Source organism: Rhodococcus sp. NPDC057135, assembly GCF_042670865.1.
Taxonomy (GTDB): Bacteria; Actinomycetota; Actinomycetes; order Mycobacteriales; family Mycobacteriaceae; genus Rhodococcus_F.
Genome location: NZ_JBHUUU010000004.1, coordinates 282530 through 338301, shown reverse-complemented (window position 1 = coordinate 338301; position 55772 = coordinate 282530). Strand labels below are relative to the sequence as shown.

General features: G+C 62.2%; 57 protein-coding genes (2 of these 57 running past the window's edge). 36 read left to right on the top strand and 21 right to left on the bottom strand.

Annotated features, from left to right (window positions below; translation table 11 throughout):
• The 7 genes from ACFT1A_RS09740 to ACFT1A_RS09710 form a co-directional block, all read left to right on the top strand.
• Positions 1 to 575, top strand: partial view of a glutamine synthetase gene (locus tag ACFT1A_RS09740; protein ID WP_378446801.1) — the 3' end only. The gene continues 718 nt to the left of window position 1, outside the view; the window shows 575 of its 1293 coding nt (coding positions 719-1293); the start codon falls outside the window, past its left edge; its stop codon occupies positions 573 to 575.
• Between the two features lie 65 nt (positions 576 to 640).
• Entirely contained in the window at positions 641 to 1000 is a 360-nt protein-coding gene (locus tag ACFT1A_RS09735; RefSeq protein WP_378446800.1) for an ArsR/SmtB family transcription factor, read from the top strand.
• A complete protein-coding gene (locus ACFT1A_RS09730) occupies positions 993 to 1454 on the top strand; it encodes an SRPBCC domain-containing protein (RefSeq protein WP_378446799.1) in 462 nt (153 codons plus the stop codon). The genes ACFT1A_RS09735 and ACFT1A_RS09730 overlap by 8 nt, the downstream gene beginning before the upstream one ends.
• An 81-nt stretch (positions 1455 to 1535) precedes the next feature.
• On the top strand, positions 1536 to 2417 hold the full coding sequence (locus ACFT1A_RS09725) for an SMP-30/gluconolactonase/LRE family protein (protein ID WP_378446798.1): 882 nt from the start codon (positions 1536 to 1538) through the stop codon (positions 2415 to 2417).
• 1 nt (position 2418) lies between these two features.
• The gene (locus ACFT1A_RS09720) at positions 2419 to 3435 is read left to right on the top strand and encodes a TIGR03617 family F420-dependent LLM class oxidoreductase (protein WP_378446797.1); all 1017 of its coding nucleotides are present in this window, start codon (positions 2419 to 2421) and stop codon (positions 3433 to 3435) included.
• Between the two features lie 30 nt (positions 3436 to 3465).
• Positions 3466 to 4017, top strand: coding sequence for a pyridoxamine 5'-phosphate oxidase family protein (locus ACFT1A_RS09715; RefSeq protein ID WP_378446796.1), 552 nt, complete (start codon positions 3466 to 3468; stop codon positions 4015 to 4017).
• 165 nt (positions 4018 to 4182) lie between these two features.
• Positions 4183 to 6093, top strand: coding sequence for an alkyl/aryl-sulfatase (locus ACFT1A_RS09710; RefSeq protein ID WP_378446795.1), 1911 nt, complete (start codon positions 4183 to 4185; stop codon positions 6091 to 6093).
• A gap of 90 nt (positions 6094 to 6183) precedes the next feature.
• Here the strand turns inward: ACFT1A_RS09710 and ACFT1A_RS09705 are convergent, their stop codons facing one another.
• Positions 6184 to 7716 (bottom strand): FAD-dependent oxidoreductase, encoded by a 1533-nt coding sequence (locus tag ACFT1A_RS09705; RefSeq protein ID WP_378446794.1) that lies wholly within the window; start codon positions 7714 to 7716, stop codon positions 6184 to 6186.
• A gap of 153 nt (positions 7717 to 7869) precedes the next feature.
• Here ACFT1A_RS09705 and ACFT1A_RS09700 point away from each other — a divergent pair, with 153 nt between their 5' ends.
• The 7 genes from ACFT1A_RS09700 to ACFT1A_RS09670 all read left to right on the top strand — a co-directional run bounded on the left by ACFT1A_RS09700 (position 7870) and on the right by ACFT1A_RS09670 (position 15659).
• Positions 7870 to 8496, top strand: coding sequence for a TetR family transcriptional regulator (locus ACFT1A_RS09700; RefSeq protein ID WP_378446793.1), 627 nt, complete (start codon positions 7870 to 7872; stop codon positions 8494 to 8496).
• 243 nt (positions 8497 to 8739) lie between these two features.
• Positions 8740 to 9903 carry a steroid 3-ketoacyl-CoA thiolase gene (locus ACFT1A_RS09695; protein ID WP_378446792.1) on the top strand — a complete coding sequence of 388 codons (1164 nt, stop codon included), beginning with the start codon at positions 8740 to 8742 and terminating at the stop codon, positions 9901 to 9903.
• 34 nt (positions 9904 to 9937) lie between these two features.
• Positions 9938 to 12118 carry an acyl-CoA dehydrogenase gene (locus ACFT1A_RS09690; protein ID WP_378446791.1) on the top strand — a complete coding sequence of 727 codons (2181 nt, stop codon included), beginning with the start codon at positions 9938 to 9940 and terminating at the stop codon, positions 12116 to 12118.
• A gap of 7 nt (positions 12119 to 12125) precedes the next feature.
• Complete coding sequence (locus tag ACFT1A_RS09685) at positions 12126 to 13328, top strand: lipid-transfer protein (protein WP_378446790.1); 1203 nt, start codon at positions 12126 to 12128, stop codon at positions 13326 to 13328.
• Positions 13328 to 14197: a MaoC/PaaZ C-terminal domain-containing protein gene (locus ACFT1A_RS09680; protein ID WP_378446789.1), complete on the top strand. Its 870-nt coding sequence runs from the start codon at positions 13328 to 13330 to the stop codon at positions 14195 to 14197. The genes ACFT1A_RS09685 and ACFT1A_RS09680 overlap by 1 nt, the downstream gene beginning before the upstream one ends.
• Complete coding sequence (locus ACFT1A_RS09675; protein WP_378446788.1) at positions 14197 to 14847, top strand: PaaI family thioesterase; 651 nt, start codon at positions 14197 to 14199, stop codon at positions 14845 to 14847. Before ACFT1A_RS09680 ends, ACFT1A_RS09675 begins: the two co-directional genes overlap by 1 nt.
• A 23-nt stretch (positions 14848 to 14870) precedes the next feature.
• Positions 14871 to 15659 carry an SDR family NAD(P)-dependent oxidoreductase gene (locus tag ACFT1A_RS09670; protein ID WP_378446968.1) on the top strand — a complete coding sequence of 263 codons (789 nt, stop codon included), beginning with the start codon at positions 14871 to 14873 and terminating at the stop codon, positions 15657 to 15659.
• A 102-nt stretch (positions 15660 to 15761) separates the two neighbouring features.
• On the opposite strand, the gene ACFT1A_RS09665 is transcribed toward ACFT1A_RS09670, so the two are convergent.
• Positions 15762 to 16505 (bottom strand): SHOCT domain-containing protein, encoded by a 744-nt coding sequence (locus tag ACFT1A_RS09665; RefSeq protein WP_378446787.1) that lies wholly within the window; start codon positions 16503 to 16505, stop codon positions 15762 to 15764.
• 283 nt (positions 16506 to 16788) lie between these two features.
• Between ACFT1A_RS09665 and ACFT1A_RS09660 the strand changes: the two genes are divergently transcribed.
• Positions 16789 to 16944, top strand: a complete 156-nt coding sequence (locus tag ACFT1A_RS09660) for a hypothetical protein (RefSeq protein ID WP_378446786.1) — start codon at positions 16789 to 16791, stop codon at positions 16942 to 16944.
• Positions 16945 to 16966: 22 nt separating this feature from the next.
• Here ACFT1A_RS09660 and ACFT1A_RS09655 read toward each other — a convergent pair whose 3' ends face one another.
• The 5 genes from ACFT1A_RS09655 to ACFT1A_RS09635 form a co-directional block, all read right to left on the bottom strand.
• Positions 16967 to 18463, bottom strand: a complete 1497-nt coding sequence (locus tag ACFT1A_RS09655; protein WP_378446785.1) for a DUF222 domain-containing protein — start codon at positions 18461 to 18463, stop codon at positions 16967 to 16969.
• Between the two features lie 76 nt (positions 18464 to 18539).
• Positions 18540 to 19055: a nuclear transport factor 2 family protein gene (locus ACFT1A_RS09650; protein ID WP_378446784.1), complete on the bottom strand. Its 516-nt coding sequence runs from the start codon at positions 19053 to 19055 to the stop codon at positions 18540 to 18542.
• Between the two features lies 1 nt (position 19056).
• On the bottom strand, positions 19057 to 19953 hold the full coding sequence (locus ACFT1A_RS09645) for a TIGR03619 family F420-dependent LLM class oxidoreductase (RefSeq protein WP_378446783.1): 897 nt from the start codon (positions 19951 to 19953) through the stop codon (positions 19057 to 19059).
• A gap of 10 nt (positions 19954 to 19963) precedes the next feature.
• Positions 19964 to 20434, bottom strand: coding sequence for a nuclear transport factor 2 family protein (locus ACFT1A_RS09640; RefSeq protein ID WP_378446782.1), 471 nt, complete (start codon positions 20432 to 20434; stop codon positions 19964 to 19966).
• Complete coding sequence (locus ACFT1A_RS09635; protein WP_378446781.1) at positions 20431 to 22092, bottom strand: class I adenylate-forming enzyme family protein; 1662 nt, start codon at positions 22090 to 22092, stop codon at positions 20431 to 20433. The genes ACFT1A_RS09640 and ACFT1A_RS09635 overlap by 4 nt, the downstream gene beginning before the upstream one ends.
• 254 nt (positions 22093 to 22346) lie before the next feature.
• Here ACFT1A_RS09635 and ACFT1A_RS09630 point away from each other — a divergent pair, with 254 nt between their 5' ends.
• From ACFT1A_RS09630 to ACFT1A_RS09620, 3 genes are read left to right on the top strand one after another with little or no spacing between them, the layout of a single operon-like run.
• Positions 22347 to 23978 (top strand): AMP-binding protein, encoded by a 1632-nt coding sequence (locus tag ACFT1A_RS09630; protein ID WP_378446967.1) that lies wholly within the window; start codon positions 22347 to 22349, stop codon positions 23976 to 23978.
• Entirely contained in the window at positions 23975 to 24805 is an 831-nt protein-coding gene (locus ACFT1A_RS09625; protein ID WP_378446780.1) for an SDR family NAD(P)-dependent oxidoreductase, read from the top strand. Before ACFT1A_RS09630 ends, ACFT1A_RS09625 begins: the two co-directional genes overlap by 4 nt.
• Entirely contained in the window at positions 24802 to 25683 is an 882-nt protein-coding gene (locus tag ACFT1A_RS09620; RefSeq protein ID WP_378446779.1) for an LLM class F420-dependent oxidoreductase, read from the top strand. Before ACFT1A_RS09625 ends, ACFT1A_RS09620 begins: the two co-directional genes overlap by 4 nt.
• Before the next feature lie 13 nt (positions 25684 to 25696).
• On the opposite strand, the gene ACFT1A_RS09615 is transcribed toward ACFT1A_RS09620, so the two are convergent.
• On the bottom strand, positions 25697 to 26959 hold the full coding sequence (locus tag ACFT1A_RS09615) for a TetR family transcriptional regulator (RefSeq protein WP_378446778.1): 1263 nt from the start codon (positions 26957 to 26959) through the stop codon (positions 25697 to 25699).
• Positions 26960 to 27169: 210 nt separating this feature from the next.
• Here ACFT1A_RS09615 and ACFT1A_RS09610 point away from each other — a divergent pair, with 210 nt between their 5' ends.
• Positions 27170 to 27409 carry a LuxR C-terminal-related transcriptional regulator gene (locus ACFT1A_RS09610; protein WP_378446777.1) on the top strand — a complete coding sequence of 80 codons (240 nt, stop codon included), beginning with the start codon at positions 27170 to 27172 and terminating at the stop codon, positions 27407 to 27409.
• 36 nt (positions 27410 to 27445) lie between these two features.
• Here ACFT1A_RS09610 and ACFT1A_RS09605 read toward each other — a convergent pair whose 3' ends face one another.
• Positions 27446 to 28009: a GtrA family protein gene (locus ACFT1A_RS09605; protein WP_317825746.1), complete on the bottom strand. Its 564-nt coding sequence runs from the start codon at positions 28007 to 28009 to the stop codon at positions 27446 to 27448.
• A gap of 65 nt (positions 28010 to 28074) precedes the next feature.
• Positions 28075 to 29280: an enhanced intracellular survival protein Eis gene (locus tag ACFT1A_RS09600; protein ID WP_378446776.1), complete on the bottom strand. Its 1206-nt coding sequence runs from the start codon at positions 29278 to 29280 to the stop codon at positions 28075 to 28077.
• A gap of 135 nt (positions 29281 to 29415) precedes the next feature.
• Between ACFT1A_RS09600 and ACFT1A_RS09595 the strand changes: the two genes are divergently transcribed.
• The gene (locus ACFT1A_RS09595; protein WP_317552019.1) at positions 29416 to 30636 is read left to right on the top strand and encodes a fatty acid desaturase; all 1221 of its coding nucleotides are present in this window, start codon (positions 29416 to 29418) and stop codon (positions 30634 to 30636) included.
• A 4-nt stretch (positions 30637 to 30640) separates the two neighbouring features.
• On the opposite strand, the gene ACFT1A_RS09590 is transcribed toward ACFT1A_RS09595, so the two are convergent.
• The 4 genes from ACFT1A_RS09590 to ACFT1A_RS09575 form a co-directional block, all read right to left on the bottom strand.
• Entirely contained in the window at positions 30641 to 31309 is a 669-nt protein-coding gene (locus tag ACFT1A_RS09590; RefSeq protein ID WP_007732650.1) for a methionine ABC transporter permease, read from the bottom strand.
• Complete coding sequence (locus tag ACFT1A_RS09585) at positions 31306 to 32307, bottom strand: methionine ABC transporter ATP-binding protein (protein WP_378446775.1); 1002 nt, start codon at positions 32305 to 32307, stop codon at positions 31306 to 31308. Before ACFT1A_RS09585 ends, ACFT1A_RS09590 begins: the two co-directional genes overlap by 4 nt.
• A gap of 12 nt (positions 32308 to 32319) precedes the next feature.
• Positions 32320 to 33177 carry a MetQ/NlpA family ABC transporter substrate-binding protein gene (locus tag ACFT1A_RS09580; RefSeq protein WP_378446774.1) on the bottom strand — a complete coding sequence of 286 codons (858 nt, stop codon included), beginning with the start codon at positions 33175 to 33177 and terminating at the stop codon, positions 32320 to 32322.
• A gap of 114 nt (positions 33178 to 33291) precedes the next feature.
• The gene (locus tag ACFT1A_RS09575) at positions 33292 to 33750 is read right to left on the bottom strand and encodes a nuclear transport factor 2 family protein (protein WP_378446773.1); all 459 of its coding nucleotides are present in this window, start codon (positions 33748 to 33750) and stop codon (positions 33292 to 33294) included.
• A gap of 130 nt (positions 33751 to 33880) precedes the next feature.
• On the opposite strand from ACFT1A_RS09575, the gene ACFT1A_RS09570 reads away from it, so the two are divergent.
• The 6 genes from ACFT1A_RS09570 to ACFT1A_RS09545 are packed head-to-tail and all read left to right on the top strand — an operon-like array spanning position 33881 to position 39545.
• Positions 33881 to 35047: an acyl-CoA dehydrogenase family protein gene (locus ACFT1A_RS09570; RefSeq protein WP_378446966.1), complete on the top strand. Its 1167-nt coding sequence runs from the start codon at positions 33881 to 33883 to the stop codon at positions 35045 to 35047.
• On the top strand, positions 35044 to 35991 hold the full coding sequence (locus ACFT1A_RS09565; protein ID WP_378446772.1) for a MaoC family dehydratase N-terminal domain-containing protein: 948 nt from the start codon (positions 35044 to 35046) through the stop codon (positions 35989 to 35991). Before ACFT1A_RS09570 ends, ACFT1A_RS09565 begins: the two co-directional genes overlap by 4 nt.
• Complete coding sequence (locus ACFT1A_RS09560; protein WP_378446771.1) at positions 35991 to 37106, top strand: acyl-CoA dehydrogenase family protein; 1116 nt, start codon at positions 35991 to 35993, stop codon at positions 37104 to 37106. The genes ACFT1A_RS09565 and ACFT1A_RS09560 overlap by 1 nt, the downstream gene beginning before the upstream one ends.
• Positions 37103 to 37531, top strand: coding sequence for a MaoC family dehydratase (locus tag ACFT1A_RS09555; RefSeq protein ID WP_378446770.1), 429 nt, complete (start codon positions 37103 to 37105; stop codon positions 37529 to 37531). Before ACFT1A_RS09560 ends, ACFT1A_RS09555 begins: the two co-directional genes overlap by 4 nt.
• Positions 37531 to 38709 carry a lipid-transfer protein gene (locus tag ACFT1A_RS09550; protein ID WP_378446769.1) on the top strand — a complete coding sequence of 393 codons (1179 nt, stop codon included), beginning with the start codon at positions 37531 to 37533 and terminating at the stop codon, positions 38707 to 38709. The genes ACFT1A_RS09555 and ACFT1A_RS09550 overlap by 1 nt, the downstream gene beginning before the upstream one ends.
• 14 nt (positions 38710 to 38723) lie before the next feature.
• Complete coding sequence (locus ACFT1A_RS09545; protein ID WP_378446768.1) at positions 38724 to 39545, top strand: MaoC/PaaZ C-terminal domain-containing protein; 822 nt, start codon at positions 38724 to 38726, stop codon at positions 39543 to 39545.
• 110 nt (positions 39546 to 39655) lie between these two features.
• On the opposite strand, the gene ACFT1A_RS09540 is transcribed toward ACFT1A_RS09545, so the two are convergent.
• Positions 39656 to 40432, bottom strand: a complete 777-nt coding sequence (locus ACFT1A_RS09540) for an SDR family oxidoreductase (RefSeq protein WP_378446767.1) — start codon at positions 40430 to 40432, stop codon at positions 39656 to 39658.
• Positions 40433 to 40632: 200 nt separating this feature from the next.
• On the opposite strand from ACFT1A_RS09540, the gene ACFT1A_RS09535 reads away from it, so the two are divergent.
• A complete protein-coding gene (locus ACFT1A_RS09535) occupies positions 40633 to 41394 on the top strand; it encodes an SDR family NAD(P)-dependent oxidoreductase (RefSeq protein WP_070386387.1) in 762 nt (253 codons plus the stop codon).
• A 15-nt stretch (positions 41395 to 41409) separates the two neighbouring features.
• On the opposite strand, the gene ACFT1A_RS09530 is transcribed toward ACFT1A_RS09535, so the two are convergent.
• Together ACFT1A_RS09530 and ACFT1A_RS09525 are read right to left on the bottom strand one after the other, a co-directional pair.
• Positions 41410 to 42186: an SDR family NAD(P)-dependent oxidoreductase gene (locus ACFT1A_RS09530; protein ID WP_378446766.1), complete on the bottom strand. Its 777-nt coding sequence runs from the start codon at positions 42184 to 42186 to the stop codon at positions 41410 to 41412.
• Positions 42183 to 42827, bottom strand: a complete 645-nt coding sequence (locus ACFT1A_RS09525) for a hypothetical protein (protein ID WP_378446765.1) — start codon at positions 42825 to 42827, stop codon at positions 42183 to 42185. The genes ACFT1A_RS09530 and ACFT1A_RS09525 overlap by 4 nt, the downstream gene beginning before the upstream one ends.
• 188 nt (positions 42828 to 43015) lie before the next feature.
• Between ACFT1A_RS09525 and ACFT1A_RS09520 the strand changes: the two genes are divergently transcribed.
• The 5 genes from ACFT1A_RS09520 (at position 43016) to ACFT1A_RS09500 (ending at position 47974) form a co-directional block, all read left to right on the top strand.
• On the top strand, positions 43016 to 43915 hold the full coding sequence (locus ACFT1A_RS09520) for a LysR family transcriptional regulator (RefSeq protein WP_378446764.1): 900 nt from the start codon (positions 43016 to 43018) through the stop codon (positions 43913 to 43915).
• Positions 43916 to 44006: 91 nt separating this feature from the next.
• Positions 44007 to 45038 (top strand): hypothetical protein, encoded by a 1032-nt coding sequence (locus ACFT1A_RS09515; RefSeq protein WP_378446763.1) that lies wholly within the window; start codon positions 44007 to 44009, stop codon positions 45036 to 45038.
• A gap of 5 nt (positions 45039 to 45043) precedes the next feature.
• On the top strand, positions 45044 to 46030 hold the full coding sequence (locus ACFT1A_RS09510; RefSeq protein WP_378446965.1) for a hypothetical protein: 987 nt from the start codon (positions 45044 to 45046) through the stop codon (positions 46028 to 46030).
• A 13-nt stretch (positions 46031 to 46043) separates the two neighbouring features.
• Complete coding sequence (locus tag ACFT1A_RS09505; RefSeq protein ID WP_378446762.1) at positions 46044 to 47327, top strand: adenylosuccinate synthetase; 1284 nt, start codon at positions 46044 to 46046, stop codon at positions 47325 to 47327.
• Complete coding sequence (locus ACFT1A_RS09500; RefSeq protein ID WP_378446761.1) at positions 47324 to 47974, top strand: NUDIX domain-containing protein; 651 nt, start codon at positions 47324 to 47326, stop codon at positions 47972 to 47974. The genes ACFT1A_RS09505 and ACFT1A_RS09500 overlap by 4 nt, the downstream gene beginning before the upstream one ends.
• Before the next feature lie 6 nt (positions 47975 to 47980).
• Here the strand turns inward: ACFT1A_RS09500 and hppD are convergent, their stop codons facing one another.
• Entirely contained in the window at positions 47981 to 49186 is a 1206-nt protein-coding gene (gene hppD / locus ACFT1A_RS09495; RefSeq protein WP_378446760.1) for a 4-hydroxyphenylpyruvate dioxygenase, read from the bottom strand.
• Between the two features lie 177 nt (positions 49187 to 49363).
• On the opposite strand from hppD, the gene ACFT1A_RS09490 reads away from it, so the two are divergent.
• The gene (locus tag ACFT1A_RS09490; protein WP_378446759.1) at positions 49364 to 49894 is read left to right on the top strand and encodes an Lrp/AsnC family transcriptional regulator; all 531 of its coding nucleotides are present in this window, start codon (positions 49364 to 49366) and stop codon (positions 49892 to 49894) included.
• On the opposite strand, the gene ACFT1A_RS09485 is transcribed toward ACFT1A_RS09490, so the two are convergent.
• Positions 49882 to 51426: an MFS transporter gene (locus tag ACFT1A_RS09485; RefSeq protein WP_378446758.1), complete on the bottom strand. Its 1545-nt coding sequence runs from the start codon at positions 51424 to 51426 to the stop codon at positions 49882 to 49884. The two genes, ACFT1A_RS09490 and ACFT1A_RS09485, sit on opposite strands and share 13 nt — an antisense overlap.
• 56 nt (positions 51427 to 51482) lie before the next feature.
• Here ACFT1A_RS09485 and ACFT1A_RS09480 point away from each other — a divergent pair, with 56 nt between their 5' ends.
• Entirely contained in the window at positions 51483 to 52133 is a 651-nt protein-coding gene (locus ACFT1A_RS09480; protein WP_378446757.1) for a TetR/AcrR family transcriptional regulator, read from the top strand.
• Between the two features lies 1 nt (position 52134).
• On the opposite strand, the gene ACFT1A_RS09475 is transcribed toward ACFT1A_RS09480, so the two are convergent.
• Complete coding sequence (locus tag ACFT1A_RS09475) at positions 52135 to 53220, bottom strand: adenylate/guanylate cyclase domain-containing protein (RefSeq protein ID WP_378446756.1); 1086 nt, start codon at positions 53218 to 53220, stop codon at positions 52135 to 52137.
• A 206-nt stretch (positions 53221 to 53426) separates the two neighbouring features.
• Between ACFT1A_RS09475 and ACFT1A_RS09470 the strand changes: the two genes are divergently transcribed.
• Together ACFT1A_RS09470 and ACFT1A_RS09465 are read left to right on the top strand one after the other, a co-directional pair.
• Positions 53427 to 54146 (top strand): DUF6319 family protein, encoded by a 720-nt coding sequence (locus ACFT1A_RS09470; protein ID WP_378446755.1) that lies wholly within the window; start codon positions 53427 to 53429, stop codon positions 54144 to 54146.
• A gap of 74 nt (positions 54147 to 54220) precedes the next feature.
• Complete coding sequence (locus ACFT1A_RS09465; RefSeq protein ID WP_378446754.1) at positions 54221 to 54877, top strand: S1 family peptidase; 657 nt, start codon at positions 54221 to 54223, stop codon at positions 54875 to 54877.
• Between the two features lie 13 nt (positions 54878 to 54890).
• Here ACFT1A_RS09465 and ilvD read toward each other — a convergent pair whose 3' ends face one another.
• On the bottom strand, positions 54891 to 55772 hold the 3' portion of the coding sequence (ilvD, locus tag ACFT1A_RS09460; protein ID WP_378446753.1) for a dihydroxy-acid dehydratase. Its footprint extends 813 nt past the window's final position; only the last 882 of its 1695 coding nucleotides appear in the window; its start codon lies off the right edge, out of view; the stop codon is at positions 54891 to 54893.

The following is a 55772-nucleotide window of genomic DNA, read 5'->3' as shown; positions in this document are numbered from 1 at the left end:
TCTCCGGCGGCAGTCGGGAGCATGGAATGACTGACGCTGGAGCTTCCGCTTTGGGCGGAATCCTCGCTCATCTGACGGAGTTCACGGCCGTCTTCGCGTCTTCACCGCTCTCCGGCCTCAGGCTGCGCCCGGACAATTGGTCGGGGGCCTACGTCTGTTGGGGGCTCGAGAACCGCGAAGCGGCACTGAGGTTCTGCGCAGAGTCGCCGTCGAATCCGCACGGCGCCAACGCCGAAGTGAAAATCGTCGATCCATCGGCCAACCCGTATCTGGCGACCGCTGCGATACTTGGCCTTTCGCATATCGGTATCGGCAATGCCGCGCCATTGCCGCCGGAAATTGTGGTGAACCCGTCGACTCTCACGGAGGCGGAACGTGATGAGCGCGGGGTGACCCGAGTCCCCACCGATCTGCGCGAGATAGTGCAGAAGTTCAACTCCTCCTCGGTGGCGAAGGAAATCTTCGGGGAGCCGATCATCGAAGCGATGGTGTCCGTGAAGGGAGTTGAGCGGAAGACGTTTTCCCAGATGGACGAGGCGACAACCGTCGAGCGGCTTCGATATACCTGGAGCTGAAAGGGTTGACGCGCAAGATGTCGAGTCCTATGTTTAAGTTATTCCTTAATTAAGGAGTTGCTTACATGGACGAGCGAAGTGTCCGGCTCGATGCAGTGTTCAGTGCACTGGCCGACCCGACGAGGCGTGAAATGCTCTCTCGCCTGACGGATGGTTCGATGACCGTCGGTGAGTTGGCTGAGCCGTTCGAGATGAGTCGACCCGCCATCTCGCAGCATCTGAAGGTGTTGGAGAAGGCCGGTCTCATCGAACGGACCGCCACTGCGCAATGGCGCACCTGCACCCTTCGCGCAGAGGGGCTCGACGACGCCAGTGCCTGGGTCAACGAACATCGGCGGGGTTGGAACGAACGCTTCGATCTCCTCGACGAGCGTCTACGTGAGCTGAAGCAACGTCGACCGAAGAAGGAGAAGGACAATGAGTGATCAGAACGGCGATGCCACCGCAGAATTCACCATCACCCGAATCTTCGACGCACCACGTGAACTCGTGTGGCAAGCGTGGACCGATCCCGACGAGGCAGCCCGCTGGTGGCATCCCGAGGGCGTCAGCAGCCCCCGTGAGCATGTCAGGATCGATCCCAGAGTTGGCGGAACGTACCGCTACCTGATGATCAACGACGAGAACGGAGCCGAGTACCCCACCGGCGGAACCTATCTCGAGGTCGACGAGCCGAAGAGGCTTGTCTTCACCTGGGGAAATCCAGGTGATCCGGTAGGCGCCGCGCCTCGGATAACGGTCACGCTCGCAGAACGGGGTGACAAAACCGAAATGACCTTCCACCTGGTAGGAATTCCGGGATTCAAGGGCGATGGGAATGTGTACGACGGATGGGAATCCGCTTTCGACGTGTTGGAACAAGTTCGAGCCGGCGACTAGTCGGGAATCGGACACCGCGACAGCGGTGCCGGTGATTGAATGAGACTGATACTTCATTCATCACCGACTCAGGAGAGCCTGATGGCACCAGAAGTTGCGGTAGTTCTCGAGGGATACACCTACTTCGAATGCCCGCGCTGGCACGAGAACCGGATCTGGGTGTCGGACTTCTACACCTACCAGGTGATTTCGGCCTGCGAGGACGGGACCGACATACGCGTCGAGGCGGAGGTTCCAGGGCAGCCGTCCGGGCTGGGGTGGCTTCCGGACGGCAGATTGCTCGTCGTCTCCATGCGGGACCAGAAGATTCTGCGGCGAGAATCCGACGGCGAGTTGGTCGTGCACGCAGACTTGTCCGGGTACGTCAGTGCCAACGTCAACGACATGCTGGTCGACGCGCAGGGACGAGCGTACGTGGGCAACTTCGGGTTCGATCTGATGAACCTGGCGCCCGTCGAAACGGCAGATCTACTCCGAGTCGACCCGGACGGGTCGGTCCACGTTGTGGCACGAGATCTCCACTTCCCCAACGGAATGGCTTTGACATCAACCGGAGATCTGCTCGTGGACGAAACCTTGGGGAATCGAATCAGCAGGTTTGCCGTCCAACCGGATGGCTCGCTGGGGGAGCGCCGCGACTGGGCGTCGTTCGGACCGGTGCCTGGTGGCCCCGAGATGGAGACCACGCTTGCACAGATTGTTGTTGCGGCCGATGGTTGTTGCATCGACGGAGACGATTCGATGTGGGTGGCCGATGCCCTCGGAAGTCGAATTCTCCACGTGGACCCGTCTGGCAAGATAATCGATGAAATTGCCTTCGACAGCGGTGTCTTCGCCTGTGGGCTCGGCGGTTCCGACGGTCGTACGCTGTTCGTGTGTGCCGCCCCGGACTTCAACGAACACGCTCGCAAGGTCGCTACCGAAGGAAAGCTGCTGTCGATTCGTCTGGAGCCGTTGGCCTGACATGGAATTGGTGACCTCGCTACCTGCCGACATCCCGCTGCGGCAGGTAGCTCAGCGTGTCAGACGCATCGAGAACCTCGGTTTCGACACGGTACACATCTCCGAGACCATTCGCGATCCGTTTGCGGTGGCGGCACTCGCCGTCGAGCACAGCACCACCCTCACTGTCCGGACGTCGATGGTTGTCGCGTTTGCACGCAGCCCCATGGTGACGGCTTTGGCTGCGTGGGATCTGGCGGACTTCTCGGGTGGACGATTCCAACTGGGGCTCGCGACGCAGGTGCGGGGAAACGTCGTCGGGCGATATTCGATGCCGTGGACGGATCCTGTTGCGCAACTGCGTGATTACGTCAGCGCAGTACGTGAGATCTTCCGAGTGTTCCAGGATGGCGGTGAACTCGACCATGCCGGAACGCACTACACCTTCAACCGGCTGCAACCCTATTTCAACCCGGGGCCGATCGGCGTCCCCGCACCCGAGATATGGACCGGGGGAGTGAACTCCCGCATGTGCTCACTGGCCGGAGCCATCGCCGACGGTTTTGTTGCTCACCCCACCAGCTCCCATCCGAAGGTGCTCGCGGAGAGGATCATTCCAGCTTTGGCGGCAGGAGGAAGGAAACCGAGACTGATTGCCGTTCCGAAGACGATCACCGGCAGAGATCGCGCTGCGATAATTGCGCAGCGAGAAGCGGTGCGCAGTGAGCTTGCCTTTCTCTACTCCACACCGGCATACCGAGTTGCGCTCGAGGTCCTCGGATTGTCCGAGGTCGGGGAGAAGTTGACTGCGATGGCGCGAACGGGCGATTGGGCTCACCTCCCCGCCGTCCTCGCCGACGATGTTCTCGACATCTTGGTCACGCAATGCACATACGCCGAACTCCCCGAAGCGCTGAGTTCGAAGTACTCGGGCCTCTGCGACGGGATTGCACTGGCAGTGCCGACGGATCCCGCCGACGACGGAGATTTCACAGCGATCTGTGAGGAGCTTCGAGCCGCCGCAGCGTCTGCCCCGTGACGTCCAGTCGGCGCGATCTACACTTTCGGCATGGGGCGCGTCTACGAAGGCATCGATGAAAAGCTCACCACGTGGTTGCAGGCTCAACCGCTGTTCGTCGTTGCCACCGCACCGTTGTCTGCTGACGGGTTGATCAATTGCTCACCCAAAGGTGGAGTCGGATCGTTTGTGGTGCTGACATCCACCCGGGTGGCGTACCTCGACCTGACTGGTAGCGGAGTGGAAACTATCGCGCACGTGCGTGAGAACTCGCGAATAACTCTGATGTTCATGGCATTTGGCGGACCGCCGAAGATTGTCCGGCTTCACGGCAATGCGCGCGTTCTACTGGCAGGGTCGGAACCGTTCAACGAGCTGGTCGGTAAGTTCCCCGACCACCCGGGGCTGCGGTCCATCGTCGTGGTTGATCTGACGCGCGTCTCGGATTCGTGCGGATACGCAGTACCGCTGATGGACTACCAATCCGACCGTGACGTGCTCGACCGCGTAGCGGAGAAGAAGGGCCCGGAGCGGCTCATCGCCTATCGCGCCGAGAAGAACGCGAAGAGTGTGGACGGTTTGCCCGGTATCGACCCGGAGTGACGCGCTGGTTCTGTCCTTCGCTCAGTCGCCATCTCACCTGTGACGGGTGATGCGCGAATTCCGCGTGGCCGCCAGATTGGCTGCAGAGGGTTCCGCGTCAGGTCACGGTCCGATGGCATCGCGTGCTTGCGTGGGCGAGAAGACAAGAACCGGAGGAGAGTACTCATGGGTGCTGAGGCCAAGCCTGCAACGCCGTTCACGGTCGAGGTCAACCGCGCGGCAGTCGACGATTATCCGATGTCGGACCGCGAGGATTTCGGCGACGCGGACCGCGGATTCATCGCCGGGTGGGAGAACGATCAGGTCTTCAACGACAACGGTGATCTGATCCACGACGGTCAACCGCTCGAATACATCGCCGATGACAAACAGGCTCCGGAGTCGGTGAACCCGAGCCTGTGGAGGCAGTCGCAGTTGGTGAGGCGCTGTGGGCTCTACAAGGTGGTCGACGGTCTGTACCAGGTCAGATTCGCAGTCAACCTGACCATCGTCGACGCTCCCGACGGACTCGTCATCATCGACACCACCACCAGTGCTGATCTCGCCAAGGCGGGCCTGGAGTTGTTCCGTCGTGAACTGGGCAACAACAAGCCGATCGTCGCGATCATCTACACCCATACGCATTTCGACCATTACGCCGGCGTCAAAGGCCTCGTCGACGAGGCAGACGTAGCTTCGGGCAAGATCCCGATCGTCGCACCCGGAACCATCGAATCGTTCAACAAGTTCGCGATCGGTGAGAACGTCATCACCGGCAATGCGATGTCGCGACGTATGGGTTACACCTTCGGTCTGATTCTGCCGCAATGCGATTGCGGTCTGGTGACAGTCGGCCTGGGTTCGGGTGCCGACAACATGAACATCCACATGACGTACATTCCGCCCACCGACGGCATCACCAAGACCGGCGAGGTGCGTAATCTCGGCGGGTGGGAATTCGAGTTCCTGTATGCCCCGGACACCGAGGCGCCGGAAGAGATGCACATCTGGATCCCCGCCATCAAAGCGCTCACGTGCGCCGAGAACGCCAACCACTCGATGCACAACATCCAGACGATCCGCGGCGCGCGTACCCGAGACGCGCGCAACTTCGCCAGGTACTTGGATGAGACGTTGGTGCGATGGGGCGCTGACGTCGAAGTACACCACGGCCCGCACACGTGGCCGGTGTGGGGGAACGGCACAGTGGTGGAATTCCTTGAATCACAACGGGACATGTACAAGTTCATTCACGATCAGGCTCTTCGATTTGCCAACCAGGGCTACACGCCGCTCGAAGCTGCAGAGGTCGTGCGACTGCCGGAGGCCATCGGCCAGAAGTGGTACAACCGCTACTACCACGGCGGACTGCACCACAACGTGCGCGCAGTGTTCCACAAGGAGCTCGGCTTCTGGGACGGAGACCCTGCGACGATCTTGCCGTTGCTGCCCGAGGATCACGCCAAGCGGCACGTCGACTTGATCGGGCGGGAGAAGATACTTACCGAGGGCCGCAATGCTTTTGATGCAGGCGACTATCGATGGGCGGTGCAGCTTCTCCATCATCTGGTTTTCGCCGATCCTGGCGACGAGGAAGCGAAGAATCTGCAGGCAGACGCCTACGAGCAGCTCGGGTATCAGCAGGAAGTTCCGCAGTATCGGTCGATCTTCCTCGCCACCGCAATGGAACTGAGGAACGGGGTGACCGGTGCCGGCCAGGTCAACACCGACAGCACGGACACGATCTTGTCGATGCCAATCGATCTGCTTTTCGACTATGCGGGCGTGCACCTCGTTGCCGAGAAGGCAGACGACGTCGACATCTCCATCAACTTCAGTTTTGCCGACACCAAACAAGATTGGAACATGTGGGTTCGTCGGGCGGTGCTGAACGCACGCTCCGGACGGGCATCCGACGCGCAACTGACGCTCACGGGTCCGAAGCCGCTACTTGCCGGAATCCTGCTCCAACCGGGCAAGGCGTCCGCCATTCTCGAAAGCGGGAAGGTCACGCACGACGGCGACGTCTCGACTCTGTCGCGCTTCGCCGACATCATGGACGTGTTCGACCCGAATTTCAACATCGCGACGCCGTGAGAAAGAAAGGCCGTGAGAAAGAAAGTGGGGCAGACGATTGCGATATCGGCTGCCCCACGATCTGTTGCCACACAATGTGATTGAACTACGTTACTTCGCCATGTCCTGGGCTGCTCGGTAGGAGAAGACCATCGCCGTCCCCAGTGGAACTCCGGGGCCGGGGTAGAAACGCCCGCTCAACGAAGCGCTCGTGTTGCCGGCGGCGTACAGGCCGTCGATGGCGCTGCCGTCGGCGCGAAGAACGCGACCGTTGACGTCGGTGACCAAACCGCCCTTGGTGCCGAGGTCACTGAGGACGATGCGAGCTGCGTAGAACGGACCGTTCTCGATGGCCGTCAGCGCCGCATTCGCGCCGCCGTTGGGCGGGCAGAAGAATGCGTCGTACGGGTCCTCTCCGCGGTGGAACTCTTCGTCGACACCCAGTTTTGCTGCATCGTTGAACTTTTCGACGGTGCTGCGCAGCGCGTCGGCCGGCAGTCCGGTTTTGGCGGCGAGCTCTTCGAGAGTGTCGGCGCCCACCCAGGTTCCGGCTTCGAGGTGTTTGTCGGGCGCCGTGTTCGGGATGCAGATGGCGGGTAGCCCGCCACCCTCGCGTGAGTCGAAGATCATGAACGACGGCACGGCAGAACCGTTGTCGTCGTGAGCATCCATTGCCCGGCCGAACTGGTCGTACGGGAGCGACTCGTTGAGGTACCGCTCGCCCGCCTTGTCGACGACGAGGCCGCCCCGAACGCCGACCATGAAGGCTGCGCTGCCGTCGGGCTGCTCGACGCCGGGGCAGAACCATGCCTGATCGAGCAATGCGGTTGCGCCACCGACAGCGATACCGGCAGAGATCGCGTCGCCGGTATTGGCGCCGAACGGCCCCATACTCCAGATCGCTTTGCCAGGGGTGCCGGCCTGCTCACGCATCTCGGTGTTGCCTTCGATGCCGCCCGCTGCCATCAGGACACCGCGGTTCGCTTTGATTCGCTGGGTTTCGCCGCCCGATTCGACCTCGGCGCCGACGACTCGTCCGTCTTCGACGATCAGGGACGTGAGAACGGATTCGGTTCGAAGTTCTGCTTTGCCGGTGCTTTGGACTGCGGCCAGCAGACGGCCGATCAGTGCGCGCCCACCGATCATCGGGCCGGGAGCGTGGCCTTGACCGGTGCGGTCCTGGTCCAGTTCCGGACGCACCTTGCCGGCGAGATCACCGATGTCGGCGGGATCGAGATCGAGCGGGTTGATGGAGCGTCCCGTGTCCATCCGGCCCTCGGCCTTGTAGTAGTCGGGAAACGCGCGGAACTCGAATTCGATGTTCGGGTTCTCCTCGAGCAACGCGACCACTGCCGGTGCGGTCTCGACGTAGGCGTCCTGGCGATCGGACTCGGAGTCGCCGAGCAGCGTGCGCAGATAGGTACGTGCGTTCTCCGTCGAGTCAGGCAGTCCCGCGCGTTCCTGTACCTGGGTTCCCGGCAGCCAGATGGATGCGCCCGAGTACGCGGAAGTTCCGCCGAAGCGATCGGTTTTCTCGAGGACGATTGTCGTCAATCCTCGAGCTGCCGCGGTGTATGCGCCGGTCAGCGCGCCGCCGCCGGAGCCGACTACCAACACGTCGCACTCGGTGGTCCAGTCCTGCATCATTGCGTCCTTACTCCAAGAGGGTGGGGTGTCCACGGAATACCGCACGGAGAGAGAAGGCCATGCCAGGTCCCACTGAGCGGGCAATACGCCGACATGGGTGATCGAGGTGAGAGAATTGGCGAGGTCGTTCGCGACTGAGACTCAGAATCGATGATGGGGGCGACGTTGCCGAGAATTGCCGAGGTCAGGGACGCTGCCGAGCCCAGTTCGGACGAGCAGCGGGCGCGTCATGTGCGGATGCTGGAAGCCGCCGCCGAATTGGGGACCGAGAAGGAACTCTCACGGGTTCAGATGCATGAGGTCGCCAAGCGGGCGGGCGTGGCCATCGGCACCCTTTATCGCTACTTCCCCTCGAAGACGCACCTCTTCGTCGCAGTGATGGTCGAGCAGATCGATCAGATCGGCGACAGCTTTGCCAAGCATCAGGTTCAGTCGGACAATCCGCAGGACGCGGTGTACGAGGTGTTGGTACGCGCCACTCGCGGGTTACTGCGTCGGCCGGCTCTCTCGACTGCGATGTTGCAGTCGTCCAGTACCGCCAATGTCGCGACGGTGCCGGACGTGGGCAAGATCGATCGTGGATTCCGGCAGATCGTCCTCGATGCGGCCGGAATCGAGAACCCCACCGAGGAAGACAACACAGGTCTGCGTCTGCTGATGCAGCTGTGGTTCGGGGTTATCCAGTCCTGCCTCAACGGTCGAATCTCCATCCCCGATGCGGAGTACGACATCCGCAAAGGGTGCGACCTGCTTCTGGTGAATCTCTCGCGACACTGACGTGACCACGCTCGAATAAGACACTGACGTGACCACGCTCGAATAGACACTGACGTGACCTCGCCCCTCAGGGGTGGGTTCGCCATGTCTCAAAATTGAAATCAATTCTATTATTGAAGGTGGCATTGTGCCGGAGTTGCCGTTGGCGGGGGCATTGCCCTCCTCTCATTAATAGAATACATTACAAAAAAGTTGACGGTGAGCCAGCTCACCGACCGAAAACTCCACGAAGGAGCGCACATCATGGGTCATGCAGTCATCGTCGAGGCCGCGCGGACACCGATCGGACGTCGTCGCGGCGCCCTGGCGGGACTGCACCCCGCCGAGATTCTGGGAGCAGCGCAGCTCGGGGTCCTCGAGCGGGCAGGCGTCGCACCGGAAGACATCGGACAGATCATCGGCGGCTGTGTCACCCAGGCGGGCGAACAGTCCAACAACGTCACGCGCCAGGCGTGGCTGCACGCCGGCCTGCCGTACAGCACAGCGGCAACCACCATCGACTGCGCCTGTGGATCTGCCCAGCAGGCAGTGCATTTGATTTCCGGACTCATTTCCTCGGGTCAGATCTCGGCCGGTATCGGCTGCGGCGTCGAGGCCATGAGTCGTGTGTTCCTGGGCCAGGCCAATGCGCCCGGAACGGGAAACCCGTACCCGGACGACTGGACCATCGACATGGGTGACCAGTTCACCTCTGCTCAGCGTATTGCCGAGAAGCGTGGCATCACACGCGCGGACGTCGACGCCTTCGGTCTCGAGTCGCAGCGCCGCGCAGCCCAGGCCTGGGCAGAAGGCCGTTTCGACCGCGAGATCGTTCCCGTCAAGGCTCCGGTCGTAGACAAGGAAGGCGTGGCTACCGGCGAGATCGCCACCGTCACTCGCGATGGCGGCCTGCGTGAGACGACGGCCGAAGCGCTCGCCGGACTCAAGCCGGTTATCGAAGGCCACATCCACACCGCCGGCAACTCCTCGCAGATCAGTGACGGCGCCGCTGCGGTGCTGCTGATGAGCGAAGCGCGGGCACATGAGTTGGGATTGAAGCCCCGCGCCCGGATCGTTGCTTCCGGCATGGTCGGATCCGATCCGTTCTACCACCTCGACGGTCCCATCGAGTCCACCCAGATGGTGCTCGACAAGGCCGGAATGACCTTGAACGACATCGATCTCGTCGAAATCAACGAAGCATTTGCCTCCGTCGTGCTCTCCTGGGCGCAGATTCACGGAGCAGACTTGTCCAAGGTCAACGTCAACGGCGGTGCGATCGCCCTCGGACACCCCGTCGGATCGACGGGCGCTCGTCTGATCACCACGGCGCTGCACGAACTCGAGCGCTCGAACAAGTCGACGGCTCTGGTCACGATGTGCGCCGGTGGCGCTCTCTCGACCGCCACCATCATCGAACGCATCTGACCCGTACCCGCACTGTCGAATTGACGAGGTAGACATGACCATTGGATTGAGTGAAGAAGATCGCGACCTCCGCGACTCCGTACGGGGCTGGGCGGCGCGCCACGCAACACCCACCGTCATCCGTGAAGCTGTCGAGGCGAAGGTCGAAACCCGCCCGCAACTCTGGAACGGGCTTGCCGAGCAGGGGCTTCTCGGACTGCACATCGCCGAGGAATTCGGTGGCGCCGGGTACGGACTGGTCGAACTCGCTATCGTCGTCGAGGAGCTGGGACGCTCCATGGTTCCTGGACCGTTTCTGCCGACGGTAGTGCTCAGCGCTGTTCTCAGTGATGCCGGAGTATCGGGCAGGCTGCCGGCGCTCGTGGACGGCAGCACTCTCGGAGCTGTTGCACTGCAGCCGGGTTCGCTGAAGATCGCGCGTGACGGTGACACTGCCACGCTGAGCGGTACGTCCAGTCAGATTCTCGGCGGTCATGTCGGCGACGTCTTCCTGCTCGCGACGGACAGCGGATTCGTGTTGCTCGAACGCGATCGTCTCGAGGTGACAGACCTGGCCAGCTACGACGTTGTACGTCGTAACTCCGAGGTCACCGTCGACGGACTAGTTCTCGCTGATGCGGAAATCCTCACCATCGACACCCAGCGTGTACTCGACATTGCCGCAACGCTGTTCGCGGCCGAGGCATCCGGCTTGGCGGACTGGGCAGTCACGACCTCAGCTGACTACGCGAAGGTGCGTCAGCAGTTCGGTCGTCCGATCGGCCAGTTCCAGGGCGTCAAGCACAAGGCTGCTCGGATGCTCGCTCTTGCCGAGCAAGCACGCGTCTGTGCCTGGGATGCTGCACGTGCCCTGACGCCGGCGAACGGTGTCGGTGCCGAAGAGGCCTCTCTCGCCGCGGCCGTCGCCGGTGCAACTGCTCTGGAGGCCGGCTTCTCCGTCACGCGCGACTGCATCCAGGTGCTCGGCGGTATCGGCTACACCTGGGAGCACGACGCACACCTTTACTTGCGTCGTGCGCAGTCCTTGCGAATTCTGCTGGGTTCCACGGCATCCTGGCGTCGACGCGTTGCCGAGTTGACCATTGCCGGCACCCGGCGCGTGCTCAGCATCGAATTGCCGCCCGAGGCCGAGGCGATCCGCGCCGATGTTCGAGCCGAGCTCGCACCGGCAAAGGGCCTCGAAGGTGCCGCGCAGAAGACGTATCTCGCGGAAAAGGGCTACACCGCACCACACTTCACGGCTCCGTGGGGCAAGTCCGCCGATGCCGTCAGCCAACTGGTCATCGCCGAAGAATTGCGCGCTGCGAAGATCAAGCCGCACGACATGATCATCGGCAACTGGGTCATCCCGACGCTCATCGCGCACGGCAACGAAGAGCAGCTTGCCAAGTTCGTCCCGCCGTCACTGCGCGGCGACATCGTCTGGTGCCAGCTCTTCTCCGAGCCCGGCGCAGGTTCCGACCTCGCGGCTCTGAGCACGAAGGCCACCAAGGTGGACGGTGGCTGGAAGTTGCAGGGCCAGAAGGTATGGACGTCGATGGCACGCGACGCGCACTGGGGAATCTGCCTCGCCCGCACCGACGCCGACGCCCCCAAGCACAAGGGCTTGTCCTACTTTCTCATCGACATCAAGAACAGCGGTCTCGACATTCGCCCGTTGCGCGAGATCACCGGCGAGGCACTCTTCAACGAGGTGTTCTTCGACGACGTCTTCGTTCCGGACGAGTGCCTGGTCGGCGAGCCGGGTGACGGCTGGAAGCTCGCTCGCACCACGCTGGCCAACGAGCGTGTCTCGCTGTCCAACGACTCGTCCCTGGGATCGGGCGGCGAGGCTCTGCTGAGCCTGGTCGACGGGCTGCCCGGTGGTATCGACGACGAGCAGCTGACGGTTCTCGGAAAGGTGCTGTGCGACGCACAATCCGGCGGTTTGCTCGGTCTGCGCACCACGCTGCGCTCGCTTACCGGCGCACAGCCGGGGGCTGAGTCCTCGGTGGCGAAGCTGATCGGCGTCGAGCACATCCAGCAGGTCTGGGATGTGGCGATGGAGTGGGCTGGTCCCAGTTCCCTTCTGGGCGATCAGCATCGGATGTCTGCGACGCAGATGTTCCTGAACTCGCAGTGCATGTCCATCGCGGGTGGTACAACCAATGTTCAGCTCAACATCATCGGTGAGCGAATCTTGGGTCTGCCTCGTGACCCCGAACCGGGAAAGTGACCTGCACATGAGCAATCGCACCTTCGTCATCGGCGTGGGCATGACCAAGTTCGAGAAGATCGAGACCCGCGACTGGGAATACCCGGACATGGTGACCGAGGCAGTCTCGAATGCCCTGACCGATGCCGGGATCAGCTACGACCAGATCCGGCGTGCTGCAGTCGGTTACGTGTTCAATGCGTCGACTGCCGGCCAGCGAGCCCTCTACGAGATCGGTCTGACAGGCATCCCTATCTTCAACGTCAACAACAACTGCGCCACGGGGTCCACGGCGCTGATGATGGCGCGCGAATGGGTCCAGGCGGGGCAAGCGGACTGCGCCTTGGCTGTCGGATTCGAGAAGATGACCAAAACGGCGTTGACCGGCAACGGTGAGATGCCCAAGGTCACCACTTTGGACTCTCAGCTGAAAATCATGGTCGAGGACTACGGCTTCGCCCGCTCGCCCATGACCGCTCAGTTGTTCGGCAACGCTGCCGTCGAACACATGAAGAAGTACGGCACCACGGTCGAGCAGATTGCAGCCGTGGCGGTCAAGAACCACAAGCACTCGGTCAACAATCCGTATGCACAGTTCCGTGACGAGTACACCCTCGAACAGGTTCTGAGCGACAAGATGATTCACGAGCCGTTGACGCGTTCGCAGTGTTCGCCGACTTCGGACGGCGCCGGAGCTGCCATCGTGGTGAGCGAGAAGTTCGTGCGTGAGCACGGTCTCGAAGACCAGGCGATCGAGATCGTCGCGCAGGCGTTGACCACCGACACCGAGGCGGCGTTCGCCGAGAAGTCGATGATCGACGTGGTCGGTGCGCCGATGACGGCCGCCGCGGCCGAGCAGGCCTTTGCGCAGGCCGGGATCACCATCGATGACGTCGACGTCATCGAACTGCACGACTGCTTTGCGATCAACGAGATCATCACCTACGAGGGCCTGGGGATGTGCGCAGTCGGAGAAGGCGGAAAGCTCGTCGAATCCGGCGCGACCACGTACGGCGGCCAATGGGTCGTCAACCCGTCGGGTGGTTTGATCTCGAAGGGACACCCGCTGGGTGCGACGGGCTTGGCACAGTGCGCCGAACTCACGTGGCAGCTCCGCGGGACGGCAGATGCCCGCCAGGTCGAGGGCGCTCGAATTGGACTGCAGCACAACCTCGGACTGGGCGGCGCGTGCGTCGTGACGGTCTACCGATCCGGAACTTTGGAGAACTGATGGCTATCGATCTTGCGGTGGCATTGGCTGCCGAACCGACTGTGCGCGAGGCGTCGTGGACCGACCGCGACGTCATGCTTTACCAACTGGGTCTGGGGGCCGGCGTGAACGCGCTGGATCCTGCGGAACTCACCTGGGTGTACGAAAAGGGGCTGAAGGTACTACCGACATTTGCAATGGTTGCAGGCCAGGGAGTTTCGGCGGGTGTACTGCCAGCGCCGTCGATGAGCATGCCGGGAATCGACATCGACCTGCGCAAGATCCTGCACGGCGGGCAGTCGCTGTCACTTCACGCCCCGATCCCGTCGACGGGTACCGCGCGTATTTCCTCCCGCGTTGCCGACGTCTGGGACAAGGGAAAGGCGGCTGTGATCGTTCTCGAGACCGCAGCGCATGACCTTGACGGGAATCCGTTGTGGACCACAGGAATGCAGATCTGGGCGCGCGGCGAAGGCGGATTCGGCGGAGATGCCGGACCCGAAGTTGTTGCCGGGGTGCCTGATCGAGCGCCGGACAAGGTACTGGCGTCGAGTACCAGTCCCTCGCAAGCGCTGGTGTACCGACTCAGCGGAGACATGAACCCTCTCCACGCCGATCCTGCCTTCGCGAAGATGGCGGGCTTCGACGCACCGATCCTGCATGGTCTCGCGTCGTACGGCATCGTCTGCAAGGCAGTGGTAGACGGGATTCTCGACGGAGATCCGACCCGGGTGAAGAACTACTCGGTGCGGTTTGCCGGTTCGCTGTTCCCCGGCGAATCCATCACCACCTCGGTATGGCAGGAAGGCAACACACTGACCTTGGCGGCGACGTGCCCCGAGCGCGAGAACTCCCCGGTTCTCACACACGCAACAATGGAGATCAACTGATGGACCTCGGTACGCACCCCACGGCAGCAACACATCCGGGCGGCACGATTCTGACGTCGCCGCCGCAGGACGCTCCGGTCGACCGGGCGACGGCAGCGGCGCGTCGCGTTGTCGACGCGATGCTGCGGACCGACCGCGGAAACGCCAATCTGGACCGGGTTGCGGAGGAGCTCAACAGCATTGCCGAGCACCTCGAGCAGCACTCGCCCGAGGTTGCCGAGCGGTTGATCGACATGTGGAACGGTGAGGGCGTGACTCGTCACGATCCAGTGACCGGTCCCGAGAACGCCATTGCGCCGCCGCTCGTCCTGGAGGGGCTTGCCGACGGTTCGGTGCAGGGAGTCGTCACGTTGACTCTGCCGTACCAGGGGCCTCCCGGTCACGTGCACGGCGGCGTTTCGGCGCTACTGCTCGATCACGTTCTCGGTGTCGCCAATGCCTGGGGTGGAACTTCCGGTATGACAGCACAATTGAGCACTCGCTACCACCGCCCGACTCCGCTGTTCGAGCCCCTCACCATCAGCGGCAAGTTCCTTTCCAAGGACGGCCGCAAGATTCACACCGTCGGCGAGATCAAGACGGCGGACGGCGAAGTGTGCGTGTCCGTAGAGGGACTGTTCATCGACAAGACGGTGCCGCGCCCCAGGTAGGGGTTCTGATGAAGGAGGCCCCCGTGGGCAAGCTCGACGGACGTGTAGCAGTGGTCACCGGTGCCGGTATGGGCATCGGTCGCGGAGTGGCAGGCGCGTTTGCACGTGAAGGTGCGTCGGTACTGGTTGCCGAGATCGACGAGGCAGCCGGTATCGAGACGGCGCAGTGGCTGCGCGACGAATGGGGCGTGGAGGCGGAGTTCATCCGCACCGACGTCACTGACAAAGCGCAGGTTGTTGCCATGGTCGACCGGGCCGTCGAGCGGTTCGGACGCCTCGATATTCTGGTCAACAATGCTTGGCGGACTTTCGGTTTCGCTCGGTTCGAGAAGATGACCGACGAGCAGTTGCGCGGCGGTTTCGACATGGCAGTGATGGCGGCTTTCTGGGCCATGCAGGCTGGACTACCGGAACTCGAGCGTCACGGCACGGGCCGCGTGATCAACATGTGCAGCCTCAATGGCGTTAACGCCCACATGTATTCGGTGCAGTACAACGCGGCCAAGGAAGCTCTGCGGACGCTCACTCGAACCGCCGCGCGTGAATGGGCTCCTCGGCAGGTGACCTGCAACGTCATTTGCCCCGGCGCGCAGAGCGCGGCGTACAAGCGTGTTGCCGAAGCCAATCCGGAGAACGTGGCCGTCATGGCCGCACAGAATCCGATGGGGCGGATCGGGGACCCTCTCGACGACATCGGTCCCGTTGCGGCCTTCCTGGCGAGTGACGACAGCCGCTACGTCACCGGCAACACCCTCTTCGTCGACGGTGGTGGGCACATCAACGGTGTGCAGTGGGCGCCGACGGTCGACTGATCGGCGGTACTTGGCCGTGAGTTTTGGAAGTTCAGAAAATTTCCAGCGTTTGTGTTTCCGCCCGCCACTTCGGTGGCGGGCGGATCTATCAACCCTCTGATCTCACATTCTTGCGAGGATGTCCGCTTTTTTCTGGGCGAACTCGTCTTCGGTGAGGATTCCAGCGTCGCGGAGCTGACCGAGCTTCGTGAGCTGCTCGATCGCGTCCGGCGCGGTTGTCATTGGCGGGACCGCTTCTGGCGGTGATGCAGGCACCGCGGGTGCCGGGTGGGAGGTGAAATGCCGGGTGTTGGCCATCGTGTGCGCGCTGATGCGTGCTTGGTTTGCGACCTCGTTGATGATGTTCACGGCCTCGCGCGGGCTCGGAACGTCGTTCAAGATCACCTGCTCGACCCTGGACGCACGTTGGACATGCACGACGACGTCGCCGACGCCACGCGTCTTCTGAGTGAGTGACTGCCTGAGATCTATGTCGAACAGCTGATTCGTCGGCACTTGCTGTGCATTTGTTGTGAGTGTCCCTCGCTCAAAGAAGAGCGTTGTTGCAGTCAGGCGGTAGCGACCGCCGCCGATACCCGTGAGTGGCTGCCCCTTCGCAGACCAGAGAACTCCCGGCGCACCTTCGAGGGCGGATGCCTCAGAGGATGACCGAGCCGTGAAATCCTGCGTCGCTGACCTGATTCGATTGGCGAATCCGTTCATTCCGGAAGTCGCTTGATCGTCGACTACCAGTTGCCACCCGACGGGTGCCGGCGGCCATGACGGGTCTGGCACCCACCCTTCGTAGGGCAGCCAGCCTTCAGGGGCGCCGGGCCATCCGGGGGCCGGGTTGAATCGCGGTGCCATGTGCTGCCCTCTGTTCGTAAAGTTGTGTCTTTCCGGTATCAAACCAGACGGGAGGTTCGTTACAGCTAGGTCGGTCGAGTTTGCGCATTCTGATGCTTCTCCTGGCGGCTCGCGCAGAATCGCGTGGCGCGTGGCGCTGATCCCACCACGACCATCGCACCATCGCTACCTTCTTGGTGAGTGGCGTGAATACTGACTCGAGTGGACGGCGAAACTCGTCGCCGGCGACGTAGTCTGAGTTCAGATATAGCGGGAACTCGCTTCGGAAGAGAAGAGGCTCGGGATGTCCGAATGGGTCAAGAAGGTCGAAGCTGAAGCCAAGGGGCTCCTCGCCGAGGCGGAAGAAGAGATGACCGTCCTCGAAGGTGTCGACACCATTGATCCACTTGCTGAGGACGATCCGGCAACAGACGACGACACCAAGCCAACGTCGGATTGACACTGCGACGCATCGACGCGTCTCAGAACGGTGGCGGGTCATCCCCATAGTTGATGGGTTCTCGGTGAGCCCGCGGTGAATTCCACCGCCTACTTTGAACGTGCTTCTCTGCTCGTTTCTGAATCCGTCGGCGCTGGTTATTGCGTTCGCTCTGGATACGGGCAGCCTTGTTCTCTGCCTGGGTCCGCCGATTTCGACCACCTTGCGGCGGTATCGGTTCGTGTAGGCCGGCCAACAGCCCTGCGGGCCGCGTTCGGTAGCAGTGCCCGGTCGGCGACGTCAGCGATATGGTTCGATCCTCGTTCGACGCGAACCGCCACTGGTCGGAATGCTTGAGGCGATGATGATTGCGGCAGAACGCACTCATATTCGACTCGACTGTTTTGCCGCCACGCTCGGGGTCGCCGTGATGGAAGGGTTCATTGTGGTCGAGGTCGGAATTCCAGGCCGGGACATCACAATGCAGCCACTGGCAGCTGCCCGCGATGATCCGCAACCACGTATCGAGTACTGCACCTGGCCGGTAGACGTGTGCCGACGCAGTCACTGGTTCGGTGGCGACATCAGCGGGTACGCGGACCTTTCGAATGACGGCGTCTTGCGCGATGTCGCGAGCATGCTCAGCGCTGATCACTCCGTACCCGTCCAGGTGGGCGGGCTCGCCGCCACCGCGCAGAGTGGAATCAGCCATCACGACGTGGACCACGGGCCGGCGAACGACAACAGCACCCCTACGATCCTGTGGGCAATCAGCACGGGCACAGTTACACGGCAAGAACGGTGATCCGTTGGTCAACTCGAAGAGCGCGTCGGCTCGCCGTTGCTCGTAGGTTCGCGAGTCGTGTCGGCACACCGACATCGCCAACTCGCGCAACCGACCGTCGAAGGCCCGCGCCTGCTCGGCCGGAACGCTTCCCAAGATCTTGGCCATCCCGTCCTCGGCGGCACTGACCCCGACGAACCGATCGGTGAGAGCGCGACGTCGACGTTCTCGCATGCCTTCCGGGTCCACCGCCGCCACGATCCGATCGATCGCCGCCGTCAGTCGCCTTCCCGTCAGGCCGGTTCCGCCGGCCACTGGCGGAGCGAGGACCTGCTCGAGCAGTAGTCGTTCGACCTCGTCGATCAACTCGTCTTTCACGTTCGCCGTTGCGGAATCGATCAAACCCACGCGGTACAGATCCAACTCGCCACGCGCCATCGCCGCTCGAGTACGATGCAAACGGGTCTTCAACGAGAAACCCAACCCGATCAACTTCCCGGCAGCTGCGCGACCCATCGTGAGCGTCGCACCGATTTCCGATTCCGCCAACTCGTGTGCGGTCGACGACCAGGTCCCACTCGCGACATGCTCTGAGCTCCGTCGCGAAAAGAACTCGGCAACGACTGCGAGCTTGCGTTCGACCAGCATTGCCTCGCATGCATGCAGATCGGTCATGAGATCAACCAGGGCACAATCAGTTTCGGTACCGGTCAGCTGTGCTGAGATACCGAAAAGCTCCGTCGCGGGGTTGAACATCCATTCATTCTATTCGAATGCGTGTTCGAATTGAATGGATTCCTCAAATCAGTCGGAAAGGTCCGGTTCCTGAATCTCAGTGCATCTCAAGGGTTTGCCGTAATGCTGTCAGGGGATCCGAGGCATCTCGACGCCCGCGCGGGCCAGGCCCCTCGGGGCTGACGAAGCGACCCTCGTCCGAGCGGGTCCACTCTCGTACGGCCCATCGCTCCTTGATAGCCCAACGTCCATCACGTCGCTCCATATGGTCGATGAACCGCGCACCGCTGGTGAAGTTGACCATCCCGATGCCTTCAGCGCCGCCCCAGTGAGTGGACATCGAGTATGCCTCGCTGATTGCCTGGTCGCCATGCAGTTCGACCAGATGATTGCCGATGTGGTGCATCGTGCCGCCGATCGCCGAGAGTTTCGGTGTGACCCAAGCGATGTACTCGTCGATGTTGCCGTCGAAACCGGTGTGATGGTCGACCGCATCCGGATGATAGGCGCTGCGGACGAGATCGAAGTCGAGGCGATCGATGCCGCGGCAGTACGTCAGAACCACCTCACGAATAGCCTGCTTGTCGATGAGATCCTGCAGTGCCCGGTCCATGTCACGCCTCCTTGATGTTGGTCATCCAGTCGATCAATTCTGGTAGTTCTTCAGCAGCGCAATCGAATACGGTAGGTCGGAGCACGACGACGGACGCGCCGCGGTCAAACCAGTCCCGGACTTTGTCCGCGGTTGCCGAGAGATCGACGGATCCGTTGTCGCGTCGAACGGGTGCCGCGGACACCTGCACACGCGCGGTGTCCGGGTCACGGTCATGAGACTCGAACGTGCTGCGCAACAAAGCAACACTGTCGGTGAACGTTTCCAGATCGGTCGGGTTCACGGTCCAGCCGTCGGCAACGCGTGCGATGCGGTCGAAGTTCCGCTGGCTTGGACCGAAACCGAAGAGCACCGGTACATGGGATTGGGTCGGCAGTGGGAGACTGTGGTAGTTCTCGAAAGCGAAGTCGCGCCCCTTGAAGGTGGCCGGGGCATTGGTCCACAGTTCGCGGCAGGCTGCGACAGTCTCCTCCATGCGGCCGAATCGCGCGTCGAAAGGCATGTTGGTGGCGGTGTATTCGGCTTCTTGCCATCCAACGCCGAAGCCCATGACGGTGCGACCTTCGGACAACGAGTCGAGTGTGGCAACCTGCTTGGCAAGCAGAGCCGCCGGGCGAACAGTGGCGATCAGAACCGATACCCCGAGGCGAGCGCGCTCCGTCACCGCGGCGATCGCGGACAGAAGTGAGATCGGTTCGTACCAAGGGTGTTCCACAGGGAACAAGAAGTTGTGTTCGACTACTCGCTGAGCGTGTGCGTCGGCATTGAACCCGAGGTGATCGCCGGTGCAGATCAGATCGATCCCGGCACGGTCAGCGCGTGCGGCGAAGTCCAGAACCGGGCGGATCTTGCCGTCGAAGAGGGCTTCGAGACCCAGGACGTTGACGCCGATCTCCACAGATACTCCTCTACAGTGCGCGTCGGGCGTGGGCGGACATGTCACCCATGTTGTCCATACAGAAAAGTCTCGAGCTGAACTGCCACGTTCCGTCGACGCAGGTGAAGCGATCGAAGTAGCGCCCTGACAGGATAGGTTGCAGGGCAAGCGCTTCAGTACCTTGTATGACCGTGATGTACGAGAGTGCCGACGCCGATTCGCCGTCGACCGCAATCCGTGTGTTGGTCAGCAGATGTTTGGTTTGCGGAATCGGCGGATCTCCGTGCATCCGAATGAAGCCGCTGCAGGCTGCAAAGACGGCATCGGCGTCGGATGAAATGACTGTGGTGGCAACCCCGTCCGGTCCGCACTGCCCGTAGTCGGACTGGGCGAACAATGCGGCGACTTCACGCAATCTGCCCTGATCGATCAGATGCGTGTACTCACAGAGCAGGTCACGGATCGCCGACTCGGCAACGATCCGTGACAGCTCCGCGGTCATACGGTGATCTCGCGCCGAACCATCTTCCCGGTTGCATTGCGAGGCAACAGATCACCGGTGATACGCCACTTCGACGGAACCTTGAAGTAGGACAGGCGTTCGGCGGCGTAGTCACGCAACTCGGCCTCCGTGGTCTCCGCTCCGGGGCGCAGGACCACCACAGCGGATACTTCCTGGCCGAGGTCGGGGTGCGGCATGCCGATGACAGCGCACTCGATCACGTCTGGGTGTTCGTCGAGCGTCTGCTCGATCTCGGTGGGGTAGACGTTTTCGCCGCCACGCAGGATCAGGTCGGAACGACGGCCGGTGAGACGGAGACGCCCGTTCTCGATGACGCCGAAATCGCCTGTGCGGAGCCAGCGTCCGGGCGCGATTGCAGACTCGGTTGCCTCGTCGTTCTCCCAATATCCGAGCATGACGAACGGGCTGCGGACACACACTTCACCTTCGATGCCGTCCGGCAGCCACTCGCCGAAGGGATCGCGAATCTCCATCGAGACGGTGATGATCGGACGGCCGAGAGTGCCTGGGAATTCTTCGAGTTCGGCGCCTACGGCTACTGCGATGGCGGTGCTGCATTCAGTGAGGCCGTAGCTGTCGACCAGAGCATTGCGTGCGAACGGCACCTGCTCCTTGAGTCGTTCTTTGAAAGCCGGCGACGACGGCGCGGATGCCAGCGAGAAGGAAGTCAGGGAAGAGACGTCGTACTTGGCAATGTTGCCGTGTTCGAGTAGGCGCGACGCCATTGTGGGTACCGCACCCCAGTTGGTCACGCGCTCGCGTTCGACCAGCCCGAGCACCTTGTCGACGTCGAAGCCGCCCTCGGTCAGGATGACGGCGCTGCCGGTCGCGAGACGGGGGACCACCAGATTGTGCAGGCTGGCGATGTGGAAGAGCGGGGACGTGAGCAGATAACGCAGCGGGCTCGGCTTGGAAGCATCGTACTCACGGCCGGTGAAGGCGGCGCCGATTGCGTCGCTGTAGCGGTGGTAGTCGACGACGGCCATCACGTTGCGGTGCGAGTGGAGTGCGCCCTTGGGACGACCGCTGGTTCCGCTGGTGAACAGGATGACTGCGGGATCGTCTTCGTCGATATCGGTGCTCGGCACGTCGGAGCCCGCGTACTCCGAGATGAGCGCGGGCAGATCCTCTTCCATGGTGAGGACCGTGATGCCTGCCGGCAGTTCGGGAAGCGCGGCGCCGCGCTTGGCGTCGACGACAAGAACCTTCGGACGCGAGAGCTCGATCCCGTGGGTCACCTCTCGCGGAACCCACCAACCGTTGAGACCGACCGCGATCGCGCCGAGCGCCTGCGTCGCGAAGAACGTCATGACCCACTCGGGAGTGTTGGCGGCGAGGATGCCCACTCGGTCGCCTTTGCGAACCCCGTACTTGTCCCGCAGGGCAGTTGCCAGAGCGGCGACGGAGTCGGCGTGCTCGGTGAACGAGATTCGGCGATCGCTGGTGACGAGATAGTCGGCGTCGCCCCAGGCCCGAGATGCCGAGATGAGCTCACCTATGGCACGACCACGGTTCTTCATCACGGGCATGACGGTGCCGAGAACCTCTTCTTCGACGATCTCGAATGGCCCACCTGGACCAGTGAGGCGTGAGACCGCCTGGTCCAGAAGCAACTGCGGATCTGCGGGGGCAGTCATGGAATGGCCTTTCGTATTGTGGCGCTTTTCACGTCACAAAATCTCACGAGAAAATCATATCTGTGGCGGCGGTTACCACTGAGCGAGACTGGGAGGGTTCAGGCTCTGAGGCGTCGATACGTTCGAGTCGTATCGCAGTTGGAGAAATCGACATTCCGATATCGACTAGGACACAGGACACGATGACGAACACCGCCACCGAAGCATCTTCGAACGCAGCGCTTGCAGCACCCCAGCGCGAGGACGTCGCGCAGATGTTGATCGACCGTCTCGGTGATCAGCACCTCGGTCTGCGGACGCGCACGCAGGACTGGAGCTGGGACGAGGTGGTACTCGAGAGCGCAGCGCGCGGCTCGCTTGCGAAGTCGCTTCGTGCGCCTGGACCGTTTCACATCGGAGTACTTCTCGAGAACGACCCCGAGTTTCTCTTCTGGCTCGGCGGCGCGGCCTTGACCGGAGCCACGATCGTCGGCATCAATCCGACCAGGCGTGGAGCCGAACTCGAGGCCGAGGTTCGGTACGTGGACTGCCAGCTGATCGTCACCGACAAAGCGGGCTACGAGAAATTGGCCGGCCTTGACCTCGGTCTGACCGAAGACCGTTTTGTCCTCGTCGACGACGCGTCCTACGTGGACAAGATTTCAGCTCACCAGGTCGAGTCACCTCAGATCGACCTCGGCGTCGACGCGTCGACGCTGTTCCTGCTTCTCTTCACCTCGGGCACCACTGGAATGTCCAAGGCAGTGCGGTGCAGCCAGGGACGTTTGACGCGGTTGGCCTACGCGAACTGTGCCAAGTACGACATCGACCGAGACGACGTCTGCTACTGCTGCATGCCGCTCTTCCACGGGAATGCGCTGATGGCCCTCTGGGCGCCGGCGCTCTCACAGGGAGCCACCGTCTGCCTCGTTCGCAAGTTCACCGCCTCGGGTTTCATGCCGGACGTTCGGTTCTACGGCGCAACATATTTCACCTACGTCGGTAAGGCCTTGGGGTATCTCATGGCGACGCCGGAACAGGCCGACGACATCGAGAACACCCTCACTCACGGCTTCGGAACCGAGGCTTCGCCGGGAGACAAGGCAGAGTTCATCCGCCGTTTCGGTGCGCAGCTTTTCGAGGGATACGGCTCGAGTGAAGGTGCCGGTTCGGTGGTGCTCGATCCGAACCAGCCTGCCGGCGCACTGGGCCGTCCCGCGAACGAGAACATCGTCATCGTCGATCCCGATACCCGCGAAGAGCGGCCCCGCGCAATCCTCGACGAGCACTCTCACGTGCTGAACCCCGACGAAGCCATCGGCGAGATGGTCGACAAGGCCGGGTCGACGAAGTTCGAGGGGTACTACAAGAACGAAGACGCGATAGCCGAGAAGATTCGCCACGGTTGGTACTGGACAGGCGATCTCGGCTACGTCGACGAGGCCGGGTTCATCTACTTCGCCGGTCGCAAGGGTGACTGGATCCGCGTCGACGGCGAGAATACGTCGGCACTGATGATCGAGCACATCCTGCGTCGCCACCCCAAGGTGATTGCAACGGGTGTCTTCGCGGTGCCGGATCCGCGTTCGGGTGATCAGGTGATGGCTGCGATCGAGGTCGCCGATTTCGCTGATTTCGACCCGGTCGAGTTCGCGGCTTACCTTGCCGCGCAGGCGGATTTGGGTACGAAGGCGGCGCCGCGGTTCGTTCGCGTTTCGACGGACCTGCCGGTCACAGGGTCCAACAAGGTGCTCAAGCGTGAATTGCAGGTCGACCGCTGGCGTACCGACGAACCGGTGTTCCACTGGGTGGGCCGTGGCGCCCCCGAATACACGTTGATGACCGAAGCTGACGTGGTGAATCTGGAGAAGGAGTTCGAGACACACGGCCGTTCGCGGTTCCTGTGAGTGGAGTTGCGCTGGTAACCGGCGCTTCCCGGGGGATCGGCCGAGAGTGCGCGCTTGCCTTCGCGCGCGCCGGATTCGACGTTGCTATCACTGCTCGCACCGTTCGTGAAGGAGAGGGGCGGGCTGCTCCGCGAACCAGGCAGGGCCAGCAAGTGATTCCGGTGCCCGGCAGCCTGGAGACGACGGTCGCAGAGATAGAGGCCTTCGGTGTGCGAGCGTTGGCCGTCCCGATGGACCTGCTCGATCTGGCCTCCGTCCGCGGTGCTGGTGAACGCGTTCTGGCGGAGTGGGGACACGTCGACGTGTTGGTGAATAACGCCTACGCACAGACGGTCGGAAACATGGACCGGGTTCTCGACATCGAGATCGACGACGCTCAGGCGATGGTGATCGGGAATTATCTGCACCAACTCGCTCTGGTCCAGGTGATTCTGCCGTCGATGATCAAGAGTGGCAACGGCGTTGTCGTCAACCTGGCATCGGGCTCGGCCACAATGGATCCGCCTGCGCCGCCGGGGGAGGGCGGCTGGGGATTGTCCTACGCTGCGTCGAAGGCGTCGTTCGGACGTATCGCCGGGGCGATCAACTCCGAGTATCGGGGCGCCGGGGTCAAGGCGTTCAATCTGAGTCCGGGATTTGTCATTACGGAATCAGGGAAAGCCCGTGGTGGCGCAGACGCGATAGTCGATGCCGGATTCGCTGCCACACCGGCATCCGTGCCGGCTGCAGCGGCGGTGTGGCTTGCAACAGATCCGGATGCGGACCGGTTCCTCGGTCGCGTGGTGGACGGTCCGAAATTGATGGCGACACTGGAGGAAACGGTATGAAGCTCGGCGTAGTCGTTCCGGTCGAATTGGGTCGAAGTGGAGACCCTGAATGGATTCTGCAATTCGCCCGTGCGGCCGAATCGTTGGGTTTCGACGAGATCTCGGCTGTGGAGCACTCGGTGGTCATCGCCGACACCGAGAGTGAATACCCCTATTCTCCGACCGGCAAGTCGCATCTTCCCGATGACTGCGACATCCCGGATCCGCTTGAACTGCTTTCGTTCGTGGCCGGCGCCACAACCACGTTGGGTCTGTCCACCGGAGTTCTGGTGCTGCCCAACCACACTCCGGTAGTGCTTGCCAAGCGCTTGGCGACGCTTGATCGACTTTCGGCTGGGCGCCTGCGCATCTGCCTCGGACTGGGCTGGATGAAGGAAGAGATCGAAGCGTGCGGCGGTGACTTCGAGCGGCGTGGCAAAGTTGCCGACGAGGCAATCGCGGTGATGCGCGCACTCTGGGCAGGAAAGGAAGCGGTTGACTTCGACGGTGATTACTTCTCGTTCAAAGGTGCATACAGCTGGCCGAAGCCTCACCGCGAGTCGGGAGTTCCGCTCTACATCGGTGGACACAGTCTCGCGGCCGCGAGGCGAGCAGGCCGGTTGGGTGACGGTTTCCAGCCGCTGGGACTTGCTGGTGAAGACCTCGAAAAGGCCGTTGCAGCGATGAAAGCTGCTGCGGTCAAGGTCGACCGAGATCCCGCCGACGTCTCGCTCGTTCTCGGTGCGACATTACCCAGACTCGACGAAGCAAAGCTGGACTGGGCACGCGGTTTGGGAGCCGATCGAATCGTGCTGTCCGCCAGCCGCCGTGGTACGTCGTTGGAACTGATCATCGACGAGATGGCCGAATGCTCGAAGCGGCTGGGGCTCGGAACGTAAATCCCGTACCTGATCAGGGATGGGCCAGCCCGTTCAGGAGCATCGCGCTGACGAAGGCCGCATTGTCGGCCGGGCTGTCGGATCGGCGGGTGAAGCACCGCAACAGGAGGGTGTTGGTGATTCCTGCGGCGATGTCCATCGGGCTGCTGATGGTCGACAAGACTCCATTGTCCTGGCCCCGCTGCACAACCGGAGCGATGATCGAGGGAATGTTGAGTTTCTCTTTGAGCGACAGCAGGCTCTCGGGCTCGCCGTAGGTGTCGTGGGCAACGGCAACCAGCAGTGCATCCATGAACTCTGTTTCGTCAGAAGCTAGTTGAGCGCAGCGGAGTAGGAAGTTCTCGATGATCGCGACGTCGCCGAGACCGATCAGGATGTCGTCGGCAACGGTTTCTCGCAGCGAGTCCACTCGACTTTGAAGGGCTGCCACCAGGATGTGGGGCTTGGTGGGAAACAGTTTGTTCGCGGCGGTGCGGGGAACTGCTGCAGTGTCGGCGATGTCGTTGATCTGCGTCATGAAGTATCCGCGCTTGCCGAATTCGCTACGGGCAGCGGCGAGAAACGCCGCTCGCGGATCACGCGGCAGTGGACGCGGCTCAGCGGGCTGGTCGATGGGACCGACAACGTCATCGAGGTGTTGGTGAAGGCCAGACATATCGACGACGGCGCCCAACATGGCGAGCAGCGCGTCGGACATCATGTCGGGTGAGACGGAGCGGGAATCGATTCGGCTACGAATGCGGAAACCGTCGATCACCGCGTTGACGGTGACAGCGAAGGTCTTGGTGGTGAACGGCCTTCGGAGTGTTGCGTCGGTTTTCTCGAAAAGGGCCTCGTAGGCAGCGGACACGAGGTCGTCGCGTCGACGATATTCGTTTTTCAGAGCGGCGGAAGTTCGCCTGTCTGAGCCCGCAAAAATGTGTGAGAGAAGACTTCGTGCAGTCGACGCGTCGTTGACGAGAGCGTCGAATGCCCCTTTGACGAGAGTGGTGACCGTCGCACGAAGCGCGTCGTCATTTGCGGACAGCTGTGCACGTACGGTCTGCTTCACCGTGTCTGCGCTGTGCAAGGTCGATTCGGTGAGGCTGGCGATCACGGCCTCGACGAACTCGGATTTGGTGCGGAACTTGCGGAAGAACGTAGCCTGCGACGCTCCGGCCCGGTGGACGACCTGTTCGCTCCGCAGACCGCGTTCGAGAATGTCCTGAGGGTCCTCGACGAGCGACGTCACGCCGGCATCGATGAACAGCACGGTGGTGGCGTCGCGATCAGTCATCGTCAGTCCTTCGGTCGATCGGCAGTCTCGCCCGCACATAACGGGCAAACAAGACTCTATCGAGGTCAAGGCATGCGTGGGTGCTGTTCTGAGAGTGTTTGCTCTCGCGCGAGAGTTTCACCAGTCAACAAATGGAGTGACCCGGCGACCTCGCTCCGTTTCCATAGGAGTTCGACCGCGCGAAAAGCCTGGAAGTTAGGGACACCACCGATGAAGACTGCCGACTCACCCAGCCTCAGTAGGCGTGAAGTACAGGTGCTGTTGACCTGGATTCGCTGCGACTCGAAAGCCGAAGTCTCCCGTGAGCTGTACATCGCGGAGGGAACTGTGAACACGCACCTTGCGCGTATTCGCGGGAAGTACGACGAAGTGGGCCGGACAGCGCCAACGAAGATGGCGCTGCTTGCTCGGGCTCTTCAGGACGGGTTGATCCGTATCGACGAACTCTGATCGACGCGCCAGCTATCTGGTGCGTCGATCCGGAAGTCAGTCGAGGGTGGTGGCGTCCGTTGTCGGCGTCTTGGCGCCAGGAGTCGCTTCGATGTCGAGAACGACCTGGCTGTCGGTGGCGTCTTCGGGGAAGACGTACCGGCGCATGGCCCACCACCGGAAGGCCGTCGCCAGCAGGGTTCCGATGATCGATCCGCTGATGAAGTCAGCAAAATTCTCCATCAACACCGATACCTCGGGTTGACGCAGGTGGAACACGTACCTGGAGGTCCAGAGCGGTACCTGGTTGATGGCCAAACCGATACCGGCGACGATGAAGAACAGCGCAGCCTCGTGATGGCGCTGCCTGCCACCGCGCTGAGCGAACGACCACTCGCGGTTCAGGACGTAGGACAGAACCGTCGCGATCAGGACCGCGAGGATGTTTGCCGTCACCGGGTGCTGAGGCAGAACCGTCCACTTGATGCCGAAGAACAGCACCGTGGTGACGATGAAGGCGATGCCGCCGACCACCAGGAACTTGAGCATTTCTGCGTGCGGCAGGACGCGCACGAGAACCCGCTCAGGAAGCCTATTGACCATCTTTTCGACAAACGCCATTGTTCGAGGCTAACCCTGAATACGGCCGACGGCACAAATCGTCGACGCTCGTGTCGGCCAGATCATCAGAATCCGTATCCGAGAATTGCCGGCTTCGATGTGCTGAACGCGAAGTCGAGATTCCGGATTTCCTGCGAATCAGTTGCCTGGAGTCGGTGCGCCGCAGCAAAGGCCTTGGCCTGGTGCTCGCCGAGGTACAGGCTGCTCAGAACGTCGGCGGGCATCGTGATCGCGGGCTCGGCGTCGGTGGCCGTGCACGTGGCTTTGCCTCCCTCGACTCGAAGTGCGAAAGTCCCGCCGGCCTTCAGGAACGGATCTTCGACCTTGATGACGGTGTCCAGGTCAGCAGCGTATTCACGAGCCTCGAGCGCCGCGGGCACGTCCATGATGCGAAGCCACAGACGATCGGAACGCGTCGTTGTCCGGGCAAGGCGGTAGTCCGTCAGCATCAGCCGTAGGGGATCGGCGGGATGCTGGCGTGTCTCGATCCGGGTGACGAGGTCGAGCCCGCAGATCGTGCGCCACAGCGCCGCGTGCGCATCTTCGGTGATCGTCACGAACTCGTCGATCCGGGCGATGCTGTCGCGGCCCTCGCTCGTGTGCCGGTAAGCGATGTATCCGTCCGCGTGTGTCAGAAAGAACAGTCCGGAGGCGCCGTCACGATCCTCGGACGGGTCGGCGAACATGTGATCCCACAGTGGTTGCGGACGGACCTGCGCGCCGGGAGTCTGCAGTCGCCAGCGATCGTAGATTTCGGGAAGAAGCGTCGTGGCAGCCTTGACGTCGACAATCGACACACCACCGTTGTCGGGCACCTCCGGGCGGAACTGCGCGAAGCGTCGATCCAGGGTGATGCCCTCGCTGACGGTGGCCGGGCCGTATCCGAAGCGGTTGTAGATGCCGGCCTCGCTGGCCGTCAGCGCTGCAAGCGGCGCACCGGTCGACTCGATATGGGCGTGAAGTGCAGTGAACATCGAGCGTAGGACGCCGCGGCGACGATGAGTCGGGGCGACGGATACCCAGGTGATCCCGCGCGTGGGGAGTTGGCGTCCGCCGGGCACGGTGAATTCCATGTCGATCTCGATAGCCACGCCGACAGGCACGTCACCGTCGACGGCAAGGATGATGTCCTCGGGCTTGTAGAGAGCCTTTGTCAGCTCGCTGACCGCGGGAGACGGATGAAAACCGAACCCCACCGAGTCGAGTAGTTGGAGAGCCGGCCAGTCACTCTCGGTAGCGGTGCGGATGGTGATCTTGTTTTCGGGGCTCACGTATATCGACTCTGGCATAGATTGCACGAAGACGCACATGAATATCGGAGCCGACGTTTCTGCACCGACTCCCAGGGGTACCGCCCGACGGACCAGTCCTGCGGCACGGAGAAAAACCGATACGGAGAAAACACTGTGGCGATCACCGACATCAAAGAATATGCCCACCTCACCGAGGAAGACGTCGAGGCGCTCGGGCGCGAACTGGACGCCATTCGGGTCGATATCGAGGAGAAGCGCGGCGCGCACGATGCTCGATACATCCAGCGGACAATCGCGTTTCAACGCTCTCTGATGGTGGCCGGCCGCATCGTCTTGTTCGCCAGCAAGAAGAAGCCTGCCTGGATTCTGGGGACTGCGCTCCTGGGGGTCGGCAAGATCATCGAGAACATGGAACTCGGCCACAACATCATCCACGGCCAGTGGGACTGGATGAACGATCCCGAGATTCACTCGAGCAACTGGGAGTGGGACAACACCTGCCCGTCCTCGGGATGGAAGCACTCGCATAACTTCACTCATCACAAGTTCACCAACATCGTCGGTCTGGACAACGACGTGGGCTACGGAATCATGCGCGTCACTCGTGATCAGAAGTGGCACGCCGACTATCTCTTTCAACCGATCACGAATTTCGTCCTCGCAACACTGTTCGAGTGGGGCGTGGCACTGCATCACCTGGAAACGGACAAACTCCGCAAGGGTGAGGTGAAGTGGTCCGAGAAATCGGAGATGGCCAAGGACGTCGGAAAGAAGATCGCGCGGCAGGTGACAAAGGATTACATCCTGTTCCCCGCTCTGACCGGCCCGGCGTGGAAGACCACGTTGACGGCGAACGTCGTTGCGAACCTCATCCGAAACTACTGGAGTTACGCCGTCATCTTCTGCGGGCACTTCCCCGACGGTGCCGAGAAGTTCACGCTCGAGGAATTCGAGAACGAATCGCGCGCTCAGTGGTACCTACGACAGATGCTGGGTTCCGCCAACTTTCACGCCGGCCCGGTCATGGCCTTCATGAGCGGCAACCTCTGCTATCAGATCGAGCATCACTGCTTCCCGGATCTGCCGAGCAACCGGTACTCGGAAATTGCGGTGCCGTTGCGCGACCTGTGTGACAAGTACGACCTCCCGTACACGACCGGGCCGCTGTGGAAGCAGTACGGATTGACTCTGCGCACCATCTGGAAGTTGTCGCTACCCAACAGGTTTCTCTCGGCATCCCAGGACGACGCTCCGGAGACGCACTCGGAGTTGAAGTTCCGTATCCGAGGCGGAATCAAGGAAGTGTTCGGCGTCGATCCGCAGACCGGTAAGCGGCGTGGCTTGCGAACAGCGATCGCAATGGTCTCGAGCTGATCAGTCAGCGCTTGTGCGCCATTGAACGAACCACGAGATCACCGGTCGACTGGATTGCCTGCACCAGCACGATCAAGATCACGACTGCGACGAACAGCACCGGTGTGTTGAATCGTTGGTAGCCGTACTTGATTGCGAAGTCGCCGAGTCCACCGGCGCCGATGGCACCTGCCATGGCTGAGAAACCGATCAGCATCACCGCAGTCAGGGTTGCTCCGGCTACAAGTCCTGGAACTGATTCGGGTAGTAGCACTTTGGTGATGATGTCCTTGTCGGTCGCGCCCATGGATCGTGCTGCCTCGACGCGCCCGGAATCGACCTCACGCAAGGCGTTCTCGACGACGCGGGCGAAGAAGGGCACCGACCCGATGGTCAACGGCACGATCGCTGCCGTGGCGCCGAGCGCTGTTCCGACGATCGCCCTCGTTGCCGGGATGAGGAGGACCAACAAGATGACGAACGGCAGCGAACGGCCGATGTTCACCACGGTGCCCAGAACCGAATTGAGGACGCGGTTGGGACGGATTCCGTCGGGAGCGCTCGCGTGCAACAGAACTCCGAGCGCAATACCGATGATCACGGTGAGCACGAACGAGACGCCGACCATGTAGAGCGTGTCGAGTAGGGCTTCCCATGCTTCGCCCAGGGAATCCTGCCAGGACGTCTTGTTCATGAGAACGTCACCTTCACTCCGCGCTGCGAAAGATGTTCTTCGACAGACTTTCTTGTCTCTTCGTTGCTGGTGAGTCCGGTGTGCGAGGCGAACTCCACGCGAAGGCGACCGACCTGATGAGTGCCGATGTTCTCGATACCTCCGGAGATCACCGTGACGTCGACGTCGAGATCTCGCGAGAGTTGAGAAATCACGGGCGAGGTGGACAGTGAATCGACAAAGGTGAGGAGTGCGGGAATTCCGGTCGGGGTAGTTCGCACCGTTCCGGTCGGCAGTAGTGCCTCGCCGAGGGGCGATCCCGGGTCCGCGACCAGTTCGGTGAGAGTTCCCTCGTCGACGATGCGGCCCTGATCGATCAGAGCGGCGCGGTGGCAGATCCGTCGAACCACGTTGAGTTCGTGGGTGATCAGAACAATGGTGACACCGAGACGTCGATTGAGGTCGGCGAGTAGATCGAGGATCGAATCGGTTGTGTCCGAGTCGAGGGCGCTCGTGGCCTCGTCGCACAGCAGGACATCGGGTGAAGCTGCCAAGGCTCTCGCGATCCCGACGCGTTGTTTCTGTCCACCGGACAGTTGCGAAGGGAAGGCGTCACGTCGGTCTTCCAGGCCCACCAACTCGATCAGCTCGTCGACGCGGGCACGGCGATCTGCCCGCGAGTATCCCGCCACTTCGAGAGGAAAGGCGATGTTGGCGGCGACCGAGCGGGAGTGCAGCAAGTTGAAATGCTGGAACACGACACCGATCCGCTTGCGTGTGTCGCGCAGTTGCGCTGGGCTCAGCGCAGTCAGATCGGTGTCGCCCAACAGAATCCGGCCGCTGGTCGGGCGTTCGAGCAGGTTGAGGCAGCGCAGCAAAGTCGACTTACCCGCGCCGCTCTTGCCGATGATGCCGAAGATTTCGCCGTCTTCGATTTTCAGGGACACGGAATCGAGTGCATGCAGAACTTTTGTGCCGCTGCGGTATTCCTTGGAGACCGATTCGATCGAGAAGACCATGACGGGTCTCGATCAGGTGGCGCTGGCCGGAATGACCGAGCCCTGGTAGGTCTGCTCGATGAACGTCGCTACGTCGGCGGACGTCAATGCCTCGGCCAACTTCTGTACTCGCGCATCGTTTTCGAGCGAGGTGCGTACGGTCAGGACATTGGCGTACGGGTTTCCCTCGGCCTTCTCGAGCACCAGGGCGTCCTTGGCGGGATTGAGACCACCTTCGATTGCGTAGTTGCCGTTGATGATTGCGAGATCGACATTTCCGTCGTCGAGCGTGCGCGGCAGCTGCGGGGGATCGACCTGGGTGAACGTGAGTCCCTTGGGGTTGTCGATGATGTTCTTCTCGCTGATCTGCGTGATGTCCGTGCCGGGGGCGCCCAACTGCTGATCCAGCTTGATCAATCCGGCCTGCTGCAGCAGGTACAGCCCACGGGCGAAGTTCGTCACGTTGTTGGACAGCGCCACCGTTGCGCCTTGGCGTAAGTCGGCCACGTTGGTGACCTTCTTGGAGTATGCACCGAGCGGCTCGACGTGGACTTTCGCCACTGCGACCAGGTCGTCGACACCCTTCTCCTTCGACCACGATTCCTGATACGGCACGTGCTGGAAGAAGTTGGCATCGGTGTCGCCGGCTTCGAGCACCTCGTTGGCGTCGAGGTCGCCGGTGATCTCGCTGACCTCGATCTTGGTGTCGCCGAGCAGGCCCTTTTCTTCGACGAACTTCAGGATCTCGGCATGCGGAACCGAAGAAGCGACGACACGAAGGGGCGCGTTGGCGTCGGAGGAGCTGTCGCTCGAGCACGCTGCGACGGTTCCGACTGCGACGGCGGCCACTGCGAAGGCAGCGAGGAATCTTCTGGTGCGCGAGCGTGACATGTGAATCTCCAAGACATAGCCGAACGCACGCCGAGATGGCGTGACAGTTGCTGAACGCTAGCCCGGTAAACCTCCCATGAGGAGATACAGAATCACCGCGATTTTTTCATGTACCTATTGTCCGAGCAGGATGACCGGAACGTCCTCGGCGAAATCGACGACCAATTCACGACGCGAGAACAGCCAGGTGCCGTCGACCTTTTCGAAGCTGTCCTGGTAACGGATCTCGATCCGGTTGTCCCGGTGGCCGTCGCCCCGCGGATAGATGTGGTGAGCGGAGCAGTAGGCCTCACCGTGTGCGGTGGTGGGGCTGTCGAGGTCGAGGATCTGCTGCTCGACGATGTGCCGCGTCGAGTGCAGATGTGAGATGGCATCGACCACGGAACTGCTGACGACGGAGTTCCCACGTATCTCCGTCGGCGCATCGGTTCCGTTCAGTGCCGGCGGCAAGACGAATGCCGCATCGTCGGTGAAGAGAGCCGCAAGTGCGGTGGTGTTTCGGCGGTCGACTGCCTGTGCATACCTGGCGGCCAAGTCGGTGAGAGCGACGCGATCCGAGGAGTCCATGCGCATATCTCACCCTATGTGACGCCGCTCATGTTTCGGCTTCCCGCTCATCGAGACATTTACAGCGCCCACCTGGGCATCTGGTTAGCGTCCAGGCCAAGAGTTGCCAGCCATGAATGCCATAGGAGAAACAGCGATGGATCTGAGGGAATCGCCCGAGCAGCAGGAGCTCCGCAAGGAGTTGCGCGCGTACTTCGCGGCGCTGCTGCCGGAAGAGAAGCGTCGCGCGGCCGGCGAGCAAGGTGTGGGCGGCGAGTACTTCCGCGAGATCGTGAAGTTGCTGGGCAAGGACGGCTGGCTCGGCATCGGCTGGCCGAAGGAATTCGGTGGACAGGGACGCTCCATCGAGGAGCAGTTCGTGTTCTTCGACGAGGTTCAGCGCGCGGGACTGCCGTTCCCCTTCGTGACCGTCAACACCGTCGGCCCGACGTTGATGAAGTACGGCACCGAAGAGCAGAAGGAACGTTTCCTGCCCGGCATTCTGGCCGGCGACATCGTCTTCGCCATCGGGTACACCGAGCCCGAGGCCGGCACCGACCTCGCATCACTCAAAACTCGTGCGGTTCTCGACGGTGACGAGTGGATCGTCGACGGAAACAAGATCTTCACCAGTGGCGCCAATACTGCCGACTACGTGTGGCTGGCCTGCCGCACCGACGCGGATGCCCCCAAGCACAAGGGCATCTCGATCCTGATCGTCCCCACCGCGGACGCAGGCTTCGAGTGGTCACCGATCAACACCGTCGGCGGCTTGATGGTGACGTCCACGTACTACTCCGGAATTCGCGTCCCGTCGAAGGACGTTGTCGGCGAGGTCAACGGAGGCTGGCAGCTCATCACCGCGCAGCTCAACCACGAGCGAATCGGCCTGGCGGCCATCGGTGGCCGTACCTACGGTCTGTGGAACCTGGTCCTGGACTGGGCCAAGGAGAACGGCGCCATCAACATCCCCTGGGTCCAGCAGGATTTTGCGCGCACACACGCCAAGCTCGAGGCGATGCGACTGCTGAACTGGAAGATGACGGCAGCCGTTGCACAGGACACGCTCTCCGGAGCGGACGCGGGCGCAACCAAGACGTACGGCACCGAAACTCACGTCGACGTCTATCGCACCCTCCTCGGAATTCTCGGCTCCGCCGGACGCATTCGCCCCGAGTCGCCGGGCGCTTTGCTGGCCGGTCAGATCGAACAGATCTCGCGTCAGGGCGTCGTGAACACCTTCGGCGGCGGCGTCAACGAGGTTCTGCGTGACATGGTCGGCACCATCGGGCTCGGCTTGGTTCGCGAAAAGAGGGTCAAGTGAGCGACATTTCGGCGCAACTCGACGCTTTTGTCGGCCAGACTCTGGTTCCCACTACCTGGGGACCCGACGAGGTCAACATCCCCATGATCCGGCATTGGGCCGAAACCATGGGCGATACCAACCCCGTCTACCTCGACGACGACGCCGCCCGCGCCACCGGACGCGACGGCGTCGTCGCTCCCGCTCAGATGCTCCAGGTCTGGATCATGCGGACGTTCACCGACAAGATGGCGGGCAACGACCCCTCGCAGGTGTGGACCGATCTGATCGCCACCCTCGACGCAGCCGGTTACACCTCTGTCGTGGCCACCGATTCCGATCAGGAGTTCTTCGCCGAACTGCGCCCAGGCGATCGCGTGAACTACACCGAGGTCATCGAGTCGATTTCGCCGGAGAAGAAGACCGGCCTCGGAGTCGGGCACTTCGTCACGACGCTCAAGACCTACCGCAACGGTGACGACCAGGTTGTCGGCACCCAGCGGTGGCGGACGCTGCGGTTCAAGCCTCAGGAAGCTGCTGCGCCCGAGGCTCCTCGTGCGCTGCGTCCGCGTCCGGCTCTCAACGCGGACAACGCTTTCTGGTTCGAAGCAGCCAAGGAGCACCGTCTGGTGATCCAGCGCTGCATGTCCTGCAAGACGTTGCGTCATCCCACCGGCCCGATGTGCGGGGAGTGCCAGTCACTCGAGTGGGACACGATCGACGCGTCGGGCCGGGGCACGGTGTACAGCTTCGTGGTCAATCACCACCCCAAGATCGACGCGTTCGACTACCCGCTGATCGTTGCGGTCGTCGAACTCGAAGAGGGAACCCGATTGATCGCCAACATGGTGGGCATCGCGCCCGAAGATGTCGTGGTCGACATGCCCGTGGAACTTGACTGGATCGACGCCGACCCGGATCTGACGCTTCCCGCGTTCCGGCCGGCCGTACGCGAGGAGCACTGATGGACTTCAATTTCAGCGAAGAGCAGGAAGCAATTCGCGCACTGGCCGACGAGGTCTTCACAAGCAAGGCGACGATCGAACGCACCAAGGAGATCGAACTCTCCACTGAGCGCGTCGACCGTGAACTGTGGCGTGAACTCGCGAGCACCGGGTTGCTCGGCATCGCCCTGCCGGAGGAGTTCGGCGGCGGCGGGCTCGGATTGTCGGAGCTGTACGCGCTGCTCGAACAGCAGGGACGTCACGTTGCGGCCGTGCCGATCTGGGAGACGACCCTTGCGGCACTGGCTGTCAACGAATTCGGCTGCGATTCGCTTCGCGCCGAACTCCTTCCGGGAGTTGCCGACGGCAGTCGATTCCTGACCGTCGGTCTCGAAGAGTTCGGTCCGTACACGGGCGGCGACCCACTGACCACGGCTGAGCAAGATGCCGAGGGCAATTGGACAGTGACGGGTGAGAAGGCAGTAGTGCCGATGACTCACATCGCGAACCTCGCCCTCGTCTCGGCAACCACGTCCACCGGTACGGCATTGCTGCTGGTGGACCTGAGTGCCGAGGGAGTGACGCTCGAACAGACGCAGTCCACCAACTGGGAGATCTGTGCCAACGTCACCTTGGCCGGAACGCCGGCGAAGCTCATCGGCGCGGCCGACGGTACGACGGTTCCGTGGCTGATCGACCGAGTCGAGCTGGCATTGGCCGCAATTCAATGGGGCGTCGGATCGGGTGCAGTCGCGCAGGCCGTCACGTACCTGAACGGCCGCAAGCAGTTCGGCCGACCCCTCGCAACGTTCCAGGCGGTCAACCACCAGCTCGCCGATTGCTACATCGATCTCGAGGCAATGCGAGTGACACTGTGGCAGGCAGCATGGCGCATTTCCGAGGGATTGGATCTCGGCACCTCGGTACTGGTCGCCAAGTGGTGGGCCACCGACGGCGGACAGCGCGTCGTGCATCGGACGACGCATGTCCACGGCGGCATGGGCGTCGACACCGACTACCCGGTTCACCGTCACCTGCTGTGGGGTAAGCAGATTGCTGCCACCCTCGGTGGTTCCAGCTCCGACCTCGCGCGTCTGGGTGCGCAGCTCGCATCCGGTGTGGAGGTGCTCGCATGACCGTTCTCACCGGTCGCAGCTACGCGGACATCATGGTCGGAGAGGCATTGCCCGAGTTGGCAATCCCGCTGACGCGCACGTTGATCGTCGCCACCGCAATTGCCACCCGCGATTTCCAGGACGTGCACCACGACCCGAGCCTGGCTCAGGAACGTGGCTCCAAGGATGTCTTCATGAACATCCTCACTAGCAACGGTCTCGTCGGCCGGTACGTCACGGACTGGGCCGGATCGGCATCGACCCTGCGCCGCATCGCAATCCGTCTCGGGGCGCCCAACTACCCGGGCGACACCATGACGATGACCGGTGAGGTCGTGTCCAAGGAAGACGGAGTGGTTGTTGTCAAGGTGCAGGGCGCCAACAGCCTCGGAAATCACGCAACCGGAACCGTCGCAGTCGCTTTCAAGGAAGAGGAGAGGCCCTGATGGCGATCAGCCCACTCTCGGGTGCCGCTGCCATCGTCGGCATCGGATCCACCGAGTTCTCGAAGAACTCCGGCCGCACCGAACTGCAGTTGGCGTGCGAAGCCATCGTCGCGGCGCTCGCTGACGCCGGTATCGATCCGTCCGAGGTCGACGGTCTGTCCACCTACACGTCGGAGACCAACGGCGAAGCCATCGTGGCTCGCAACTGTGGCCTCGGTGAGCTCAAGTTCTTCTCGCGCATTCACTACGGTGGCGGCGCTGCATGTGCCACGGTGCAACAGGCCGCTATGGCAGTTGCGACGGGTGTTGCCGACGTCGTGGTCTGCTACCGCGCTTTCAACGAGCGCTCCGGTGTGCGGTACGGCCTTGGCCAGCACGATCGACCCATGGACAGCACCGCCGACCGCGCGGCATATGCGTGGATGACTCCTCAGGGATTGTCGACTCCCGCTCAGTGGGTCGCGATGTTCGCCCGTCGATACATGCACCAGTACGGTGCGACGAGTGAGGACTTCGGACGAGTTGCAGTGGTGGCGCGCAAGCACGCGGCCAACAACCCGGCTGCTTGGTTCTACGAGCGTCCGATCACACTCGAGGACCATCAGAACTCGCGCTGGATCGCCGAGCCGCTGCACCTGCTCGACTGCTGCCAGGAAACCGACGGCGGCCAGGCACTGGTCATCGTCTCTGCCGAGCGCGCAAAGGATCTGGCCAACAAGCCCGTCGTCATCAAGGGCGCCGCTCAAGGCAGTGGCAAGGATCAGCACATGATGACCAGCTACTACCGTCCTGACATCTCCGGTATTCCGGAGATGGGCCTGGTTGCTCGTCAGCTGTACGGCCAGAGCGGCCTGACCCCTGATGACATCAACGCAGCGATCCTGTACGACCACTTCACCCCGTTGGTGCTTCCGCAGCTCGAAGAACTGGGCTTCTGCAAGCCAGGTGAGGCCAAGGACTTCATCCGCGAGGGCAACCTGGAGATCGGTGGACGCCTGCCGTCCAACACTCACGGGGGTCAGGTCGGCGAGGCATACCTGCACGGCGTCAACGGAATTGCCGAAGGTGTGCGACTGGTCCGAGGCACGTCGACCAATCAGCCCGAGGGCGTCGAAAACGTGTTGGTCACAGCCGGAACGGCAGTACCCACCAGCGGTCTCGTTCTCGGCGCTGTTTGAGAGAGGAAATGACAGTGACAACTTCGGAAGCTGCGAAGACTGCCGGCGATTGGCGCGGAGCCGATCTCGGTACCCGCACCGTCTCGTACACCGAGCGCGACGCGATCCTGTACGCACTTGCCGTGGGCGCCAAGGCAACCGAGTTGGACCTCGTCTTCGAGGATCAGCTTCGGGTATTGCCGACCTTTGCTCTGACGCTGGCGCAGTGGGCCCCTGACGCGCTGGGGTCAGCGGGAGCCTTCGACACCAAGACTGCGCTCCACGGCTCGCAAGAGCTGAAAGTGCTTGCCCCGCTGCCGCGTAGCGGTGACGTGACCTTGAAGGCTTCGGTCGGCGAGGTGTGGGACAAGGGTGCGGCTGCGGTGTTCGAGGTCAAGGTGGAGTGCGAATACTTCGTCGCGACCTGGTCACTTTTTGCTCCCGGTGCCGGTGGATTCGGCGGAGAACGTGGACCCTCACGTCCGGCGGAGCCGACCGGCGAGCCTTCGCTCACCGGTGTGTTGACCACCGCGGAGAACCAGACGGCGATGTACCGCCTGCTGGGGGACAAACACCACATCCACATCGATCCCGAGGCCGCGGCGCGGATCAACCAGCCGCGTCCGATCATGCACGGACTGTGCACGTTGGCCGCCAGCACGCTCGAGCTCGCTCGGGTCGCCGGAGTGCATCCGGCAGACCTCGTCAGCCTCGAAGGCCGATTCGCTGCGGCAATCCATCCGGGTGAAGCGCCGTCCATCGTTGCGTGGGGAACTCCCGACGACCTGGCGTTCCAGATCAACAAGGGTGATCAGGTGGCGATTTCCGGTGCACGAGTGAGCTTCTCCACTCACTAGTCCCTCCATACTCAACTGCGGGGTGCTTGACCTCTCGTCGCACCCCGCAGTTGTTCGCACGAAGAAGCAGCCCCTGAGCGCATTCGCTCAGGGGCTGCTTTGTGAGTGATTCAGTCCTGATGGGTCGCCATGTAGCGAGCCGGGTATTCGCCGCCGCCGTGGACGGCGATGTCGGCGCCGTTCACGTACGAGGAGAGTGGGCTCGCCAGGAACAGGCAGGAGTTGGCGATATCGGCCGGCACGGCCATACGCTCCATCGGAATGGTCCTGGTGACAGCAGCGCCGCCGTCGGCACCGTAGACCTCGGCGGCTGCCTCCGTGCGGATCAGGCCCGTGGTGATGTGGTTGATCCGGACCTTGGGCGCCCATTCGAGGGCCAACGCCTTGGTCAGAACGAGGAGGCCGGCCTTGGCTGCGCTGTACGCCGCGGTTCCGGGCTGCGGATCGATTGCCGAGACGCTGCCGATATTGATGATGGCACCACCGTCGTCCTGCGTCTGCATCACTGCGTTGGCAGCCTGGGCAACGTTGAAGGGCGCCAACAAGTTCAGTGCCACGATCTTCTCGACGAAGCGGGGCGACACCGTCGCAGCATCCGCGTCGGGAGAGCCACCGGCGTTGTTGACGAGGACGTCCAGACGGCCGAAGCGCTCGACGGCGTCCTGGACGAGGGCTGCGGCGTCGGCGGGGTCACGGACGTCCGTGGCGCGAAAGGCTGCGCTACGACCGTCGGCCGTGGGCAGAGTTTCGGGTTCGTTGCGGCCACAGACCAGCACGTTTGCACCTGCGGCGAGGAAGGTTTCGGCGATGACGAAGCCGATGCCTTTGGTGCCGCCGGTGACGATCACCGAGCGTCCGCTGAAATCGACGGGGTTGGGCAGTGTCACGGTGGAGCCTTCCTGGTGCGGTGCCGAGCTGAATTGCCGCCCAATGTGATTGACGCGACGCGGTCGCACACCTTAGGGTCAAGCAAGTGCTTGGTTGTTTTGTAGGTCGAGTGTAGACGACAAACACCGGCAGTCACCAGAATCGACCGGACGCTCTCGCAAAAAGGGCTCCGCACGTCGAAGGACATTGGAGTAGTCACATGGGCAAGCTCGAAGGCAAAGTCGCACTCATCACGGGTGCGGGTCAGGGAATCGGGCAGGGGATCGCCCTGGCTTTGGCCAAAGAGGGTGCCGTGATCGCTGTTGCCGGCCGTACCGAATCCAAGTTGCACACCACCTGCGGACTACTGGCTGACATCGGTGCGCGCGGAGAGGCCGTGGTTTGTGACGTCAGCAAGAAGGACGACATCACCGCGGCCGTGGACCGTACCGTCGAACTGTTCGGCGGAATCGACATCCTGGTGAACAACGCCAACGACTGCAAGCCAGGCCCGCTCTTGAGCGTGCTCGACGAAGACTTCGAGCGTTCCTTCGCGACGGGCCCACTCGCCACCCTGCGCATGATGCAGGCGTCGTACCCGCACATGAACAGTCGAGGGGGCGGCGTCATCATCAACATGGTCACCTCGGCGGCCGTGCGCTGGGACGCCAGCAACTACGGCGCCTACGGGTCCATCAAAGAAGGGATGCGCTCGTTGACCCGCGCCGCAGCCTGCGAATGGGGCAAGGACAACATTCGAGTTCTCAACGTCGCCCCGCATGCCAAGACTCCCGCGTTGCAGTGGTGGATGGACAAGAATCCGGAAGAAGCGGCGGCTTTTGTCGCGGGCATCCCGCTGGGTCGCGTCGGAGACCCCGAGGCCGACATCGGTCGTGCCGTCGTCTTCCTCGTCAGCGAAGACGCCGGGTACCTTACGGGTGCAACGATCCCGCTCGACGGCGGTCAGTCGCGCTGGGGCTGACCGCCGTCGACTCGGTCAGGTCATCACGGCGCCGCCGTCGACGGCAATCGTCTGCCCGGTGACATTGCGAGCCCTGTCGCTCAGCAAGAACGCGACCATTTCGGCGATGTCTCCGGGCGTCTGGGCTCGACCCATCGGAACCATCTGGGCCACAAAAGAATCGAAGACGTCAGCATCGGAAACGTCTGCCAGCGCAGGATCGCGTCGGCGCAGTTCCTTGATGGTTCGCAGCCACATGTCGGTGAGGATCAGTCCGGGCATGACCGTGTTCGAACGGAGTCCTCGAGTCGCGCCGATCCTGGCGACGCTGTGACTCATCTCGATCACGGCGGCCTTCGACGGTCCGTAGTGCGCGAGCATGTCACCGCCCAAGCGGGCACCGATCGACGCGATGTTGACGATCGCTGCCGGCCCCTCAGTTCTGCTGACGAATTCGCGGCACATCAGGAAGCTGCCCTTGGTGTTCACAGCAAACGTGTTGTCCCACTGATCCTCGGTGATCTCGAGGAACGGAGTGAAGACGCCGATTCCGGCGCCGTTGACGAGTGCCGTCGGACTTCCGATCGACGTCGCCACGTCGAACGCGTTCTTGACGTCGCCTTCACGTCGAACGTCGCATCGTGCCGTGTGGACCGCTACGCCAAGGCTTTCCAGGCGTGCTGCGGTGTCGGCGAGTGCAGCTTCTTCGATGTCGAGGAGAAGCAGGGTGCCGAAGTCCTCGGCAAGGCGCTCGGCAATAGCGGCGCCCAACCCGGCAGCTGCGCCGGTGACAAGCGCTACCGGCGCGCTCACGGCAGGTGCGTTTCGAGCAGTGGGGCAAGCAGTTCGGCCGCGCGCGCTGCCGTGATGACCTCGCTCGGGTCGACCTTGGTCACGACTTTCGAGGCAGAATCTTCGTAGACATGCTCACCGATGAGTCGCCCCTGCTCGTCGTACGGCCAGACGAATGCCAAGGTCCGACGCACGAGATACCAACCGTCGGGGTCAATATCCGAGGACTGTTCGGGGTCGGGGGCGGTGGGTGTGGATCCACCCGATTCGTGCACCGCGCCGAACACCCCGTCTCCCAGAATCGATCCTGGGACGAATTGACTGAAGAGGGTCTCGCCCGAGAATCCGCTGTCGGAGACCGCGAAGTCGGACTGTCCGGTCCACATGACAAGGGTGTCCGTCTCGGCGAGTGACTGGTAGAAGTTGGTGACGGCGTCCATACCGTCCAGAACAATCGACTGCCCGTCTTCGAACAACCGGTAGACGGGTTCTTCGACGGTCATGTCGGGCGAGAGGATTTCCTTGTAACGACCGGAGACCTCGAGCAACGCGTGCCGTCGGTAGTTTCGGAGGATCTTCTGGTGCCGCGGATTGTCGATGGTTTCCAATTGCTTTTCGACGCCATCCATCATGTGGACGAATTCATGCTCGTACTTGCTCATCACATCTCCTGGTTTCGCAGATTCGGCGGGCTGTCCGGATCTGTGCCAACTGTGACCTGGCGAGGCATTCGCTGTACATGTAGAACTTCATTCGACAATTGCCGGTTTGCTTAACTCTGCTGTTCAGATACCGTGATGGTCATCACTTTGTCGGTTAACGGCCGTCGAAAACAACCGAATGGACGGTAATGAAGAAGACGAGAAGAGGCGAAGATCTGAACCTGCGCTTGGTGTCCTCATTGCTCGTCGTCGTGACGGAAGGACACTTCGGGCGAGCAGCAGATCGGCTGTTCGTCACCGCGCCCGCCCTCAGTCAGCAGATTCGCCGACTCGAGGAACAGGTGGGTGTCGAGTTGGTTGATCGCAGTTCGCACCCGGTGGTGCTCACCGCCGCGGGCGAGGTGTTTGTCGCGGATGCGCGACCCGCTCTCGATTTCGCCATTCGCGCGATGAACGGACTCGATGCGCTCGAGCGTCGGCGGGCCCGGAGATTGAGGATCGGATTCATCAATGGGGCTGCTGGAAGTTTGGGGCGTGCGGTGATCGATTCGTTGCACGCGGAGGTGGAACTGGTCCAATTGGATTGGTCTCAACAGGTTTCGGCGGTAGCGAGCGCGACCGTCGACGCGGCATTCGTGCGTCCACCGCTACCGGTGCTCGACGGTGTGGTGCTCGAACGGATCGGCGTCGAACCGCGGGTTGTAGCCCTGCCTCGGGGGCACAGGCTGGCGGGCCGTACGAGCATCGAGATTTCTGAAATAGATGGGATAGTGCAGGTTTCAAGTGACGGCGCACCACCCGAATGGGTGAAATGGTGGTCGGTGGACCCACGCCCCAGTGGTGTGCCCGTCCGGTACGGCCCCTCTGTCCGCACGATGGACGAAGCGCTCGAGGTTGTCGCCAACGGTCGAGCGGTGGTGATAACGGCAGCAACGATCGCCGGGTACTACACCCGCTCGGATATCAGTTTCGTGCGAATCTCCGACATCGAGCAATGTTCGATCGATCTGTGCACGCGCGCTGGAGACGGTAGTTCGGCGGTGATCGAGCTACGTAGGGCTGTTGCGGCCCTCGGTGCCGGCAGATGATTGTCGTTGCCGTGTTCTGCATGTAATGCGCATCTGCCCGGATGAAATGTGCGCCCTTGCCGACATGGTTTTAGTCAGTTAGACTAAAACCATGACAACGACGAGCAATGCACTTGAAACAGTCGAGACGGCAAAGGTTTCGACTGATGTGTTCGGAGGAGTCTCCAATGATCTCGACTCCCGCCGTGCTGCACAGCGTCGTTTTCATCGGCTCGCCTCCGCCATTCATCCGGACCGGGTGAAGCCCGAAGATCGGGTGCGGTATTCGGCCGCGGCGTCCCGATTGAACGAGCTTTACCGGAGTTGGACGGCGGAGTCCGAGCCGGCGGATTCTCGGCCCGTCTATATCGGAGAGCGGGGAGAGTGCGCGTTGGGTGGACTGGTAGCGCGCGGGTCGGTCGCCAACCTGTACCGGTCCGATGCCGGCGTCGTACTCAAGATTCCGCGAAATCCTCGGGCGAACTCCATGATCGAGGCGGAGCGAAATGCGCTGACGGACATCGAGAATTCGTCCGATGCCGGTTGGGTAGCCCCGTACTTCCCGCGGTTGATCGATCGAATCACCCATGTGGACAGCGGCACGAGGCGTCAGATCGACGTGCTCGACGATCTGACTGAAGGTTTTGTGAGTCTCGCCGACGTTCGTGCCGCATATCCAGGTGGCCTCGATCCACGGGACTGGGCCTGGATGCACCGACGGCTACTTCGGGCTCTAGCGGCAGCGCACGCTATCGGTTGGGTGCACACCGCGATCATTGCGGACAACGTGCTGATCGAGCCTGATCGGCACGGGGTGGTGCTGGTGGGCTGGTCGTTTGCCACCCGTGCGGGCAGTCGCCCGGTCGCGACGATCGGTTCCGATCGTGATTCCTACCCAACGGAACTCGGCGAAGCAGCTTCGTCGGCGTGGGACATCTACATGGCTCATCGCTTGATGCTCCGAATGCTGGGCGAGCAGACCCACGAACGGATGAAGGCGTTTGCAAGCGGCTGCATGCAGGACAACCCCAGACTGCGTCCCGACGCGATCGATCTACTGGGTGAGTTCGACGAACTCCTCGATCTTCTCTATGGCCAGCGGATATTTCGTCCGTTCGCCGTTCCCTCCACGAAAGGACAGTGATCACCATGGGCTACGGATACTGGGATGACAACACGTACTTGGCGGGCAAGACTTTTCGTGCCGCGCGTGGTGTCGACGACTTCGGCTACACCGATTCGCTCCGGGCGCGTCCGCGGAGCAGTTGGAAAGCGGACCCGACGCTCGACCCCTTCGGCGTCGACAAGCGTGAGTGCCGAGATTCGGACGGGCACCCCGATTCGCTGCCGATAGCAGTGCTTTTCGATGTCACCGGTTCGATGGGTGCGGTCCCTCGCATCATGCAGGACAAGCTCGGGAAGCTGCACGGACTGCTGCAACGCAAAGGATATGCCGACGATCCGCAGATTCTGTTCGGCGGTATCGGCGACGCAGATTCCGATCGGGTGCCACTGCAAGTCGGGCAGTTCGAGTCGGGAAACGCGATGGACGAACAGCTCCGAACCATTTTCCTCGAAGGTAACGGCGGTGGTCAGAAGTCGGAAAGCTATGAATTGGCAGCATATTTCATGGCGCGCCACACGCGCACCGATGCCTGGGAGAAGCGTGGACGGAAAGGGTACCTCTTCATCATCGGCGACGAGTTGAACAAGCCGCGGCTCTCGGCTCGCCACATCCGTTCGGTGATCGGTGACAAGGTTCGTCAGGACGTATCGGTACCGTCGATCTACCGTGAACTCGAAGAGCGGTGGAATGTCTATTACGTTCTGCCCGATCAGTCCTCGTACTTCAACGATCCGGAAATCGCGGATCACTGGAGGGGGCTACTCGGTGAGCGGTTCGTCAAACTCGACGACCCCGCCGCAGTGTGCGAATTGATCGCGCTGACGGTCGGAATCGGCGAAGATCGCATCGATTTGCGCGACGGACTGGCGGATCTCCGCGACATCGGTTCCACGGCCGAAGCGAAGACCGTCGGAAAGGCCCTGGCTCTGATTCCACGACGTACCGCTGCGACGGTGGCCGGGTTGCCCCGTGATCTCGGAACCGTCACGGACGACGTCGATTTCGTTTAGAAGGAGAAAGTCTGTGAGTGCTTTCGAAGGTCGTGACATCGTCGTCGTGGATCTCGGTTTCGGCGACGCGGGCAAGGGAGCAACGGTCGATTGGCTGTGTTCCGAGCAAGCCGATCTCAGTGTGGCCGCCGTGGTTCGGTTCAACGGCGGAGCGCAGGCAGCGCACAACGTGATCGTCGGCGAGCGGCACCACACGTTTTCGCAGTTCGGCTCGGGTACGTTGTCCGGTGTCGCGACGTTTCTCTCGAGATTCGTGTTGGTCGAGCCCATCGCGCTCGCCCGGGAGGCGCGCGCTCTGGAGTCGATCGGAGTTCGAAGCCCGTTCGACCTGATACGTATCGACGCGCGCGCATTGTTGACGACGCCGATTCACGTCGCAGCCAACAGAGCCCGCGAGGATGCTCGCGGCGGCCACCGGCACGGCTCGTGTGGCAAGGGGATCGGTGAGACTGCGGCGTATGCGCTGGGCCACAGTGCGCCGACAGTGGGGGACTGCTTGCGGTCGGATTCCTTGCGTTTCAAGTTGTCGGCGTTGGTGGCCCACTACGGACCGTTGATCGCGGAGAGCCGCCACGGGTTTCCACCGATCGACGACATGGTCGACATGTACAGGGAATTCGGAGCTGTCGTGGACATTGCCGGCCCGGGCGCACTGGGCGGGTTGAGTGCCCGTGGTCGTCTGGTATTCGAGGGAGCGCAAGGTGTCCTTCTCGACGAGTGGCGGGGGTTTCACCCACACACCACGTGGTCGACGGTCGAGCCGTCCAATGCGCGAGCGATGATCGACGAGTTGGGCCGGGACAGTTACGTACTCGGTGTCACCCGCACATACATGACACGACACGGAGCTGGGCCGTTCCCGACCGAGGATCCGGATCTGGCGAAGGTGTTGTCAGAGCTGCACAACGGGGCCGGTGAGTATCAAGGTGGTTTCCGGATGGGTCACCTCGACGAGTTGTTGTTGCGCTACGCAATCGAGGTGAGCGGCGGTGTCGACGGATTGGCGCTGACTCATCTCGATGCGATGGATCGTGCGCGGGCTGCCGGCACCCCGATCCACGGAGTGCAGGCGTACGAAGGAATGTCATCCGTTCCCGTCGGAGGGTGGAAGGATCTCGATCACCAACAGGCGCTGACAGATTCCTTGAAAGCCGTAGGGGTTGTGCCGAAGGAACTTCCGGCCGACTCGGACGATTTCGCCCGGTATCTGAGCGAGGAAATGGGGGCGCCGGTGGTTCTGACCGCGGACGGTGCCGACCGGGCCGATCGCCAGGTGCGATGCCCAGTGCCTGCATGATGGACGGTGTGGACCAGTCACTTGTCTCGATCGATGTCATCGCGCTCCGCTTCGGCAATCCGGAGCCTGGGATGTTGCGATTTGCCGTCACGCCGCGGCAAGCGGAGCCGTACACCGGGCAGTTGGCGCTGCCCGGTGTACTGCTGGGCGCCGGTGAGCGGTTGCAGGACGCCGCCAGACGGGCGGTGACCACCAAGCTCGGAATTCCGGACGGGAAGATCGTCGCCAGCGGGCAATTGACCGTGTTCGACGAGCCCAATCGCGACCCACGCGGGCCGACGCTCTCGGTGACCATGTGGGCAGTGATCTCGTCTGACGAGGTGCCGAATTCAGCCGAGTGGGTGAGCTGGGACAACCCGGGTGACCTTGCGTTCGACCACAATCGGATAGTCGCCGATACTCGCCCGATCCTTGCGGACACCCTGTTGTGGCGAGATCAGGCTTTCACGCGTGCACTGTTGGGACCGTCGTTCCCGGCGTCGTATGCGCTGGCCGTGGCGGAGGAACTTTCCGGTGAACGTCCGGACCCGGGCAACTTGAACCGGACGCTCAAGGCGTTGCCAGGGCTGGAACGTACGGACGAACGTGTGCGGGTCAGTGCCACCGGGCGACCCGCGGTGGTCTGGGCGTGGACCGAGAACAGCTGACCTACCTCAGAAGTTGCCCCGCGCAGCCTGCTCACGCTCGATTGCTTCGAACAGGGCTTTGAAGTTTCCCAGCCCGAATCCCAGCGATCCATGGCGTTCGATGATCTCGAAGAACACGGTGGGCCGATCACCGATCGGCTTGGTGAAGATTTGTAGAAGATAGCCGTCTTCGTCGCGGTCGACGAGGATGCCTCGCTTCTGCAATTCTTCGATCGGGACTCGAACCTCGCCGATGCGCGCACGCAGCTCGGGATCCTCGTAATACGAAGCAGGAGTGGAGAGAAACTCGATTCCCTCGTCGACGAGAGCGTCGACGGCCCCAAGGATGTCGTTGGTCGCAAGTGCAAGATGCTGAGCGCCTGGGCCCTGGTAGAACTCGAGGTATTCGTCGATCTGTGACCGCTTCTTCGCGATGGCGGGTTCGTTGAGTGGGAACTTGACTCGGTGATTTCCGCTCGAGACGACCTTGCTCATCAATGCCGAGTAGTCGGTCGCGATGTCGCCGCCCACGAACTCGGCCATGTTGGTGAATCCCATGACCCGGTTGTAGAAGTCGACCCACTGGTCCATCTTGCCCAGTTCGACATTGCCGACCACGTGGTCGAGGGCCTGGAAGATTCGCTTGGGCGCGCCGTCACGCTTGCGGTACGACGACGTCCGTTCGACGTAGCCGGGGAGGTAAGGGCCGGTGTAGCGGGAACGGTCGACGAGGGTGTGCCGAGTCTCGCCGTACGTAGCGAGGGTGGCCAGGCGAACGGTGCCGTGCTCGTCGGTGACGTCGTGCGGTTCGCTCAGCACCGTCGCACCTTGGGTGATGGCGTGCGCGATGCACTTGTCCACGTCGGGGACGCTGAGCGCGATGTCGCGGATGCCGTCGCCGTGACGGCTGTGATGCGCGATCAACTCGCTTGCCGGATCCACAGCACCTTTGACGACAAAGCGCACGGCACCGCTCTTGAGTACAAACGCGTGGTGGTCGCGGTTTCCGGTGGACGGACCCGAATACGCCACCAATTCCATGCCGAATGCGGACTGGAAGAAATGTGAAGTCTGCGTGGCGTTTCCGACGATCCATTCGAGGCCGTCCCAACCACTCACCGGGAAGGGATCGTGATCGCTGTCGTACTCGACCAGTCCGACCAGCTGGCGTAATTGCTCCAGATCCAGGCCGGCCAACTGTTCGTCGTCGGTGAGAGTCTGTTCGACGGTCATGGTGAGTCCCCTCTGAGTGCGATGTACACAGCGCGGTGCTCGAGTTAGGTTCGGCACTGCCAGTACAAACAGATAAGTCCTTCAAAGGTTGGGTAGTCAACGGAGGTAGTTGAAAGTAGACATAGCGCCGGAATCCGAAGATTGTGGCACTGTTTTATAGGCAATGTGCATAGTTGAATGACGAGTGGAGCAGACGTGAATCTCGACGCAGTGGATCTGGCTCTGTTGGACGCGATGAACAAGCACCCGCGTGCCGGTGCTTTGGAGCTCTCGCGTCAGGTCAAGGTTGCCCGGGCGACGGTGCAGGCGAGACTGAAAAGGATGGAAGATGCAGGAGTCATCGCCGGGTATGCCCCGCACATCAACTTGGCTGCAGCGGGTTTCGGAGTGCAGGCATTCGTGACTTTGCAGATCGCACAGGGGGCGCTCGACACCGTCACCACCGAACTCGAAGCCATACCCGGTGTTCTCGAAGCCTTTGCCACCACCGGCTCCGGCGACGTGCTGTGCCGGATTGCCGCTGCGTCGCACGAGGATTTGCAGGCGACACTGCTCGAACTGAACCGGTCGGGGGTAGCCACTCGCTCGACCAGCGTCATGGTTCTCTCGGTTGTGGTGCCGCTTCGGTCGATGCCGCTACTTCAGACTTTGCAGTCGAAGCAGACGACCAAGGCTCCGGCGTTTCGACGCGAGGGTCAGTCTCGCTGACGGCCCGGAGCCCAGAATCCGAGGACGATCGCGGATACCCACATGATCGCGGCGAGTGTGAGCGCTCCTTGGTCCATACCTTTGATGAAGGCTTCACGGGCGAATTCGGCCAACTGTGCGCCTTGCGGTCCGGCTGCTTCGGCGACGTGAAGAGCGGCAGCGAGGGAGCCGGAGACCGGCTCCTTGGCGGGTTCGGGCAGCAAGTCGACCGCGGGTTGAACGTGATTGCCGTACCCGGCGGCGAGGATGCTTCCAGCGAGTGCAACGCCGATGGCAGAGCCGATCTCACGGGTCGCGTCGTTTACTGCTGATGCAACGCCCTGTTTGGAGTCTGGTGCATTGGAGACGATGGCAGCAGTTGCGGGGGTTGTCGACAAACCCAATCCAATGGCGGCCACTACCAAGGGAACACAGACTTCGGCATAGGTCGAACTGGCGTCCAAGCGCGTCAGGAGTGCAATTCCGGTTCCGAGGAAGGCGACTCCGGTTGCGGTGAGGGCGCGTAGACCGATACGCGGAATCAGCAGGGGCGCAACCACGGACAGGGCCATCACCGGCACGGCGATCGGCATGAGGGCTAGCGCAGATTGCAGAGGCGAGTAGTCGAGCACCAGTTGCAGATACTGCACGATCAGAAAGAACAGGCCGAAGGTCGCCAGGAACTGCAGTGTCAGTGACGCTGCGCCACTGCCGAATGCGCGATTGGCAAACAGCCGGACGTCCAGAAGTGGATGGCGAGTGCGTAATTCGACCCAGCTGAAGACTACCGTCATGGCAATTCCGCCGATCAGCAGAGCAAGGACCACCGGATCGAGCCAACCACGGGCGGGTGCCTCGATCATCCCCAGGACAAACAGTCCGATCGAGCCGGCGATCAGTGCGGTGCCTGGAAGATCGAGTGGAGTTGCCTCCGAGTCCTTCGACGTCACGATCGTGAAGGACACCACGAGGATCAGGACGGAGACGACGGCCAGGCTGACGAATATCGAATGCCACGACCATTTTTCGAGGAGCAGGCCGGAGACGACCAGTCCGGCGATTGCACCGGAACCAGCCACCCCGGACCAGACTCCGACGGCGCGGGCACGCTGGGCCGGCGGAAAGCCTGCGGTGAGCAGAGACAATGTCGCGGGCATGACAAATGCGGCGCCGACACCGGAGATCACTCGGGAGACGATGATCCACGACGGTTCGTCGGCGAAGACCGGAATCGACGAGCCGGCAGCAAAAACGAGTAGTCCGAACATGAGAAGTTCGCGTCGACCGTAACGATCGCCGAGTGCGCCCGCCGGTAACAGGAGACAAGCCAGTGTGAGCGTGTACCCGTCTACGATCCACGTGAGCTGGCTTTGTGTTGCACCGGTATCGCGGGCCAAGTCGGGAAGGGCTGTGTTGAGCGCGGCCATCGCTGCGACGACCAGTGCGACAGCGCAGCACGCGACCGTCAGCATCCAGATCTGTCGGATGGTCCACGAGGACTGTTCGAGCGTCGTATCGCTACTCACGAAACCTCCCGATAGAAACAAGACCATCAGTATCGTTACAAGAACAGCAGTTCCACAACCCCCAAGTGGGTATAACTGAAGTTGTGACGGCGGGAATCGACAAGCAGGAAATCGACAAGCAGGTCAGCGACGAGGACCCGCGTAAACAACGCTCCCGGTCCCGGTTGCTCGACGCGGCGACCAAGCTGCTCGCAGAGGGCGGCGTGGACGCGGTGACGATCGATGCCGTCACCAAGTTGGCCAACGTCGCACGTGCGACGTTGTATCGCCATTTCGACAGTGGCACCGAGTTGCTCGCCGCAGCATTTGCTCGCCTGTTACCGCCGGTGCCGGAGATGACCGGTGAAGGCGACCTCCGCGCGCAGTTGCTCGAGTTGTTGACCAGTCAGGCCAAGGCCATCGAAAGCGCACCGATCCAGGTGACGGCAATGTGCTGGCTCGGCTTGGGGCCGGAACTGAAGGGCTACTCGAGCGTCGACGCACTGTCCACGGACAAGCCCGAATTGCGATCTCTGCGCCAGACGGTTTTCGAGCAGTACCGGCATGCGTTCGATCGGATCTTGCGCTCGCCGGAGGCGATCGACGCGTTGGGGGAGTACGACTACGACGTGGCCCTTGCGCAGTTGGTCGGCCCGTTGGTGCTCACCAAACTGGCGACGCTGACGCCTCTCGGGGAGGCCGCGTGCGAGCAGATCGTGGACGATTTTCTGGTTGCACGCGGGGTGTCGAGCTGACTCACGGCTCCAGATTGCGTCGTAGAACGTACTGTTCGAGCCTGTCGATTCCGCGCACTCGCCGCGGACGAAGGTGCCGCAGTTTGAAATTGGCGTCCGAGCCGAGCTGGTTGGCCAACTCGGAATCGATCAGCACGGTGCCGGGACGAGCGGAACTGGTCAGTCGTGCGGCCTTGTTGACCACCGAACCGTAAAGATCTCCGAAGCGAACCAACGTCGGACCCATGGCCAGACCGACCCGAAGCTGCGGATCGTCGTGATCGGCGAGGACGGCTTGCTGGATCTGCAAAGCGATCTCGGCGGCGTGGTGGGGACTTTCGGCGGCAAACATGACTTCGTCACCGACGGTCTTGACCACCCAGCCGTAGTTGCGCCCGATGATTTCGGTGGACGCCGACTCGAACCGCTCGAGCAGATCGTTGAGTTCGGCGGAGTCGAGGCCGCGGGTCAGCGAGGTGTACCCCACGATGTCGGCGAAACCCACGACCAGAACACGACTCGCGACTTCTTCGCCCGGGTTTCCGACGTTGCGGCCCGTCGAGGACGCGACGTGACGCTTCCAGACGTACGTCTGCAGAGATTCGACCGCGGGGATGATCTCAGCGCCGAGGCTCAGAACGATTTTCCGGATCGCTTCGGGCTCGTGATCCGCCGAGTCGGCGAGCTGGTCGATGATGTGGGTGCTGATCAGCGAGACCTGCCACTCAGCCAACCTCGACATCGACTGCCCGAGTGAGCGGGCGGCAGCCACCTCACTGCTCTGCGAGATGACTCCTCGATTCACCATGTCGATGATCGTCTTGAGGGCGTTGGCGTCCTGCTGGGTGAACATGACTGCGTCGGGATCCTCGTCGACTGCAAAGCCCATCGCGACCCACAAACGATCGGCACGCTCGCGTGTCACACCGGCGAATTCCGCGATCTGCGACTGAGTGAAGCAACGGGGCCCACCGAGAAGAGACTCCTCGATGTCGGCTTGAATTCGGCTGAGCAGCTGAGCATCCACGTCGACCGGATCAGCAGTGTGAGGTTCAGAAGGGGCGGGTTCGGTGACCTCGTCGATCCACTCTGACTCCGAACTGCTCACCGTGCTCCTTCTTGCCGCAACGAATTACTGTCCACCATCTTCCACGCGGTGCCCCGAGAACAGTACTGAATCGGCCGAACCGCCTCCGAATCCTCGGGCTCAGGCGGGCGGTGAGAGCGAACACGTCGGTGGCTTGTGCAAGAGTTGCCCCGAGAAAAGCACTATCGATACTGAAATGCACCACATTCTTCTGAAAGGACTTGCGCATGCCACCCCGTAGACGTTCCGGCGCTGCCGCATCAACGCCGGATCACCTCACTGCGGAAAATCTGGCAGCGCTCGCCACGGCTGTCGCCGAAGGTAAGCGCGCCACCGTCTATCTGCGCGAGGCAACCCCCAGCTTGGGGATCGAAGCCGGTACCTCGGCGAAAGTCGTGTCGGTGGATGGCAATACCGTGCTCATCCGTCCCAAAGGCGTCAACGACGAATTGCCTTTCGAAGCAGAAGAATTGCGCATCAACCGTGTGTCCGCGTCACCGGCCAAACCGGCCCCGCGGCCCAAACCAGTTGTGGAGTCCGAACCCCTTATGGAGCCACTCGTAGAACCTGTTCGGCCCAAGCCGCGGGCGCAGGCTGCACCCGCCCCGGTGCCGGCGACTCCGCCGGTTCCTGCCGCGACACCTCGCCCGGCCGTCAAGCGTGCGAAGAAACTGCCGGCCGGCATCAGCGTCACCATCCATGCGGGCGCGGACAACGATTGGAGCGTGACGGTCACACAGGGCGCGAAGCGTCCGGGCAAAGCGGTTCCGGTTGCACCCGACGCAGTCGAGCGAGCTGTCCGCGAGTTGGGCGAGCCCACCGCCATCGAGGCCGTCGAGTCCATCATCGTCGCTGCGCGAGACATGGCTGCAGCGCGAGTCGACGAGTTGAGTCGTCAGCTCGAGGAGGCGCGCAAGATGCTCGAGGCGCTCGGAGCTACCGACTAGAAACGCTGCGTAGGTCCGCACTTTCCGGGGTATGCGTTTTTTGCAGCGGGGAGATTACCGGCGGAGAGATTGTGATGTTGCAGCGAATTGTTTCGGCTCTGGCAGCGTTGGTCTTGGCACTCGGACTCGGGTTCATCGTCAGCAGCAACGCGGTTGCTGCACCCACGCCCATGGGTGGTGGTTCGGGCATCATCATCGACAATCAACTGGTCTGTACCTTGACCACCATCGGTCATGACAACGGCGGCAGACTTGTGGGCATCACCGCAGGTCACTGCGGTGGCCCTGGATCTTCCGTGATCCCGGAAAGTAATGAGGACGCGGGCGTGGTCGGCACGTTCGTCGAGTCGAACCCGGAGTTGGACTACGGGGTCATCCAGTTCGATCCGGCCAAAGTCACACCAGTGCGAACGGTGGGCGCGGCCACCATCACGTCGATCGGCGCTCCGGCCAGCTTCCCGGCCACAGCCTGCAAGGAAGGCCGTACGACGGGCACCACCTGCGGCGTCGTCTGGGGAGACCTGAGCGCCGACGCATCCACCTGGACTCAGATCTGCGTCGACCACGGTGATTCGGGAGCTCCGGTCACGGTCGGCACGACACTGGTCGCGATGGTGAACGCCTATCTCTGGGTGCCGTGCCTGGGGCCGGAACTCGGCACCAACATGACCTCCATCCTGGACACGATCAATGCCCACGGAGGAGTTGGCGCCGGGTACCGGCCCATCTAGCAGCGAGCTGGGATCAGCCGCACACTGCTCCACCCGAGGCTGATCCCACGAGCTTGGAGTACTTGGCGAGCACACCACGCGTGTAGCGAGGCGGCAACGGCTCCCAGCCCTTCTTACGGGCTTCCAATTCGGAATCGTCGACCAACAATTCGAGTTGTCCGGTGCCCACGTCGAGCCGGATCTGATCGCCGTCGCGAACGAACGCGATGGGACCGCCGTCGACGGCCTCGGGCGCAACGTGTCCGACACACAGGCCGGTGGTGCCGCCGGAGAATCGTCCGTCCGTCAGTAGCAGGACGTCCTTGCCGAGACCCGCACCCTTGATCGCGCCCGTGATGGCCAGCATCTCGCGCATCCCGGGGCCGCCCTTCGGGCCCTCGTAGCGGATGACGACAACGTCGCCACCAGTGATGGTTCCGTCTTCGAGTGCGTCCATTGCGGCGCGCTCGCGTTCGAAAACCCGTGCAGTTCCGGTGAATACGTCGGATTCGAATCCGGCCGACTTGACGACTGCGCCGCCGGGAGCGAGCGACCCCTTCAGGATCGTGATCCCTCCGGTCGGGTGAATGGGCTTGTTCATCGCGCGCAGAACCTTGCCGTCGGGATCGGGCGGGGTGATGTGCGCCAGATTCTCCGCCACGGTCTTGCCGGTGACGGTCAGGCAATCTCCGTGCATGAGTCCGGCGTCGAGCAATGCCTTCATGATGACGGGGACGCCGCCGATACGGTCGACGTCCGTCATGACGTGCTTTCCGAAAGGCTTGACGTCGGCGAGGTGCGGGACCTTTGCGCCGACGCGAGCGAAGTCGTCGAGCGTCAGCGGGACGTACGCTTCGTGCGCGATCGCGAGGAGATGGAGCACCGCATTGGTGGAACCGCCGAAAGCCATGACCAC

Bases quoted from the DNA above. Each gene is read 5' to 3' on its own strand.
- ACFT1A_RS09735 (WP_378446800.1), top strand. From the start codon at position 641: ATGGACGAGCGAAGTGTCCGGCTCGATGCAGTGTTCAGTGCACTGGCC.
- ACFT1A_RS09630 (WP_378446967.1), top strand. From the start codon at position 22,347: ATGTTGATCGACCGTCTCGGTGATCAGCACCTCGGTCTGCGGACGCGC.
- ACFT1A_RS09535 (WP_070386387.1), top strand. From the start codon at position 40,633: ATGGGCAAGCTCGAAGGCAAAGTCGCACTCATCACGGGTGCGGGTCAG.
- ACFT1A_RS09560 (WP_378446771.1), top strand. From the start codon at position 35,991: ATGGACTTCAATTTCAGCGAAGAGCAGGAAGCAATTCGCGCACTGGCC.
- ACFT1A_RS09555 (WP_378446770.1), top strand. From the start codon at position 37,103: ATGACCGTTCTCACCGGTCGCAGCTACGCGGACATCATGGTCGGAGAG.
- ACFT1A_RS09705 (WP_378446794.1), bottom strand. From the start codon at position 7,716: ATGCAGGACTGGACCACCGAGTGCGACGTGTTGGTAGTCGGCTCCGGC.
- ACFT1A_RS09510 (WP_378446965.1), top strand. From the start codon at position 45,044: ATGGGCTACGGATACTGGGATGACAACACGTACTTGGCGGGCAAGACT.
- ACFT1A_RS09655 (WP_378446785.1), bottom strand. From the start codon at position 18,463: ATGTTCAACCCCGCGACGGAGCTTTTCGGTATCTCAGCACAGCTGACC.
- ACFT1A_RS09640 (WP_378446782.1), bottom strand. From the start codon at position 20,434: ATGACCGCGGAGCTGTCACGGATCGTTGCCGAGTCGGCGATCCGTGAC.
- ACFT1A_RS09710 (WP_378446795.1), top strand. From the start codon at position 4,183: ATGGGTGCTGAGGCCAAGCCTGCAACGCCGTTCACGGTCGAGGTCAAC.
- ACFT1A_RS09485 (WP_378446758.1), bottom strand. From the start codon at position 51,426: ATGGTCTTGTTTCTATCGGGAGGTTTCGTGAGTAGCGATACGACGCTC.
- ACFT1A_RS09470 (WP_378446755.1), top strand. From the start codon at position 53,427: ATGCCACCCCGTAGACGTTCCGGCGCTGCCGCATCAACGCCGGATCAC.
- ACFT1A_RS09525 (WP_378446765.1), bottom strand. From the start codon at position 42,827: ATGAGCAAGTACGAGCATGAATTCGTCCACATGATGGATGGCGTCGAA.
- ACFT1A_RS09615 (WP_378446778.1), bottom strand. From the start codon at position 26,959: ATGACTGATCGCGACGCCACCACCGTGCTGTTCATCGATGCCGGCGTG.
- ACFT1A_RS09680 (WP_378446789.1), top strand. From the start codon at position 13,328: ATGGCTATCGATCTTGCGGTGGCATTGGCTGCCGAACCGACTGTGCGC.
- ACFT1A_RS09715 (WP_378446796.1), top strand. From the start codon at position 3,466: ATGGGGCGCGTCTACGAAGGCATCGATGAAAAGCTCACCACGTGGTTG.
- ACFT1A_RS09605 (WP_317825746.1), bottom strand. From the start codon at position 28,009: ATGGCGTTTGTCGAAAAGATGGTCAATAGGCTTCCTGAGCGGGTTCTC.
- ACFT1A_RS09720 (WP_378446797.1), top strand. From the start codon at position 2,419: ATGGAATTGGTGACCTCGCTACCTGCCGACATCCCGCTGCGGCAGGTA.
- ACFT1A_RS09590 (WP_007732650.1), bottom strand. From the start codon at position 31,309: ATGAACAAGACGTCCTGGCAGGATTCCCTGGGCGAAGCATGGGAAGCC.
- ACFT1A_RS09730 (WP_378446799.1), top strand. From the start codon at position 993: ATGAGTGATCAGAACGGCGATGCCACCGCAGAATTCACCATCACCCGA.
- ACFT1A_RS09570 (WP_378446966.1), top strand. From the start codon at position 33,881: ATGGATCTGAGGGAATCGCCCGAGCAGCAGGAGCTCCGCAAGGAGTTG.
- ACFT1A_RS09700 (WP_378446793.1), top strand. From the start codon at position 7,870: ATGATGGGGGCGACGTTGCCGAGAATTGCCGAGGTCAGGGACGCTGCC.
- ACFT1A_RS09550 (WP_378446769.1), top strand. From the start codon at position 37,531: ATGGCGATCAGCCCACTCTCGGGTGCCGCTGCCATCGTCGGCATCGGA.
- ACFT1A_RS09620 (WP_378446779.1), top strand. From the start codon at position 24,802: ATGAAGCTCGGCGTAGTCGTTCCGGTCGAATTGGGTCGAAGTGGAGAC.
- hppD (WP_378446760.1), bottom strand. From the start codon at position 49,186: ATGACCGTCGAACAGACTCTCACCGACGACGAACAGTTGGCCGGCCTG.
- ACFT1A_RS09465 (WP_378446754.1), top strand. From the start codon at position 54,221: ATGTTGCAGCGAATTGTTTCGGCTCTGGCAGCGTTGGTCTTGGCACTC.
- ACFT1A_RS09575 (WP_378446773.1), bottom strand. From the start codon at position 33,750: ATGCGCATGGACTCCTCGGATCGCGTCGCTCTCACCGACTTGGCCGCC.
- ACFT1A_RS09610 (WP_378446777.1), top strand. From the start codon at position 27,170: ATGAAGACTGCCGACTCACCCAGCCTCAGTAGGCGTGAAGTACAGGTG.
- ACFT1A_RS09500 (WP_378446761.1), top strand. From the start codon at position 47,324: ATGATGGACGGTGTGGACCAGTCACTTGTCTCGATCGATGTCATCGCG.
- ACFT1A_RS09650 (WP_378446784.1), bottom strand. From the start codon at position 19,055: ATGGACCGGGCACTGCAGGATCTCATCGACAAGCAGGCTATTCGTGAG.
- ACFT1A_RS09675 (WP_378446788.1), top strand. From the start codon at position 14,197: ATGGACCTCGGTACGCACCCCACGGCAGCAACACATCCGGGCGGCACG.
- ACFT1A_RS09665 (WP_378446787.1), bottom strand. From the start codon at position 16,505: ATGGCACCGCGATTCAACCCGGCCCCCGGATGGCCCGGCGCCCCTGAA.
- ACFT1A_RS09725 (WP_378446798.1), top strand. From the start codon at position 1,536: ATGGCACCAGAAGTTGCGGTAGTTCTCGAGGGATACACCTACTTCGAA.
- ACFT1A_RS09660 (WP_378446786.1), top strand. From the start codon at position 16,789: ATGTCCGAATGGGTCAAGAAGGTCGAAGCTGAAGCCAAGGGGCTCCTC.
- ACFT1A_RS09585 (WP_378446775.1), bottom strand. From the start codon at position 32,307: ATGGTCTTCTCGATCGAATCGGTCTCCAAGGAATACCGCAGCGGCACA.
- ACFT1A_RS09635 (WP_378446781.1), bottom strand. From the start codon at position 22,092: ATGACTGCCCCCGCAGATCCGCAGTTGCTTCTGGACCAGGCGGTCTCA.
- ACFT1A_RS09685 (WP_378446790.1), top strand. From the start codon at position 12,126: ATGAGCAATCGCACCTTCGTCATCGGCGTGGGCATGACCAAGTTCGAG.
- ACFT1A_RS09580 (WP_378446774.1), bottom strand. From the start codon at position 33,177: ATGTCACGCTCGCGCACCAGAAGATTCCTCGCTGCCTTCGCAGTGGCC.
- ACFT1A_RS09690 (WP_378446791.1), top strand. From the start codon at position 9,938: ATGACCATTGGATTGAGTGAAGAAGATCGCGACCTCCGCGACTCCGTA.
- ACFT1A_RS09520 (WP_378446764.1), top strand. From the start codon at position 43,016: ATGAAGAAGACGAGAAGAGGCGAAGATCTGAACCTGCGCTTGGTGTCC.
- ACFT1A_RS09695 (WP_378446792.1), top strand. From the start codon at position 8,740: ATGGGTCATGCAGTCATCGTCGAGGCCGCGCGGACACCGATCGGACGT.
- ACFT1A_RS09515 (WP_378446763.1), top strand. From the start codon at position 44,007: ATGACAACGACGAGCAATGCACTTGAAACAGTCGAGACGGCAAAGGTT.
- ACFT1A_RS09490 (WP_378446759.1), top strand. From the start codon at position 49,364: ATGACGAGTGGAGCAGACGTGAATCTCGACGCAGTGGATCTGGCTCTG.